The 55,450-nt window shown below is 65.5% G+C and carries 56 protein-coding genes, 1 tRNA gene, 1 other RNA gene, 1 pseudogene and 1 riboswitch (2 of these 60 cut by a window edge); of the genes and pseudogenes, 41 read left to right on the top strand and 18 right to left on the bottom strand.

Going from position 1 to position 55,450, the window contains the following annotated elements:
• Window positions 1-1,161, top strand: partial view of an ammonium transporter gene (locus JOE41_RS02430; protein ID WP_209750691.1) — the 3' portion only. The gene continues 192 nt to the left of window position 1, outside the view; 1,161 of the gene's 1,353 nt are visible here — the last part of the coding sequence; the start codon falls outside the window, past its left edge; its stop codon occupies window positions 1,159-1,161.
• Window positions 1,158-1,496 carry a P-II family nitrogen regulator gene (locus tag JOE41_RS02425; RefSeq protein WP_011692333.1) on the top strand — a complete coding sequence of 113 codons (339 nt, stop codon included), beginning with the start codon at window positions 1,158-1,160 and terminating at the stop codon, window positions 1,494-1,496. The genes JOE41_RS02430 and JOE41_RS02425 overlap by 4 nt, the downstream gene beginning before the upstream one ends.
• A 67-nt stretch (window positions 1,497-1,563) precedes the next feature.
• Here the strand turns inward: JOE41_RS02425 and JOE41_RS02420 are convergent, their stop codons facing one another.
• On the bottom strand, window positions 1,564-2,952 hold the full coding sequence (locus JOE41_RS02420; protein ID WP_209750689.1) for a glucose-6-phosphate dehydrogenase: 1,389 nt from the start codon (window positions 2,950-2,952) through the stop codon (window positions 1,564-1,566).
• Between the two features lie 151 nt (window positions 2,953-3,103).
• Between JOE41_RS02420 and ffh the strand changes: the two genes are divergently transcribed.
• Complete coding sequence (gene ffh, locus JOE41_RS02415; protein ID WP_011692331.1) at window positions 3,104-4,693, top strand: signal recognition particle protein; 1,590 nt, start codon at window positions 3,104-3,106, stop codon at window positions 4,691-4,693.
• A gap of 96 nt (window positions 4,694-4,789) precedes the next feature.
• On the top strand, window positions 4,790-5,524 hold the full coding sequence (locus JOE41_RS02410) for a hypothetical protein (RefSeq protein ID WP_011692330.1): 735 nt from the start codon (window positions 4,790-4,792) through the stop codon (window positions 5,522-5,524).
• On the opposite strand, the pseudogene thiC reads toward JOE41_RS02410, so the two are convergent.
• A pseudogene (gene thiC, locus JOE41_RS02405) lies at window positions 5,493-7,372 on the bottom strand (phosphomethylpyrimidine synthase ThiC). The gene JOE41_RS02410 and the pseudogene thiC sit on opposite strands and share 32 nt — an antisense overlap.
• Window positions 7,367-7,474, bottom strand: a riboswitch (TPP riboswitch). Its footprint overlaps the pseudogene before it by 6 nt.
• 85 nt (window positions 7,475-7,559) lie before the next feature.
• Between thiC and JOE41_RS02400 the strand changes: the two are divergent.
• The 17 genes from JOE41_RS02400 (at window position 7,560) to JOE41_RS02320 (ending at window position 21,390) form a co-directional block, all read left to right on the top strand.
• Entirely contained in the window at window positions 7,560-8,678 is a 1,119-nt protein-coding gene (locus tag JOE41_RS02400) for an amidohydrolase family protein (protein ID WP_209750687.1), read from the top strand.
• Between the two features lie 46 nt (window positions 8,679-8,724).
• Window positions 8,725-9,600: a VOC family protein gene (locus JOE41_RS02395; RefSeq protein WP_209750684.1), complete on the top strand. Its 876-nt coding sequence runs from the start codon at window positions 8,725-8,727 to the stop codon at window positions 9,598-9,600.
• Window positions 9,601-9,711: 111 nt separating this feature from the next.
• A complete protein-coding gene (locus tag JOE41_RS02390; RefSeq protein WP_011692326.1) occupies window positions 9,712-10,149 on the top strand; it encodes a hypothetical protein in 438 nt (145 codons plus the stop codon).
• A 184-nt stretch (window positions 10,150-10,333) separates the two neighbouring features.
• On the top strand, window positions 10,334-10,756 hold the full coding sequence (gene rpsP, locus JOE41_RS02385) for a 30S ribosomal protein S16 (RefSeq protein WP_028271661.1): 423 nt from the start codon (window positions 10,334-10,336) through the stop codon (window positions 10,754-10,756).
• 1 nt (window position 10,757) lies between these two features.
• Window positions 10,758-11,000 carry an RNA-binding protein gene (locus tag JOE41_RS02380; protein WP_011692324.1) on the top strand — a complete coding sequence of 81 codons (243 nt, stop codon included), beginning with the start codon at window positions 10,758-10,760 and terminating at the stop codon, window positions 10,998-11,000.
• Window positions 11,001-11,121: 121 nt separating this feature from the next.
• On the top strand, window positions 11,122-11,715 hold the full coding sequence (gene rimM / locus JOE41_RS02375; RefSeq protein ID WP_011692323.1) for a ribosome maturation factor RimM: 594 nt from the start codon (window positions 11,122-11,124) through the stop codon (window positions 11,713-11,715).
• Complete coding sequence (gene trmD / locus JOE41_RS02370; RefSeq protein ID WP_209750682.1) at window positions 11,716-12,540, top strand: tRNA (guanosine(37)-N1)-methyltransferase TrmD; 825 nt, start codon at window positions 11,716-11,718, stop codon at window positions 12,538-12,540. It abuts the gene before it with no gap.
• A 258-nt stretch (window positions 12,541-12,798) separates the two neighbouring features.
• Window positions 12,799-13,158 carry a 50S ribosomal protein L19 gene (rplS, locus tag JOE41_RS02365; protein ID WP_011692321.1) on the top strand — a complete coding sequence of 120 codons (360 nt, stop codon included), beginning with the start codon at window positions 12,799-12,801 and terminating at the stop codon, window positions 13,156-13,158.
• 83 nt (window positions 13,159-13,241) lie between these two features.
• Window positions 13,242-13,919: a signal peptidase I gene (gene lepB / locus JOE41_RS02360; protein WP_209750680.1), complete on the top strand. Its 678-nt coding sequence runs from the start codon at window positions 13,242-13,244 to the stop codon at window positions 13,917-13,919.
• Entirely contained in the window at window positions 13,920-14,834 is a 915-nt protein-coding gene (lepB, locus tag JOE41_RS02355; RefSeq protein ID WP_209750678.1) for a signal peptidase I, read from the top strand.
• Window positions 14,835-15,500: a ribonuclease HII gene (locus JOE41_RS02350; RefSeq protein ID WP_209750676.1), complete on the top strand. Its 666-nt coding sequence runs from the start codon at window positions 14,835-14,837 to the stop codon at window positions 15,498-15,500.
• Between the two features lie 54 nt (window positions 15,501-15,554).
• Window positions 15,555-15,881: a DUF2469 domain-containing protein gene (locus tag JOE41_RS02345; RefSeq protein ID WP_003806068.1), complete on the top strand. Its 327-nt coding sequence runs from the start codon at window positions 15,555-15,557 to the stop codon at window positions 15,879-15,881.
• Window positions 15,882-16,380: 499 nt separating this feature from the next.
• Entirely contained in the window at window positions 16,381-16,737 is a 357-nt protein-coding gene (locus JOE41_RS02340; RefSeq protein WP_011692316.1) for a YraN family protein, read from the top strand.
• Window positions 16,738-18,282, top strand: coding sequence for a YifB family Mg chelatase-like AAA ATPase (locus tag JOE41_RS02335; protein ID WP_011692315.1), 1,545 nt, complete (start codon window positions 16,738-16,740; stop codon window positions 18,280-18,282).
• Between the two features lie 11 nt (window positions 18,283-18,293).
• On the top strand, window positions 18,294-19,478 hold the full coding sequence (gene dprA / locus JOE41_RS02330) for a DNA-processing protein DprA (RefSeq protein ID WP_209750674.1): 1,185 nt from the start codon (window positions 18,294-18,296) through the stop codon (window positions 19,476-19,478).
• Window positions 19,479-19,603: 125 nt separating this feature from the next.
• Window positions 19,604-20,530 carry a tyrosine recombinase XerC gene (locus JOE41_RS02325; protein WP_209750671.1) on the top strand — a complete coding sequence of 309 codons (927 nt, stop codon included), beginning with the start codon at window positions 19,604-19,606 and terminating at the stop codon, window positions 20,528-20,530.
• Window positions 20,531-20,886: 356 nt separating this feature from the next.
• Window positions 20,887-21,390 carry a DUF3145 domain-containing protein gene (locus JOE41_RS02320; RefSeq protein ID WP_011692312.1) on the top strand — a complete coding sequence of 168 codons (504 nt, stop codon included), beginning with the start codon at window positions 20,887-20,889 and terminating at the stop codon, window positions 21,388-21,390.
• Window positions 21,391-21,511: 121 nt separating this feature from the next.
• On the opposite strand, the gene fabF is transcribed toward JOE41_RS02320, so the two are convergent.
• The 6 genes from fabF to aceE form a co-directional block, all read right to left on the bottom strand.
• Window positions 21,512-22,750 (bottom strand): beta-ketoacyl-ACP synthase II, encoded by a 1,239-nt coding sequence (gene fabF, locus JOE41_RS02315; protein WP_011692311.1) that lies wholly within the window; start codon window positions 22,748-22,750, stop codon window positions 21,512-21,514.
• Between the two features lie 159 nt (window positions 22,751-22,909).
• Entirely contained in the window at window positions 22,910-23,155 is a 246-nt protein-coding gene (locus tag JOE41_RS02310; RefSeq protein ID WP_011692310.1) for an acyl carrier protein, read from the bottom strand.
• A gap of 122 nt (window positions 23,156-23,277) precedes the next feature.
• Complete coding sequence (locus tag JOE41_RS02305; protein ID WP_011692309.1) at window positions 23,278-24,339, bottom strand: beta-ketoacyl-ACP synthase III; 1,062 nt, start codon at window positions 24,337-24,339, stop codon at window positions 23,278-23,280.
• Window positions 24,336-25,265, bottom strand: a complete 930-nt coding sequence (locus JOE41_RS02300; protein ID WP_043429850.1) for an ACP S-malonyltransferase — start codon at window positions 25,263-25,265, stop codon at window positions 24,336-24,338. The genes JOE41_RS02305 and JOE41_RS02300 overlap by 4 nt, the downstream gene beginning before the upstream one ends.
• Window positions 25,266-25,352: 87 nt before the next feature.
• The gene (locus tag JOE41_RS02295) at window positions 25,353-26,597 is read right to left on the bottom strand and encodes a CdaR family transcriptional regulator (RefSeq protein ID WP_043429848.1); all 1,245 of its coding nucleotides are present in this window, start codon (window positions 26,595-26,597) and stop codon (window positions 25,353-25,355) included.
• Window positions 26,598-26,771: 174 nt separating this feature from the next.
• Window positions 26,772-29,540 (bottom strand): pyruvate dehydrogenase (acetyl-transferring), homodimeric type, encoded by a 2,769-nt coding sequence (aceE, locus tag JOE41_RS02290; RefSeq protein WP_011692306.1) that lies wholly within the window; start codon window positions 29,538-29,540, stop codon window positions 26,772-26,774.
• A 396-nt stretch (window positions 29,541-29,936) separates the two neighbouring features.
• On the opposite strand from aceE, the gene JOE41_RS02285 reads away from it, so the two are divergent.
• The 7 genes from JOE41_RS02285 (at window position 29,937) to JOE41_RS02255 (ending at window position 35,008) form a co-directional block, all read left to right on the top strand.
• A complete protein-coding gene (locus tag JOE41_RS02285; protein WP_011692305.1) occupies window positions 29,937-30,356 on the top strand; it encodes a DUF3052 domain-containing protein in 420 nt (139 codons plus the stop codon).
• On the top strand, window positions 30,353-30,865 hold the full coding sequence (locus JOE41_RS02280) for a peroxiredoxin (RefSeq protein ID WP_307800655.1): 513 nt from the start codon (window positions 30,353-30,355) through the stop codon (window positions 30,863-30,865). Before JOE41_RS02285 ends, JOE41_RS02280 begins: the two co-directional genes overlap by 4 nt.
• Before the next feature lie 4 nt (window positions 30,866-30,869).
• Entirely contained in the window at window positions 30,870-31,790 is a 921-nt protein-coding gene (locus tag JOE41_RS02275) for an NAD-dependent protein deacetylase (RefSeq protein ID WP_209750669.1), read from the top strand.
• Between the two features lie 110 nt (window positions 31,791-31,900).
• Window positions 31,901-31,976 (top strand) — tRNA-Val (locus JOE41_RS02270).
• Window positions 31,977-32,076: 100 nt separating this feature from the next.
• Entirely contained in the window at window positions 32,077-32,367 is a 291-nt protein-coding gene (locus JOE41_RS02265) for a hypothetical protein (RefSeq protein WP_011692302.1), read from the top strand.
• 324 nt (window positions 32,368-32,691) lie between these two features.
• Window positions 32,692-33,489, top strand: a complete 798-nt coding sequence (locus JOE41_RS02260; protein WP_011692301.1) for an IclR family transcriptional regulator — start codon at window positions 32,692-32,694, stop codon at window positions 33,487-33,489.
• Between the two features lie 163 nt (window positions 33,490-33,652).
• Entirely contained in the window at window positions 33,653-35,008 is a 1,356-nt protein-coding gene (locus JOE41_RS02255; protein WP_374068632.1) for an MFS transporter, read from the top strand.
• Window positions 35,009-35,119: 111 nt separating this feature from the next.
• Here JOE41_RS02255 and JOE41_RS02250 read toward each other — a convergent pair whose 3' ends face one another.
• Window positions 35,120-36,532, bottom strand: a complete 1,413-nt coding sequence (locus JOE41_RS02250; RefSeq protein ID WP_209750665.1) for a PLP-dependent aminotransferase family protein — start codon at window positions 36,530-36,532, stop codon at window positions 35,120-35,122.
• Between JOE41_RS02250 and JOE41_RS02245 the strand changes: the two genes are divergently transcribed.
• On the top strand, window positions 36,531-37,508 hold the full coding sequence (locus JOE41_RS02245) for a DMT family transporter (RefSeq protein WP_052309691.1): 978 nt from the start codon (window positions 36,531-36,533) through the stop codon (window positions 37,506-37,508). The genes JOE41_RS02250 and JOE41_RS02245 overlap by 2 nt on opposite strands.
• A 4-nt stretch (window positions 37,509-37,512) precedes the next feature.
• Window positions 37,513-38,136, top strand: coding sequence for an FMN-binding negative transcriptional regulator (locus tag JOE41_RS02240; RefSeq protein WP_209750663.1), 624 nt, complete (start codon window positions 37,513-37,515; stop codon window positions 38,134-38,136).
• Window positions 38,137-38,235: 99 nt separating this feature from the next.
• Here JOE41_RS02240 and JOE41_RS02235 read toward each other — a convergent pair whose 3' ends face one another.
• On the bottom strand, window positions 38,236-39,300 hold the full coding sequence (locus JOE41_RS02235; protein ID WP_011692296.1) for a D-2-hydroxyacid dehydrogenase: 1,065 nt from the start codon (window positions 39,298-39,300) through the stop codon (window positions 38,236-38,238).
• Window positions 39,301-39,382: 82 nt separating this feature from the next.
• Here JOE41_RS02235 and JOE41_RS02230 point away from each other — a divergent pair, with 82 nt between their 5' ends.
• From JOE41_RS02230 to JOE41_RS02220, 3 genes are read left to right on the top strand one after another with little or no spacing between them, the layout of a single operon-like run.
• Window positions 39,383-40,384, top strand: coding sequence for an NAD(P)-dependent oxidoreductase (locus tag JOE41_RS02230; protein ID WP_209750660.1), 1,002 nt, complete (start codon window positions 39,383-39,385; stop codon window positions 40,382-40,384).
• Window positions 40,381-41,151 carry an SDR family oxidoreductase gene (locus JOE41_RS02225; protein ID WP_209750657.1) on the top strand — a complete coding sequence of 257 codons (771 nt, stop codon included), beginning with the start codon at window positions 40,381-40,383 and terminating at the stop codon, window positions 41,149-41,151. The genes JOE41_RS02230 and JOE41_RS02225 overlap by 4 nt, the downstream gene beginning before the upstream one ends.
• The gene (locus JOE41_RS02220; protein ID WP_209750655.1) at window positions 41,151-42,218 is read left to right on the top strand and encodes an L-idonate 5-dehydrogenase; all 1,068 of its coding nucleotides are present in this window, start codon (window positions 41,151-41,153) and stop codon (window positions 42,216-42,218) included. The genes JOE41_RS02225 and JOE41_RS02220 overlap by 1 nt, the downstream gene beginning before the upstream one ends.
• Here JOE41_RS02220 and JOE41_RS02215 read toward each other — a convergent pair.
• On the bottom strand, window positions 42,196-42,924 hold the full coding sequence (locus JOE41_RS02215) for a FadR/GntR family transcriptional regulator (RefSeq protein WP_043429844.1): 729 nt from the start codon (window positions 42,922-42,924) through the stop codon (window positions 42,196-42,198). The genes JOE41_RS02220 and JOE41_RS02215 overlap by 23 nt on opposite strands.
• Before the next feature lie 255 nt (window positions 42,925-43,179).
• Here JOE41_RS02215 and gndA point away from each other — a divergent pair, with 255 nt between their 5' ends.
• Both gndA and JOE41_RS02205 read left to right on the top strand, forming a co-directional pair.
• Window positions 43,180-44,616: an NADP-dependent phosphogluconate dehydrogenase gene (gene gndA / locus JOE41_RS02210; RefSeq protein ID WP_011692291.1), complete on the top strand. Its 1,437-nt coding sequence runs from the start codon at window positions 43,180-43,182 to the stop codon at window positions 44,614-44,616.
• Between the two features lie 152 nt (window positions 44,617-44,768).
• Window positions 44,769-45,602, top strand: a complete 834-nt coding sequence (locus JOE41_RS02205) for an oxidoreductase (protein ID WP_209750652.1) — start codon at window positions 44,769-44,771, stop codon at window positions 45,600-45,602.
• Here the strand turns inward: JOE41_RS02205 and epsC are convergent.
• From epsC to msrA, 3 genes are all read right to left on the bottom strand, one after another.
• Complete coding sequence (epsC, locus tag JOE41_RS02200; protein ID WP_011692289.1) at window positions 45,599-46,183, bottom strand: serine O-acetyltransferase EpsC; 585 nt, start codon at window positions 46,181-46,183, stop codon at window positions 45,599-45,601. The genes JOE41_RS02205 and epsC overlap by 4 nt on opposite strands.
• A 41-nt stretch (window positions 46,184-46,224) precedes the next feature.
• Entirely contained in the window at window positions 46,225-47,160 is a 936-nt protein-coding gene (gene cysK / locus JOE41_RS02195; protein WP_011692288.1) for a cysteine synthase A, read from the bottom strand.
• A 77-nt stretch (window positions 47,161-47,237) separates the two neighbouring features.
• Window positions 47,238-47,762 carry a peptide-methionine (S)-S-oxide reductase MsrA gene (gene msrA / locus JOE41_RS02190; protein WP_209750643.1) on the bottom strand — a complete coding sequence of 175 codons (525 nt, stop codon included), beginning with the start codon at window positions 47,760-47,762 and terminating at the stop codon, window positions 47,238-47,240.
• Between the two features lie 99 nt (window positions 47,763-47,861).
• Here msrA and JOE41_RS02185 point away from each other — a divergent pair, with 99 nt between their 5' ends.
• Together JOE41_RS02185 and JOE41_RS02180 are read left to right on the top strand one after the other, a co-directional pair.
• Window positions 47,862-48,794, top strand: coding sequence for a Nif3-like dinuclear metal center hexameric protein (locus tag JOE41_RS02185; protein ID WP_011692286.1), 933 nt, complete (start codon window positions 47,862-47,864; stop codon window positions 48,792-48,794).
• A 61-nt stretch (window positions 48,795-48,855) separates the two neighbouring features.
• Window positions 48,856-49,593 (top strand): zinc ribbon domain-containing protein, encoded by a 738-nt coding sequence (locus JOE41_RS02180; RefSeq protein WP_011692285.1) that lies wholly within the window; start codon window positions 48,856-48,858, stop codon window positions 49,591-49,593.
• On the opposite strand, the gene JOE41_RS02175 is transcribed toward JOE41_RS02180, so the two are convergent.
• From JOE41_RS02175 to JOE41_RS02165, 3 genes are read right to left on the bottom strand one after another with little or no spacing between them, the layout of a single operon-like run.
• Window positions 49,590-50,354 carry a YaaA family protein gene (locus JOE41_RS02175; protein ID WP_209750641.1) on the bottom strand — a complete coding sequence of 255 codons (765 nt, stop codon included), beginning with the start codon at window positions 50,352-50,354 and terminating at the stop codon, window positions 49,590-49,592. The genes JOE41_RS02180 and JOE41_RS02175 overlap by 4 nt on opposite strands.
• Window positions 50,355-50,401: 47 nt before the next feature.
• A complete protein-coding gene (locus tag JOE41_RS02170; RefSeq protein WP_209750639.1) occupies window positions 50,402-51,238 on the bottom strand; it encodes an alpha/beta hydrolase family protein in 837 nt (278 codons plus the stop codon).
• A gap of 42 nt (window positions 51,239-51,280) precedes the next feature.
• A complete protein-coding gene (locus tag JOE41_RS02165; protein WP_209750637.1) occupies window positions 51,281-52,093 on the bottom strand; it encodes a slipin family protein in 813 nt (270 codons plus the stop codon).
• A 120-nt stretch (window positions 52,094-52,213) separates the two neighbouring features.
• Here JOE41_RS02165 and rnpB point away from each other — a divergent pair.
• An RNA gene (rnpB, locus tag JOE41_RS02160) (RNase P RNA component class A) lies at window positions 52,214-52,605 on the top strand.
• Window positions 52,606-52,710: 105 nt separating this feature from the next.
• Here rnpB and JOE41_RS02155 read toward each other — a convergent pair.
• Window positions 52,711-52,863: a hypothetical protein gene (locus tag JOE41_RS02155; RefSeq protein WP_011692281.1), complete on the bottom strand. Its 153-nt coding sequence runs from the start codon at window positions 52,861-52,863 to the stop codon at window positions 52,711-52,713.
• A 271-nt stretch (window positions 52,864-53,134) separates the two neighbouring features.
• Between JOE41_RS02155 and JOE41_RS02150 the strand changes: the two genes are divergently transcribed.
• The 3 genes from JOE41_RS02150 to JOE41_RS02140 form a co-directional block, all read left to right on the top strand.
• Window positions 53,135-54,613: a glyceraldehyde-3-phosphate dehydrogenase gene (locus tag JOE41_RS02150; protein ID WP_011692280.1), complete on the top strand. Its 1,479-nt coding sequence runs from the start codon at window positions 53,135-53,137 to the stop codon at window positions 54,611-54,613.
• A gap of 77 nt (window positions 54,614-54,690) precedes the next feature.
• Window positions 54,691-54,900 (top strand): hypothetical protein, encoded by a 210-nt coding sequence (locus tag JOE41_RS02145; protein WP_043429841.1) that lies wholly within the window; start codon window positions 54,691-54,693, stop codon window positions 54,898-54,900.
• Between the two features lie 92 nt (window positions 54,901-54,992).
• Window positions 54,993-55,450: the 5' portion of an HNH endonuclease family protein gene (locus JOE41_RS02140; protein WP_209750635.1), read on the top strand. The gene runs 340 nt beyond the window's last position; 458 of the gene's 798 nt are visible here — the first part of the coding sequence; it begins with the start codon at window positions 54,993-54,995; its stop codon lies off the right edge, out of view.

The raw sequence follows: 55,450 nt of genomic DNA, 5'->3' as shown, positions 1-55,450 counted from the left end.
GGCGAGGGCTTCATGCAGATCGTCGGCAACCCGTTCGCGACGTTCGGACTTGAAGGCATCACCACTCCGGACGGACTTATCAAGGTCGGCTACGCAGCAACGTTCGCAATCATCACGGTGGCACTGATCAGCGGCGCCATCGCGGACCGCGCAAAGTTCGGCGCATGGACCGTGTTCGTCCCCGTCTGGGTCACGCTGGTTTACTGCCCGATCGCCTACATGGTCTGGGGCGGCGGCCTCTTCGGGCCCGAAGGCGCAGTGGGCCAGGCTCTCGGTCCGGCAATCGACTTCGCCGGCGGCACTGTGGTCCACATCAACGCCGGCGTCGCAGCCCTGATCCTTGTCCTGATCATCGGCAACCGCAAGGGCTTCGGCAAGGACCCGAACCACCGCCCCCACAACATCCCGTTCGTGATGCTCGGCGCGGCCATCCTGTGGTTCGGCTGGTTCGGCTTCAACGGCGGCGCGGCAACCACTGCGGAGCAGGGCGGCCTCATCTGGGTCAACACCCTTGCCGCACCTGCAGCTGCCATGCTCGGCTGGCTCGTCACCGAACGCATCCGCGACGGCCACCCCACCTCACTGGGTGCAGCTTCCGGTGTTGTTGCCGGCCTGGTCGCCATCACCCCGGCCTGCGCCAACGTCAGCCCGATCGGTGCACTTGGCCTCGGTGTCGTCGCCGGTGTGGCCTCCGCCCTGGCAGTCGGCCTCAAGTTCCGCTGGGGCTTCGACGACTCGCTGGACGTCGTTGGCGTCCACCTCGTGTCGGGCATCATCGGCACTGTCGCCCTGGGCTTCATCGCCCTCCCGGTTGAGGGCGTCGGCGGCGGCCTGTTCTACGGCGGCGGCCTGACCCAGCTGTGGGCACAGCTCGCAGCAGCAGGCATCGCCATCGCCTACTCGGCCATCCTGACGACCGTGATCGCACTGGCCATCCACAAGACCATGGGCTTCCGCGTCTCCCAGGAGCAGGAAGTGGTGGGTGTGGACCTCAGCCTGCACGCAGAAACTGCCTACGAGTTCGGCGTCGGCGGCCACGGCGGAAGCTTCCAGCCGCTGCATGAACTGATCACCGGCAAGCAGGCCGAGGAGTCCGCTCCGATAACCGAAAACGGCAAGAAGACTGACGCAGCAACAGGTAAGGAAAGTGTGGGGGCATGAAACTGATCACAGCAATCGTCCGGCCGGAAAAGCTCGACTCCATCCGGGAGGGGCTCGAATCCTACGGTGTGCAGGGCCTCACGGTCAGCGCAGCCAGCGGATACGGCAGGCAGCGCGGTTACACCGAGGTGTACCGCGGGGCTGAGTACAACGTGGACCTGCTTCCCAAGATCCGCGTTGAGGTCCTGGCCACGGACGAACAGGCGGACGACATCCTGGATGTCATCATCGCCAGCTCCAACACAGGGCGTGCCGGCGACGGCAAGGTCTGGACGGTGGACGTTTTCGAAGCTGTAAGAGTACGAACGGGAGAACGCGGCTCGGCCGCTATCTAGCCCACGCACAACGCGTGAAGCGGGCCGCTACTTTTGGTAGCGGCCCGCTTTGTGCGTTCGGAAGACCCTAGACGGGCCAGCCCCCGGGCCCCGATGTTCCTGCAGCGTACTCCTCCAGCGGAACGCTGCCGCGGCCCCATGCCTTGATGACCGGCTCAATGATACGCCAGCAGTCCTCTGCGGTATCCGCCCGGACGGACAGCAACGGATCACCGGTGAGGACGCCCTCGAGTACTTCGCCATAGGGGAGCAGCTCGGATGCGCTGAGTTCGGCGTTCAGGGTGGCCCGGTCAAGGCTTAGGACATTGCCGGGGCCGTTCACGTCGACGTCGAACTGAAGAGTGTCGGGCCCGAATCCGATGCGGAGCTGATTCGGCGAATCGACGCCGGTGAATCCCTTGGGAAGATGGGGCACCGGCTTGAAGGTGACCACGGCTTCCTTGCGTTTTGCCCCGAGTGCCTTGCCTGAACGGAGGATGAAAGGCACTCCCGCCCAGCGCCAGTTGCCGATGTCCACCTGTACCTCCGCGAGTGTCTCGGTGTTCCTGGACGCGTCCACACCTTTTTCCTTGGCGTAGTCCGGCACGTCCCGCCCGTCGATGGACCCTGCTGTGTACCGGGCACGCCGGGTGCTTGACCGGTAGGGCGCCTTGACGCTGCTGGCGCGAAGGAGCGTGGCTACAGCGTCCCGGAGGTCACGCTCGTCAACGGAAGCCGGCGGCTCAATGGCCATCAGCGCCATGATCTGCAGCAGGTGGCTTTGGATCATGTCCCGGAGCGCGCCGGCGGCGTCGTAGTAGCGGGCACGGCCTTCGAGTGCGAGGTCCTCGTCGAAGATGACCTCCACCTTCTCGATGTAATCGCGGTTCCAGATCGGCTCCAGGAAGGTGTTCGCGAAGCGGAGGCCGAGGATGTTCAGTACCGTTGCCTTGCCCAGGAAGTGGTCCACCCGGTGGATGTGGTCCTCGGGAACCAGGGCCGCGAGGGTCCGGTTGAGGTGGCGGGCGGAATCCTCACTGGATCCGAAGGGCTTTTCCATGACCAGCCGGGTGCCGGCGGGTACTTCCTCCGGAGCCAGCACCTCGCAGGCCTTCTGGCTGACGTGCGGCGGCAGGGCGAAGTAGACGGCCACCGGGGCTTCCAGGCCGGAAAGCAGGGAGGCCAGCTCCCCGCCTGCGGTCACGTCAAGCTGGTGGTACGCCGTTGATCCCGCAATGCGCTTGAGCTCGCGCCTGCCGACGGCGTCTGCCTGGGAGTTCGAATCGGCAAAGGACGTCTCGACGCGTTCCAGCCATTGTTCATGGGTCCAGGGATCCGAGCCGGCACCCACGAGCGTCAGCCCGTCGGCACGCCCCCGGGCAGCAAGGCGGGCGAGTCCAGGCAGCAGCAGCCGGCCGGTGAGGTCCCCGGACGCGCCGAGGATGAGCAGTGTTTTTACAGTGGTTTGGGCGGCCATCCTGCCAGCATGCCATCTTGAAGGGCTGTCTTGGTACCCTAGATAGTCGAGTCCCGTTGTCGAGGCAGTTGGTCCAGGCCAACAACAGTCACGACTCTGGCGAGCCGCACCGGCCGCCAGCTGTAGATCCACTGAAAGAAGTGCACGGCGCGTGTTCAATTCACTCTCTGACCGGTTGACAGCAACCTTCAAGAATCTCCGCGGCAAGGGCCGCCTCACCGAGGCGGACGTTGACGCCACGGTCCGCGAGATCCGGCGGGCCCTTCTGGACGCTGACGTTGCCGTGCCCGTGGTCCGCGAGTTCACGGGCCGGGTGCGCGAGCGGGCCCTGGGCGCCGAGGTGTCCGGTGCCTTGAACCCGAGCCAGCAGATCGTCAAGATCGTCAACGAGGAACTCGTCGAAATCCTGGGCGGCGAGACCCGGCGTATCCGCCTGGCCAAAACGGGCCCCACCATCATCATGCTCGCGGGTCTCCAGGGTGCCGGCAAGACAACCCTCGCCGGCAAGCTCTCCAAATGGCTGAAGTCCCAGGGCCACAGCCCCATGCTCGTGGCCTGCGACCTCCAGCGGCCCAACGCTGTCAACCAGCTCCAGGTTGTCGGGCAGCGCGCCGGGGTGCCCGTCTTCGCCCCGCACCCGGGTGCCACCTCCATGGAGTTGGACCACCCGGCCGGCGACCCGGTGGCAGTTGCCCGTGCCGGTGTTGAGGAAGCGCGCCAGAAGCTCCACGACGTCGTCATCGTGGACACCGCCGGACGACTCGGCGTGGATGCCGAAATGATGGAGCAGGCGCGCCAGATCCGCCGGGCGATCGTGCCCAACGAAGTGCTCTTCGTCATCGACTCGATGATCGGGCAGGACGCCGTCAACACGGCGCTTGCATTCGACGAAGGTGTTAACTTCACCGGCATCGTCCTTTCCAAGCTCGACGGCGATGCACGCGGCGGTGCCGCCCTGTCCGTTGCGTCGGTCACCGGCAAGCCCGTCATGTTCGCTTCAACGGGTGAAGGCGTCGACGACTTTGAGCTGTTCCACCCGGACCGCATGGCGTCCCGCATCCTCGACATGGGCGACGTTCTCACGCTGATCGAACAGGCTGAAAAGTCCTGGGACAAGGACGAAGCGGCCCGGATGGCGAAGAAGTTCGCCGACCAGGAAGACTTCACGCTGGACGACTTCCTGGCCCAGATGCAGCAGATCCGCAACATGGGCTCCATGAAGAAAATGCTCATGATGATGCCGGGCGCGCAGAACATCCGCCAGCAGCTCGAGCAGTTCGACGAACGCGAAATCGACCGCGTCGAAGCGATCGTCCGCTCCATGACCCCTCATGAGCGCGTTGCCCCCAAGATCATCAACGGCTCGCGCCGGGCACGCATCGCCAAGGGTTCGGGCATGCACGTGTCGGACGTCAACGGGCTGCTGGAGCGGTTTGCCCAGGCACAGAAGATGATGAAGAAGATGGCAGCCGGCGGCGGAATGCCGGGCATGCCTGGAATGCCGGGCATGGGCGGCGGCGGAGGAGCCCGCAAGGGCGCCAAGAACGCACCAAAGAAGAAGGCCAAGTCCGGAAACCCGGCCAAGGCAGCGCAGGAACTCCGCGACGCCGAGGCCCGGCGCGCCAGCGCCGGCAAGGCGCTTCCGACCGGAGCGGCTTTCGGTCAGCAGGGAGCGGACTTCGATCCGTCACAGCTCAACCTGCCCAAGGGCTTCGACAAGTTCCTCGGCGGGAGCAAGTAGTTACTGGCGGCGCGGTTTCACGAACGGTCAACGTGGCTGCCGGCAGGTTCGATGTCGACCGGCCGAATTGTCCGGCCATTGCCATAGGGTTGGGGCATGTTTAAGCAGCGCGTAGTGTTCGTCCACGGTTCGGGAGCCTTCGGGTCTGCCGCGTGGCCCAAGCAGCACGGCATGGCCCTGGCCTACGACGCACTGTTCCTGCGCCGGCACGGTTTCGACGCGTCTGCGGAGCCCGTCGAATCGGACTTCCAGGCGGACGCCGGGATTGTGCTGGGGGCCTTGGCGGACGATGGCCGGGGCGCGGCCGGCGGGCACGTCGTGGCCCATGCCCAGGGCGCCATTGCGGCCATGATGGCGGCCGTGGAACGCCCGGACCTGGTGCATTCCCTCACCCTCGTGGAGCCCGCCTGCCTGTCACTGACCGCCGAACTGCCGGCCACTGCTGCGCACCGCGCCTTGATGCAGCCGCTTTTTGACGTGCGGCATCAGCTCGGCGACGACGACTTCCAGCGGGAGTTCGTCCGTCGGGCATTTTCCGTGCACAGTGATGGGCCGGCCACGCCGGAAGCACTCAACGCCGCCCGCCGGCTGCGGCTGCAGGCGCCCCCGTGGGAGGCGCCACTGCAGATCGTGCCGGGAGTCCCCACGCTCGTGCTCACCGGCGGCTGGGAGCCGCTCTACGAAGAGATAGCCGGTTACCTGCGTGAAACCGGTGCCCAGCACCGCGTTGCCGCGGGCGGACACCGGCCTCAGGATTCGGTGGAGGGAGACCGGGTTATCCGGTCGTTCATCGCGGAAGTCAGCAGGCGTCAGCACTCACGGGCGTCGTAGCGTCGCCCGTCGCTGCACCGTGCCGGCCCGGTCGTTCCGGGTCTGGAAGCTGCAGCTCGGGTAGGTAGACCTTGCCGCCGGCCGCGAGGAATTCGTTGCTCTTCTCACGCATGCCTGCCGCCATCTCGGCGAGTGCCGACTGTGCCTCGGCGGAACCGTACTCGTCCCTGATGTCCTGGCTGATGCGCATTGAGCAGAACTTGGGCCCGCACATGGAGCAGAAGTGCGCGGTCTTGGCTGGCTCCGCGGGCAGCGTCTCGTCATGGAAGGATTCGGCGGTGACCGGGTCCAGCGAGAGGGCGAACTGGTCCCGCCAGCGGAATTCGAACCGGGCCTTGGACAGGGCGTCGTCGCGTTGGTGCGCGCCGGGGTGGCCCTTGGCGAGGTCGGCGGCGTGGGCGGCGATCTTGTAGGTGATGACGCCTGTCTTGACATCGTCCTTGTTTGGCAGCCCCAGGTGTTCCTTGGGCGTGACGTAGCAGAGCATGGCCGTGCCGTAGCGGGCGATTTCCGTAGCGCCGATGGCGGAGGTGATGTGGTCGTAGCCCGGGGCTATGTCCGTGACCAGCGGCCCCAGCGTGTAGAACGGTGCTCCCTTGCAGAGTTCCTGCTGGCGTTCCACGTTTTCACGGACCAGGTGGAACGGCACGTGGCCGGGTCCTTCCACCATCACCTGCACGTCGAACTCCCAGGCGCGCTGCGTCAGTTCGGCCAGGGTATCCAGTTCGGCGAACTGGGCGGCGTCGTTCGCGTCCGCCGTCGCACCGGGCCGCAGCCCGTCGCCCAGCGAAAACGCGACGTCGTACTTGGCGAAAATTTCGCACAGCTCGTCGAAGTGCGTGTACAGGAAGTTCTCCTGGTGGTGGGCAAGGCACCAGCCGGCCATGATGGAGCCGCCGCGGGAGACGATGCCGGTCACCCGGTTGGCGGTCAGGGGCACATACCGCAGCAGCACGCCGGCGTGGATGGTCATGTAGTCCACGCCCTGCTCGCACTGCTCGATCACGGTGTCGCGGAAAATTTCCCACGTCAGTTTGTTGGCCTCGCCGTTGACCTTTTCCAGTGCCTGGTAGATGGGAACGGTGCCGATCGGCACGGGGGAGTTGCGGATGATCCACTCACGGGTGGTGTGGATGTCATCGCCGGTGGACAGGTCCATCACGGTGTCGGCGCCCCACAGTGTGGCCCACTGCAGCTTGTCGACCTCCTCCGCGATGGAGCTCGTGACGGCCGAGTTGCCGATGTTGGCGTTGATCTTCACCAGGAAGGCCTTGCCGATGATCATCGGTTCGGATTCCGGGTGGTTGATGTTGTTGGGGATGATGGCGCGGCCGGCAGCCACTTCGCTGCGGACCAGCTCCACGTCGCAGTTTTCGCGGAGGGCAACGAACTGCATCTCCGGCGTCACGACACCCTGCCGGGCGTAGTGCATCTGCGTGACAGTCCTGCCTTCAACGGCGCGGCGGGGCACGGCTGCGCGCCCTTCCACTCCGCGGATGCGGCGCCGCGGCGCACGGCCGACCGGCCGTCGTCGAGCAGGTTCCGTTCCCGGCCGCCATAAGGCTCGGTGTCGGCCCGCGACTCGATCCACCGGGTCCTGAAAGGTTCCAGGCCCACCACGGGATCGCTGCCGGGCCCGGCAGTCCGGTACACGCGGAACGGCGGGTTGGCTGCCCCGCCCGGTGAGTCCTCAAGGGCGATTTCGGTCACCGGCACCCGGATCCCGGTGGCTTCATCGGTGATGAATGCCAGCGAGTGCGACTTCAGGGACTGCGCTTCGGCAGGTGCCGAATTGCCGGGGGCGGCCTCGTTTTGGGCAGGGATCAGCTGTGTTTCTTGTGTATTCACGGAATACTCACTTCCTTCGCCGGCATTACCCGGACAGGTTCAACGGTCGCAGGCCGCGTCAGCCCGATCTCAGCCCTTGCAAGGGCACCCGTGTGGTCGTAGACGAAGCTACCACAGGGCCGGGGCGGGTCCGTGTCACATGCAGGTCACAACTGGGGAGGGCAGTCGGCCGGTCTAGGCTGGAAGCATGCGTGGCGTCATCGAATTCAGCGGGACCGTGCTCACCGCCCCCGACCGGGAACGGCAGGGCCTCTGGGCCGTGGACGGCAGGCTGACATTCACACGGCCGGCCGCTCCGCCTGACCTGGTGTTGAGCGGCTGGGTGCTGCCGGGCCTGGTCGATGCGCATTGCCACATCGGGCTAGGACCAGCCGGTGACGTTCCGGATTCCGTCGCCGAAGAGCAGGCTGTCACGGACCGGAACGCGGGCACGCTGCTCGTCCGTGATGCCGGCGCCGTCCACGACACGCGCTGGCTCCAGCAGCGGCCGGAGCTGCCGCGCATCATCCGCGCCGGCCGCCACATCGCCAGGACGCGCCGCTACCTCCGGGGATTCGCCATCGAAGTGGAACCGGAAGGACTGGTCGAGGCCGTACGCAAGCAGGCGCTGGCGGGTGACGGCTGGGTCAAGCTCGTAGGGGACTGGATCGACCGGGACGCCGGCGACCTTGCGCCGTCGTTCCCGGCCGCAGTGGTGCGGGACGCTGTGCGCGCCGCCCACGACGAAGGCGCCAGGGTGACCGCCCACTGTTTCGCAGAGGACACCCTGGATGACATGCTCGACGCCGGCATCGACTGCATCGAACACGGAACCGGCCTGCTGCCGCGCCACATCCCCCGGTTCGTGGACCAGCGCGTTCCCATCGTTCCCACGCTCATCAACATTGCGACGTTTCCGGACATCGCGGCTCGTGCGAAAGCGAAGTTTCCGGTGTACGCGGCGCACATGCAGGCGCTCTGGGAACGGCGGAACGAGCGCATCCTCGAGGCCTTCGAAGCGGGCGTGGCGATCTACGCCGGGACTGATGCGGGCAGTGTCATCAGCCACGGCAGGATCGTGGACGAGATCCAGGCGCTCCACGCCGCCGGCCTGCCCGCGGCGTCAGCCCTGGACGCCGCGTCCTGGGCGGCGCGGGAGTGGCTGGGAGCGGACGGCATCGCGGAAGGTGCCAGCGCCGACGTCGTGCTGTGCGAACTGGACCCCAGGGTCAATCCGGCCACACTTCGGCACCTCAAGCACATCGTTCTTCGGGGCGGCATCTCCGCTAGGAATAAATTGAACCTTCAAGTAATTTACTCTATGTAAGCGTCGCCGGACATCGGCGGCCTAGCTTCCGGAGTTTGGAGTTGGCATGACCACAGAATCCAGCAGCAATGACCTGCTGCCCGCCGATCTCGCCATGGGCACGGTGATGCTCAAGGTGGGCGACATGAAGCTGATGACGGACTATTACCAGCGCGCGCTCGGGCTGGACGTCGTGGCTGAGCAGGACGGCGGCGTGTACCTTGGACGGCGCGGAGCGCCCCTGGTCCATCTGGCGCCGGCCCCCGGGCTTAACCTCCCGGCGAAGGGCGAGGCGGGGCTGTTCCACACGGCACTGCTGTTCGAGGACCGCCCGTCGCTCGCTGCCACGGTGGCCTCTGCCGCCCGGTATGAACCGAGGCTTTTCACGGGAAGCGCAGACCACCTCGTCAGCGAGGCCTTCTACTTCAACGACCCGGAGGGCAACGGCATCGAACTCTACTGGGACCGCCCCCGGACCGCCTGGTCGTGGGAAGGTGCCAACGTGGTGATGGACAGCCTTGCCCTGCCGCCGCAGCGGTTCCTGCAGGACTACTTGACTGAGGACGCGGTGAGCGGTCAGCGCGACGCTGCGGCCGGCGTCGGGCACGTCCACCTGCAGGTCGGCGACGTCCAGTCGGCGCACGACTTCTACGTGGGCGCTCTTGGCTTCGAAAAGACCGCCGGATGGCACGGGCAGGCCCTGTTCGTCTCGGCCGGCGGCTACCACCACCACATGGCCATGAACGTCTGGAACAGCAGGGGCGCGGGACCCCGCCGGGACACCCTTGGTTTGGGAGAAGTCCTGATCGAAGTGCCAAAAACGGACGACGTCGGCGCGCTCGCCGACCGTTTGCGGGTTGCCGGCGTCGCGTCGCACCACACGGGAGCCGAGCTGCGGTTTGAGGATCCGTGGCGCAACCGGATCCGCGTCGCCGTCCGCTGAGGCGGCGCTGAGCTGCGCGTTCTTCTGGGTTAGGCTGAAGCCGGAAGTCCGGGAAGGCTGCGAAGCTGCCCGCCGGACCATCGCACCGCCGACGGAATGAGGATGATTTTCATGGGTTTCACCGAAATCTTTGTTTCCACCCACGACGAGGCGCTCAAGCGCGCGGCGGCACTCGACGGCGGAGGCCCCGCTGCTCCGGACGCGCTTCGGATTCCGGACATCAGCGATTTTGAGATTGAACAGCTTGGCGACCTCGCTGGAGCGGCTGTCCACGCGTCGGGGGCGGACTACGAGCTCGCCATGGTGGACGTGGCCAGCGATTCGCTCCTGGGCGTGCCGGCCGCCATGGTGCGTGCGCTCGCCGAACTCCTTAGCTACGAGACCGAAGGCGAGGGCGATGTCCTGGAGGACGTGGCTGCCAGGTGGGCGGCGGAGGAGGACATGCCTTTTGGTTCCGAAGAGGCCCGCGGGTATGTCCAGCGGCTCGCACAGATGGCCGGCAGCGTGGATCCGAACGCCCGGACCGGGCTGTATGTCTGGTCTTCCTGAACGGCCCGCCGGGTGTCAAGTCGAAATCCCGCCGCCGATCTGGCACAATAAACAGGTACTCGATCTGCGTGGCCCCTCTCTCCGCGTCCGGATCCTGTCCTTTTAGAACCCCCTAGTACGGCCCGCCCCACGGGTGCAGAACGCCGGGCTCGACCCCGTTTCAGAAACAGGAGTGACCACAAAAGTGGCCGTAAAGATTCGCCTTAAGCGCTTTGGCAAGATGCGCGCACCGTACTACCGCATCGTCGTCATGGACGCACGCTCCAAGCGTGACGGCCGTGCCATCGAAGAGATCGGCAAGTACCACCCCACCGAAGAGCCCTCATACATCGAGGTCGACACGGACCGTGCCCAGTACTGGCTCGGCGTCGGCGCACAGCCGTCCGAGCAGGTTGCCGCGATCCTCAAGATCACCGGTGACTGGCAGAAGTTCAAGGGTCTCCCCGGCCAGGAGGGCACCTTGAAGACCAAGGCTCCCAAGGCTGCCTTCGTTACGCCGGAAAAGGGTTCCGTGATCATCCCGGAAGCCATCACCAAGAAGGCCAAGAAGGACGAGGCAGCCGAGGCTTCCACCGAAGCTGAAGCAGAGACCACCGAGGCTGAGTAAATTGCTGGCAGAAGCGCTCGAACACCTTGTCCGCGGGATCGTTGACAGTCCCGAGGACGTCAAGGTCAGCGCCAAGAACAACCGCCGCGGGGACACCCTCGAGGTACGGGTTCACCAGGACGACCTTGGACGGGTGATCGGTCGTCAGGGCCGCACGGCACGCGCGCTGCGCACTGTCGTGGCGGCGCTGGCCGGCGGCGAGCAGGTCAGGGTCGACGTCGTCGACACCGACCGCCGCCGGTAAACGCCCCGCAATACTTGTCTCAAGTCCGGCCCCTTCACCAGATTATGGTGGAGGGGCCGGACTGTTTTCGGCCCGGCCGCAGTAGAACCACAACAGAACGAATCCCGGAACAGAGGAACAGATGCAGCTTCAGGTGGCACGAATCGGCAAACCGCACGGCATCCGCGGCGAAGTGACCGTCCAGGTCCTGACCGACGCGCCGGAGGACCGATTCATTCCGGGCACCCGGTTCGTGGTTGAACCCGCGTCGGCGGGGCCGCTCACCGTTGACAGTGCCCGCTGGAACAAGGACATCCTGCTGCTGGGCTTCGAAGGCATCGAGACGCGCAACCAGGCCGAAGCCCTGCGCGGCGCCAAGCTGTTCATCGAGACCGAAGAACTCGAGGAGGAAGACGACGAAGGCTGGTACGAGCACGAGCTCGTCGGCCTCGACGTCCGCGTTGGCGATGCCGTCGTAGGCACGATTTCCGGTCTCCGCACCCTTCCGGTCCAGGACCTTATCGTGGTGGAGTCACCGGACGGCAAGGAAATCCTGATTCCCTTCGTCGAGGAAATCGTGCCTGAGGTCAATGTCGGAGAGAAGTACATCCTGGTCACTCCGCCGCCCGGCCTCTTCGAAATCAACGTTGAAGATTCCGGCGAAACGTCGGACGCCGGCGAATCCGGGCCGGGCGAGGCGGAGCCGGGCAAGGCTGAGGCCGGAGACAACGCCTAAATGAGGATCGACGTCGTCAGCATCTTCCCCGAGTACCTTGCGCCCCTGGAACTTTCGTTGATCGGGAAGGCCCGCCAGGACGGCATCCTGGACTTGAACGTCCATGATCTCCGTGAGTTCACCACTGATAAGCACCGCTCGGTGGATGACACTCCGTACGGCGGCGGAGCCGGCATGGTGATGAAGGCTGAACCGTGGGCACAGGCGCTTAGTACCGTAGCGGCAGCCAGGGCCGGCGACGCCGCCCGTAAGCCGGTGCTGATCGTACCGTCCCCTGCAGGGGAGCGGTTCACCCAGGCGCTGGCACACGAGCTCGCCGGGGAAGAGCAGCTGGTTTTTGCCTGCGGCCGCTACGAGGGCATTGACGAACGTGTCATCGAGTGGGCGGAAGAGCACTTCACGGTCCGGCCCATGAGCCTGGGGGACTACGTCCTCAATGGCGGCGAGGTGGCCGTTCTGGCCATGACGGAAGCCATCGTCCGGCTCCTTCCGGGGGTTGTGGGCAATCCGGAATCCCTCGTGGAGGAATCACACTCGGACGGGCTGCTGGAATACCCCGTGTACACCAAGCCTTCCTCCTGGCGTGACCGCGAGGTTCCCCCGGTTCTGCTGAGTGGCAACCACGGCAAGATTGCCCAGTGGCGCCGGCATCAGCAGTACCGCCGGACCGCCCAACGCCGGCCCGACTTGCTCGCAGAGTTCGACGCCGGCAATCTTCCCCGCGCGGACCGCGCCGCGCTCGGCGACCTGGGGTACGACGTCGTCGACGGTCATCTCCGGCGCCGCCCGGAGGAGCCCGGGAATGGCGCGCCGGCGGACGGCTGACGTCCCGCGGGACCGCCGACGCCGTCAGGCGTCTCCGGATTCGCCGGAATCCTCCGAATGTGGCAAAATTAGTCCTTGTGCCTGCTGGGTGCGCACCTGCCACAGGGGGAGCGCCACCAACAGCCCGGCACCCCGGTCCCGCCAATCAGTGACGGAGCCGGATCAGAAAATTTTCGGCAGTGATTTCCGGGCATAGTCCCGGGCTTGGCTGCCGTGACCCAAAGTGGATGACCTGTGGCGTTCACCAGGAGTGGATCAATGCATATCCTCGATACCGTAGACGCAGCGTCGCTGCGCACCGATGTTCCCCAGTTCCGCGCGGGTGACACCCTCAAGGTTCACGTGAACATCATCGAAGGCAAGAACTCCCGTGTCCAGGTATTCCAGGGCTTCGTCCTGGGCCGCCAGGGCGACGGCATCCGCGAAACCTTCACGGTCCGCAAGGTTTCCTTCGGTGTCGGCGTAGAGCGTACCTTCCCGGTACACTCCCCGATCATCGACAAGATCGAGGTCGTCACCAAGGGTGACGTCCGCCGCGCCAAGCTTTACTACATGCGTGCACTGCGCGGTAAGGCCGCGAAGATCAAGGAAAAGCGCGACTTCAGCACCGCCAAGTAAGTCCCCGGACTTCCACGGCGGGTCCAGAACCCGGATCCGGCCCGCGCCGGAGCCTTCCGCAACAGCGCCACAGGATACGGATCATGGACCAGTCAAAACGCCAGCCCAGGAAACTGGGCTGGCGTTTTGTGTTTCTGGCACTGGCGCTGGCCGTTCTGGTCAGCGGACTTGTCCGCGCACTCTGGCTGGACGTGTACTACATACCTTCCGCCTCCATGGAGCCGCTTTTCGGCGCGGGGGACAGGATTCTGGTGTCCCGCACCGACTTCCAGTCCGAGCCGGTCCGGCGCGGTGACGTCGTAGTCTTTGACGGCCGCGGGACGTTCGCCCCGCTCAACAGCGGCAACGGCCAGCTTCAGGACGCCGCCGCGGCGGCCGGTCACTGGCTTGGCGTTACGGGCAGTGATACAACCTACATAAAGCGGGTTATCGGGTTGCCCGGAGATCATGTTGTCTGCTGCGACGACCAGCAGCGCCTCACAGTGAACGGTCAGGCGCTTGAGGAACCATACCTCTATGACGGAGACGTTGCGAGCAAGCAGAAGTTCAGCGTGATCGTTCCGGCGGGACGGTTATGGTTGCTTGGAGACCACCGCTCCATGTCCGCCGATTCCCGGAGCCTCCTGGGCGCACCGGGCGGCGGCATGGTGCCCCTGGACCGGGTCATTGGCAGGCCGGTCCAGATCATCTGGCCACTTGACAGATTTGCGGCCGTTCCCCGGCCAGCAGAAATTAGCACGACGACGAAGGACGGACAGTAGATGCCCGAGACCGACCCCCGGACTCCTGATCCGTTCAAGCACGACGCCGGACGCGCCTCGGCCGGAGGCGACCAAACGGGAACTGCCACGGACAGGGACACCGTTGCTCCGTCCGCAGGCACGCCTGATGATCCTTCGGCCGAAACCGGCCTGCCCGCCGGAGCCGGGAGCCGGGCGGCCGGTTCGCACGGCGCACATTCGAAATCCGGCCCGTCGAAAGCGGCTAAAGAAGGCAAAGCCCACGGGGCGGTGTACCTCTGGATCAAGGAGGTGCTCACGGTGGTGGCCATCGCCGTGGTGCTGTCCTTCCTGATCAAGACTTTCCTGTTCCGGGCGTTCTACATTCCATCCGAATCCATGGTCAACACGCTGGATGTGAACGACCGGATCTTCGTCAACCTGCTCGTGCCTGAACCCTTCGCCCTTGAGCGCGGGGATGTGGTGGTCTTCAAGGACACCAAGGGATGGCTGGTGCCCTCGCCGGAGAAGACCGACGGCCCGTATACCTGGGTCCAGGACGGCCTGACGTTCGTCGGACTGCTGCCGGACAATTCGGAGCAGCACCTGGTCAAGCGCGTGATCGGCCTCCCGGGCGACCATGTGGTGTGCTGTGACGCCGGCGGCAAGCTCACCATCAACGGCACCGCCGTGGACGAGACCTACGTCAACCCCGCCGAGGTGCCGGACATCCGCAACTTCGACGTCGTTGTCCCGGACGGCAAGATCTGGGTGATGGGGGACAACAGGAACCACTCGGCCGATTCCCGCGCCCACCAGGACAGCAACGGCGGCTTCATTGACATGCCCGATATTGAGGGCAAGGCGGCCGTTATCGCGTGGCCCCTCAACCGGCTGACCGGCCTGGGCAATTATCCCGACGTGTTCCGGAACGTCCCTGCACCGGCTGGAAAATAGATGTCCGTTGCACCCACCCTCGACTACGAGCACCGGTTCCTGAGTTCCGGCGCCAGGCTGCTGGCGGGCATCGACGAAGTAGGCCGGGGCGCCATCGCGGGTCCCGTGACCGTCGGGATCACCGTCGTGGACCTGAGCCGTCCGGTGCTGCTGGACGACGTCCGGGACAGCAAGCTCCTGAAGGAAGCCGACCGAGAGCGGCTGGAACCCCTGGTGCGGAACTGGAGCGTCGCCTCGGCGGTGGGGCACGCCTCCGCCGGCGAGATCGACGCATTGGGTATCATCGCTGCCCTGCGTACTGCCGGTACGCGGGCCTGGCTGCAGATCCTGGCCGCCGGGGTCACCCCCGACGTGGTGTTGCTTGACGGCAGCCACAACTGGCTCTCACCGGAGACGCAGGCCTCCCTGTTCGACGACGCCCCCGCGGGTCCGGGCTGCGACGCGCCGGTCCACACCCTCGTCAAGGCGGACATGCAGTGCCTGAGCGTGGCCGCTGCCAGCATCCTGGCCAAAGTGGAACGGGACCGGATCATGCGTTCGCTGCATGGGGAATACCCTGCCTTCGGCTGGGATGAGAACAAAGGCTACGGAACGGCGTCACACAAGGAAGCGCTCAAAGCAGCGGGCCCGTCGCCCTACCACCGGGTCAGCTGGCAGATTCTCTAACCCCGGCTCCCCGCCCTGGCCGCGGGGCAGCGCGGAATAGTGCAAGATGGAACCATGAGTGCCGAGGATCTTGAGAACTATGAAACCGACATGGAGCTTCAGCTCTACCGCGAATACCGTGACGTCGTCGGGCTGTTCAGCTACGTAGTCGAGACCGAGCGGCGTTTCTACCTCGCCAACCACGTGGACCTTCAGGCGCGCAGCGCCGACGGCGAAGTCTATTTTGACCTCACCCTCCAGGACGCCTGGGTGTGGGACGTCTACCGCTCGGCCCGGTTCGTCAAAAGCGTCCGGGTGATCACTTTCAAGGACGTCAACGTGGAAGAGCTGCCACGCAACGAGGAACTGGCCCTTCCCAAGGACGTGGATCTCGGCAACTGACACGGCCGGACGGTGCGGGCACCTGCCCTTCGCCCCTGACCACCGGTTCAGCGGATTGCACTACTCGTTTTTTGCCCGGGGTCTGGCATCCCTGCCATCCTTGGCGCGAGACTACTGTATGGGATTGATTCGTAGTTCTGTTCCGACGGCTTACCGCGATGCGGAGAGGTCTCGCGTCCTGCAGATAAATACTGGCGGTGCTTGAGTCGAGCACCGCGGGCTCGTACTGGCACTGCCTACCCGGCTGAAATCAGAGAAGACCTCACCATGAAAATACTCTGCTGGTTCCTAGGGCACATCTGGAGCAGCCATGCCGGCTTCTACGATGAGCGGCCGCACCAGTCTGCCCACTGCATGAGATGCGGAACCCGCGCGTAGCCGTACTTCCCGGATCCAACATCTCCTCCACAGCACCCGATTAGCGCGCTTTCCCACATAGCGGCCTTCGCCGCTATGCCCGCTTCCACGCCCTCCCGCAGGCTGGTGGCGGAGGTAAGAAATGAGAGCCAAAGACTTGCTTGGCCGGCGCGGAGAAGAACTAGCCGCCGGATATCTGGAATCACAGGGCATGCGGATCGTGGACCGCAACTGGCGCTGTTCCGAAGGTGAAATCGACATCGTGGCCCTTGACGGCGACTCGCTCGTCATCGCCGAGGTGAAAACGCGGAAATCCCTCGCCTACGGGCATCCTTTTGAAGCCGTCGGCGTTGCCAAACTGGCGCGCCTGCACAGGCTTGCATCGGCATGGTGCCGGGACCACGAACTGCGCATGCCCTGCCGCCGCGTCGACGTGGTTGCCGTCCTGGACGACGGAGCCGGCCAGCCGCGCGTAGAGCATCTGAGGGGGGTGGGGTAGGTGGCCCTGGGCAGGACGTACTCCGTGGCGCTCGTGGGACTCAATGGATACATCGTGGAGGTTGAAGCTGACATCGGCCAGACGCTCCCGGCCTTCGTCATTCTCGGCCTGCCGGACGCTTCACTGAACGAAGCCAAGGAACGGATCCGGTCCGCGGCGCAAAACTCCGGCATCCCGCTGAGCAGGCGCAAGATCACCGCCAACCTCATACCCGCTTCCCTGCCAAAACGGGGCTCGGGTTTCGACCTGGCCATCACAATGGCGGTCCTTCGGGCCGCAAATGACATCCACTCCACTGAACGGACCGTCTTCATCGCTGAACTGGGCCTTGACGGCAGGCTCAGGCCGGTCCGCGGAATCCTCCCGGCCGTGATGGCCGCCGTGCAGGCAGGCTACCCGGACATAGTGGTGGCCCAGGCGAATGCGGCTGAGGCGGCACTTGTAGCGGGAGCCCGGGTCCGCGGATACAAGACCCTGGCCCGACTCGCCTGTGACTTCGGGGCTGATCCGGCGGAGCTTGCGCTCGACTTCGAACCCGAGGACGAGGAACCCTCCGGCGATGCTGCGGCCGGAGAGCTGGAGGCACCCGACATGTGCGACGTCTCAGGCCAGGGGGACGCCCGGAGGGCGCTCGAAGTCGCGGCCGCCGGTGCCCACCATCTGCTCCTGTCCGGTCCGCCCGGCGCCGGAAAGACAATGCTCGCCGAACGGCTCCCGGGCCTGCTGCCGGACCTGGCTGACACCGAGGCCATGGAGGTGACGGCCATCCACTCCTTGTGTGCCCTGCCGTCAGCCGCCGTGCAGCTCCTCCGTCGGCCGCCGTTTGAGAATCCCCACCACAGCGCCACCGCCGCAGCCATCATCGGAGGCGGATCAGGGCTGCCGCGGCCGGGCGCCGCCTCCAGGGCACACCGCGGGGTGCTGTTCCTGGACGAGGCCCCGGAATACGAACGGCGGGTCCTCGATGCGCTCAGGCAACCCCTGGAGAGTGGCGAACTGGTGATCCACCGGTCCGCCGGAACAGCTGCCTACCCTGCAAGATTCCAACTCGTGCTGGCCGCCAACCCCTGCCCCTGCGGCAAAGCCTCGGGGAAGGGGCTCGATTGCACCTGCACCCCGATGATGCGGCGCCGGTACCTCGCCCGGATGTCCGGGCCCCTCCTGGACCGGGTGGACATCCAGCTGCAGGTGGAGCGGGTTTCGCTTGCCGATTTCGGGCGGACCGGGGCTGAGGAAGGCACTCAGGAAATTGCCGCACGGGTCCGTGACGCCCGTTTGCGCCAGCTGGAGAGACTCCGCCCCCTTGGGTTGGAAACCAACTCCCAGGTGCCCGGCCGTGTCCTTCGCGGGGCACTGCGCCTCGCATCACCCACCACACGGATCCTGGACCACGCGCTCGAACGCGGTGTCCTTACTGCCCGCGGATACGACCGCGTTCTGCGCCTTGCCTGGACGCTGGCGGACCTCGCATGCCGTAGCACCCCGGATCCCGACGATATCGGACAGGCGCTGGGACTCCGGCAAGCTGTCCCGGCCGCGGCCTGAAAGGAAATCCGATGACTGATCATGAACGCATAGCCCGTGCCGCCCTGTCGCGCCTAATGGAGCCGCAGGACGCCGTCGGCCTGGCACTTGTCAGGACCGCCGGGGCAGTGGATGGGCTGCGAATCGCCACAGGCCAACTGGTGTCCGGTCCGCAGCTTGAACAGGAGGTCACGGCTTTGCTTGCGGAGAACGGGACAGCGAGCTGGCCCGGAATGAGCGCTTCGCTGAGGCGCTGGGCCCCGCGAATCCCGGACCTCGCTCCGGAGCGGGATCTCGCCACCATGCACCGGCTGGGCGGCCGGATGATCATGCCGTCCGATTCACTATGGCCCGGGCAGTTGGCCGACCTGGACCTTCATGAGCCCATCTGCCTATGGTGGCGCGGAACGGAACACCCACTGCCTGCGGCGGCCAAGTCCATTGCCTTGGTCGGTTCCCGCGACAGCACAAGCTATGGCGCGGCCGTCACGGGTGACTTGGCCTATTCGTTGGCGCAGCGGGGCTTTACCATCGTGTCGGGCGGGGCTTACGGGATCGATGCGCACGCCCACCGGGCCGCGCTGGCCGGTGCCGGCGACGCGATGCCCACAATAGCCGTCATGGCCGGGGGAGTGGACCGCTTCTACCCGTCCGGCAACGAAGAACTGCTCAGGACCGTCGCGAACCAGGGTGCAGTCCTGGCTGAAGTACCGCCGGGCTCCGCCCCCACCAGGTACCGGTTCCTGCAACGGAACCGCCTTATCGCCGCGCTGTCCTCAGTCACCGTTGTGGTGGAGGCCCGGTGGCGCTCCGGTGCACTGAACACGGCCCACCACGCGGAGAGCCTGGGCAGGGCCGTCGGTGCCGTTCCCGGGTCCGTGCATTCCGCAAATTCCGCCGGGTGCCACCGGCTGATTCGGGAAGGGGGAGCCGTCTGCGTCACGGACGCCGGCGAAATCGCGGAACTTGCCTCTCCCAGCGGCGAATCGTTGGCAGACGAGGCCCCGGCACAGGGTGCCGATCATGACGGCCTTACCCTGGAGGACCTCATCCTCCTCGACGCACTGCCGCTCCGATCCACCAGCTCCGTCGAAAAGCTGACGTCGGTCGCGGGACTGAGTACTGACGCGGTCAGGGCCGGCCTGGGCAGGCTGGGGTTGCTGGGGCTTGCCGAATCCGAACGCGGCGGCTGGAAACGGGCCCGGAAAGCCGGCTGACAATTGCCCTCCTGCCCGCCCGTTGGCCGCTGCACTCCCTGCCGTCAGGCCTGCGACTTCCTCCAACTGGCTGCCCTGGCTGCGTGGTTCCTTGATTGGCAGTCAAATAATGGGAAAGTTGGACCGTGGACACTCCTGACCTCCCGCCGGCCCTCGCTGACGCCGCCCGCGGCTTCGGCCGCTACCTTGAAGGTGAACGTGCCAGGTCGCCCCACACCGTGCGCGCTTACCTGTCCGACGTCCACAGCCTGCTAACGGTGGCGGCAGCAGACGGCGCCACTGACCTCGACGGGATCGAACTGGCCACGTTGCGACGCTGGCTCGGCGCGCAGAGCGAGGCGGGCATGTCCCGGTCCACACTGGCCCGGCGTGCTGCTACGGCCCGGTCCTTCACCTCCTGGGCGGTGCGGGAAGAGCTCCTGGGGTCCGACCCGGCGCTGCGACTTAAGGCGCCGAAACGGGAAAGGTCCCTGCCGGGTGTCCTGCACCAGCAACAGGTACTGCGCGTCGTCGACCATCTGAAGGCGGCAGCTGAAGACGGCGGACCGCTCGCCCTCCGGGACCGTGCAATGGTGGAGTTGCTCTACGCCACCGGCGTCCGTGTCGGAGAACTGGCAGGGATGGACGTGGACGATCTTGATCCCGACCGGCGGACGCTCAGGGTGGTCGGCAAGGGCAACAAAGAGCGGACAGTTCCGTACGGGCTGCCGGCGGCGGTCGCCGTGGATGACTGGCTGCGCCGCGGACGCCCGGTGTTGGCTGTGGACGGGAGCGGTCCGGCGCTCTTCCTCGGCGCAAGGGGCCGGCGGGTGGACCAGCGGCAGGTTCGCACGGTGGTTAAAGACGTACTGGACGCACTGGGGGACACCGCTGCCACCGGACCCCACGCTCTCCGGCACTCCGCCGCCACCCATCTGCTGGACGGCGGAGCCGACCTTAGGGCAGTGCAGGAAATCCTCGGTCACAGCAGCCTGGCAACCACGCAGATCTACACCCACGTCTCGGTCGACCGGCTGCGGCAAAGCTACCAGCAGGCGCACCCCCGAGCCTGAAACGCATCCAACGGCTGCCGTTCGGTCCCGCCCTTCGCCGACTAGGCCCCTCCGGCCGGGGACGAGGCCCCGCCGGCCCGCGGTCAAGGCCCTGTCAACCGGAGAGCAGGATTTCTTGATGACCTCCGGCGCGCCGAATTGCACTGGCGTAATTAGGCGGGGTACGGCACAATAAGAATCACGCCCGGCAACTTTCAAGTCAGGCTTGAAGCTCGCCCTCAAGCAGCTTCAAGTTTCGCCGGGCACTAATTTCATAGTCTTGCAGGGACCACCGGCAGCATGCGGACCCGGCGCGGCAGACACACATCCAGGCAGAGGTCGTTGGGGAAGACGTACCTACAGCTATGGAGGATGGAATGTCTGTTGCAATGACCCGCGGTGTCTTGTTCGTTCACTCGGCCCCGACCGCCCTGTGCCCCCACGTTGAGTGGGCCATCGGGTCGGTCGTGGACAAGCGTACGGACCTTGAGTGGACTGCTCAGCCTGCTGCGCCCGGAATGTTCCGTTCGGAGCTGTCCTGGACCGGCAGCCCGGGGACCGGTGCGCTGCTGGCGTCTGCCCTCCGTGGCTGGGCGCACCTGCGCTATGAGGTCACCGAGGAGCCGAGCCAGGGCGTGGACGGCGGCCGATGGTCACACACCCCGGAACTGGGAATCTTTCATGCCGTCACGGACGTGCACGGAAACATCATGGTTTCCGAGGACCGCATCCGCTACGCCTACGAGTCCGGCGCCGGCGACCCGTCCGCCGTATACCATGAGCTGTCCCTTGCCCTCGGTGAGGCCTGGGACGAAGAGCTGGAGCCTTTCCGGCACGCCGCCGAGGGCGCTCCCGTTCGCTGGCTGCACCAGGTGGGCTGACCGGGCCTCCGCGCGGCCGGCACAGCGCGGGCGGACACAACCTGGCCGCTCAGCAATACCCTCCATAACGCAAGAGGCCCCTGCCGGACGGCAGGGGCCTCTTGCTGTGCAACCGGGGACGCTAGACGCTGCGGACTGCAATGACGGCATTGTGGCCGCCGAAGCCGAACGAGTTGCTCAGCGCCACGATGCTGCCCGAGGGCAGCTCGCGGGCCGTCTTCGTGACGACGTCCAGCGGAATCTCCGGATCCTGGTTTTCCAGGTTGATGGTTACAGGAGCCTTGCGCTCGTACACAGCCAGAACGGTCAGCACGGCCTCTACGGCGCCCGAAGCGCCCAGCAAGTGGCCCATCTGGGATTTCGTCGCGGAGACCGCAACGTTGTCCACGTGAGATCCCAGGGCGGCGCGAAGGGCGGTGTACTCGGGCTTGTCACCTACGGGCGTGGACGTCGCGTGCGCGTTGACGTGCACGACTTCCTCCGGCTGGATACGGCCGTCGAACATGGCCGCCTTCAGGGCACGGGTGGCGCCCAGGCCCTGGGGGTCCGGCGCGGTGATGTGGTACGCGTCTGCTGTCACAGACGTTCCGGCGAGCTCACCGTAGATCCGGGCTCCACGGGCAAGCGCGTGTTCCTCAGCCTCGATGACCAAAGCTCCCGCGCCTTCGCCCATGACGAAGCCGTCGCGGCCCGTATCATAGGGGCGGGACGCGTGCTCAGGATCATCGTTGCGTCGGGAGAGCGCCTGCATCGAGGCGAACGCGGCAATGGGCATCGGGTGGATCGCCGCTTCGGCGCCGCCGCAGACCACGACGTCGGCCTTGCCTGAGCGGATGAGGTCCAGTCCGAGGTGCAGGGCCTCAGTGCCGGAAGCGCAGGCGGACACCGGGGTGTGGGCGCCTGCGCGGGCACCAAGGTCAAGGCTTACCGCTGCAGCCACTCCGTTGGGCATGAGCATGGGCACGGTCATGGGCAGAACGCGTCGCGGACCCTTTTCGCGCAGGGTATCCCAGGCGTCCAGCAGGGTCCATACGCCGCCGATGCCCGTAGCAAAGGCCACTGCCAGGCGGTCATGGTCGACTTCAGTGATGCCGGAGTCGGCCCACGCTTCGCGTGCGGCGACGACGCCGAACTGCGTGGAGGGGTCCATCCGCTTTGCTTCCACACGGCTCAGGACATCCAGTGCGGGGGTGGAGGCGCGGGCAGCGAAGTGAACGGGCAGTTCATACTTTGCCACCCAGTCATCCTCAAGCGTGCGTGCGCCGGAGACGCCCTTCAGCGCGTTATTCCACATTGTGGGGACATCGCCGCCAATGGGCGTGGTGGCACCCAGACCGGTAATGACTACTTTGCGTGCCATGGGATCACTCTCTATCGGTGCGCATGCCGTATCCGGGGAGATGCCTGGCCGGGGATGCGTGGGGAAAACTTGAGGTCGTTCAGCGGTGCCCGGTCCGGGGCGCTTCATCAGCGCTCCGGACCGGATACCAGTGCAGGCCGTTGCCGGCAGGAGCCAGGACTAGGCCTGTGCGTTTGCGATGAAGCTGACAGCGTCACCGACGGTCTTGAGGTTCTTGACCTCTTCGTCCGGGATGCGCACGCCGAACTTCTCTTCGGCGTTGACCACGATGGTCATCATGGAGATGGAGTCGATGTCCAGGTCCTCGGTGAAGGACTTGTCCAGCTCGACTGCTTCGGTGGCGAGGCCGGTCTCTTCGTTGACGATTTCAGCCAGGCCGGCCAGGATCTCTTCGTTGCTAGCCATTGATGGCTCCTTTTCTTGTTGTTGCCGGCATGTACTGCCGGAAATGATTCAAGCCGCGATTACGGCTTGGTTCGCGAATCCGTACTGTTCAGAACGTATTCAGTTGTGGGTAAAAGGTTCGGCTACGGGAGCACGATGACCTGGGCGCCGAACACCAGACCTGCGCCGAATCCGATCTGCAGTGCGAGTCCGCCGCTGAGTTCGGGATTTTCCTGCAGCAGGCGGTGGGTGGCCAGCGGAATGGAAGCTGCCGAGGTGTTTCCGGCTTCAGCGATGTCCCGGGCCACCTTGACGCTCTCGGGAAGCTTGAGCTTCTTGACCATTTCGTCGATGATGCGCATGTTGGCCTGGTGGGGAACGAAAGCCACTAGGTCTTCCGCTGTGATGCCGGCGGCGTCGAGAGCCTGCTGGGCCACCTTGGCCATTTCCCAAACCGCCCAGCGGAACACGGTCTGGCCGTCCTGGCGCAGGGTGGGCCAGATCGCAGCGTCCGTTACCTCGGCCTCCTCGGCGCTCAGCGCTCCGGACTTGTTCGCAGCCAAGGCGAGTTCACGCACATCAAGCAGCGAATGTGTCATGCCGATGGCATCCCACTTGCTGCCGTCCGAACCCCAGACCGACGGACCGATGCCGGGTGTGTCGGAGGGGCCGATCACCACGGCGCCGGCGCCGTCACCAAGCAGGAAGGAGATGGTGCGCTCGGTGTTGTCGATGACGTCGGAGAGCTTCTCGGCTCCCACCACCAGCACGTACTCAGCCGCTCCGGAGCGGACCAGGGCGTCGCCCTGGGCAATGCCGTAGCAATAGCCGGCACACGCAGCCGAGATGTCGAAGGCCGGAGCAGGCGTTGCGCCGAGGCGGTCTGCCAGGCTTGCGGCAGCAGAGGGCGTCGCATACGGGTGCGTAACAGTGGAGACGATGACGGCGCCCAGCTGGCTGGCTTCGATGCCGGCCTTCGCCAGGGCTTCGCGGGCTGCGCCTTCCGCCATGTCAATGACACTGACGTCTGCGGGTGCGCGGTGGCGGGTCACGATCCCGGTACGCTGCCGGATCCATTCATCCGAGGAATCGATCCACTGGCACACATCCTCGTTGGTGACGATGACGTTGGGCCGGTAGGCGCCCAGTCCGAGGATGCGGGTGTGTTCCCGCAGCGGTGCCTGCTTGAGTACGGGAGCGCTCATGCCTGTCCCTCCAGTTCTGCGAATAGTGCAAGGGCAGCGGTGAGATCGTCCGGGGTTTTGACGGCGACCGTCTTCACTCCGGGCATGCCCCGCTTGGCGAGTCCGGCCAGGGTTCCGGCCGGTGCAAGTTCAATGACTCCGGTGACGCCGCGCTGCACCAGCGTTTCCATGCAGAGGTCCCAGCGGACCGGTCGGGAGACCTGGGCGATGAGGCTGCCGACTGCTGCGTCGCCGTCGGTCACTTCCTTGCCGTCAAAGTTGGACAGCAACGGCACCTGCGGGTTCCGGGGCTTGAGCGACGGCTTCAGGGCTTCCAGGGCAGCGACCGCCGGTGACATGTGCGAGGTGTGGAAGGCGCCGGCCACCTTCAGCGGGATCACGCGGGCCTTGGCCGGGGGGTTCTCCGCCAGCGCCTTGAGCTGCTCGAACGTGCCCGCAGCGACGGTCTGGCCGGCACCGTTAACGTTGGCAGGCGTAGCGCCGGAGGCCTCAATGGCCGCCAGGACCTCGGCAGGGTCGCCGCCAACCACTGCGCTCATGCCCGTGGGGGTGACGGCTGCTGCGGCAGCCATGCTGTTGGCACGTTCCCGCACGAAGGTCATTGCCTCGGTCTCGGTGAGGACACCTGCAAGCGCCGACGCTGTGATCTCACCGACGGAATGTCCGGCGAGGATGACGGGCAGGGTGTTGAGTTCGACGTCAAACAGCGACTTGGCGGCCACCAGTCCGGCCGCAACGATCAGCGGCTGGGCCACTGCCGTGTCCTTGATGGTGTCCTCATCCGACGTGGTGCCGTGTGCGGTGAGGTCGATGCCTGCTATTTCACTGAGGGAGGCCAAATGGCCTGCGACGGGAGGCAGTTCCAGCCAAGGGGCCAGAAAACCAGGGGTCTGGGAGCCCTGTCCAGGGCAGACGATTGCAAGCACGTATCCAGCTTTCCAAATTACCGCGTGATTCTCGGTGTATTCATGCACCAAGCTCACTGGGTCAGTTTGTAGGAAGTCTACAACGGTTCAGTTGCCGTTCCGGGACGGCTGGCGTTCGGCGGGTGCCTTGGGCGGCACGGAAAGCCGCCCCACCACGAGGGCTGCCTGAAGCACAAACGCCTCCCGCGGAAGGAGCGGATCCCAGCCTGTGACGTCACAGACGCGCTTGAGCCGGTAGCGGACGGTATTGGCGTGCACAAAGAGTTCACGGGCCGTTGCTTCCAGCGAGTGCCCGAGTTCGAGGTAGGTACCAAGGGTCTCCACCAGGCCGTTGGACGCAGCGATCAATGGCCGGTAGATGTTCTTGATGAGCGACCTGCGTGCGGCGTCGTCCCCGGAAATGACACGCTCCGGCAGCAGGTCGTCGGCAGCAACGGGGCGCGGGGCCGAGGGCCAGGCGCGTGCAGCCGTGAGCCCCGCGAAAGCCGACTGGGCCGAACTGCTCGCTTCCAGCAGGGAACCCGCTTCGGGTCCGTAGACGACAGGACCCGGGGCAAAAAGTTCGCTGAGTTTAAGGTAGGCGCTCTCCCGGTCCTGGACGCCTCCCAGGATGAGGATGAGGCGGTCGCCCTGGATCCCCACCAGCGCGTCTTCGGCGAACCGGCCGGCAGTCCGGCGCAGCTCGCTGACGTAACTGGCGCTGGGTTCCGACGGCGAATTGCCCACCATCACGGTAAAACGCTCCTGGGCTTTCCAGCCGAGGGCGGCAATGCGGGACCGCAAGGCATCGGTGTTCTCGCCGCGCAGGATCGCGTCGACGATCAGGGCTTCCAGACGGGTGTCCCAGGAGCCCCTGGACTCTGCGGCCCGTGCGTAGACATCGGCGGCGGCAAAGGCGACCTCACGTGAATAGCGGAGTACGGCTTCACGCAGTGCCGGCTGATCCGCCTCCGGGGCGATCACGGGCACCTGGTCCTCCACCACCTCCACCACGATCCTGATGAGCTGGAGGGCCTTCTGCAGGCTGATGGAGCGGGTCAGTTCGGTGGGCGCGGTCCCGAAGACGTCGGTGAGGATCCATGACGGCGAGCTTGGCCGCTCGTACCATGTCACGAAGGCGGCAATACCGTTCTGGGCGACCATCCCGAGGGCGGACCGCTCGTCGGAACTGAGCCGGCTGTACCAGGGCAGCGATTTCTCCAGCTGGCGCATCGTGGTGGTGGACAGCTGTCCCACGCTCGCCCGGAGTTTCTTCAACGTCTGGGCTTTTTCCGGCGTCAGGGCGCGCGAGGCCGGCTTGCGCTTTGCGGGGGTGGGGGTTGGCTCTGCCATGCATCGAGCATACGGTGCGCGCAGGCCAAGCTCCATTTGTGCAAAGGCTACAACTCGATTTGCGCTGCGTCACAGGCCCGCCCGGTCAGGCCAACTCAGGGCGGGAACGACGACGGCGGCCCCCGCCTTTGGTGGGGACCGCCGCCGTCAATCTCCCTGGCTAGGGGTGGAACGTCAGGATTCGCCTCCGGCGTTTCCGGTGGAACCCGCATTCACGTTATGCAGGCGGTACTTCTCAATGGCCTGGGCAGGAGCCTGGGCGTCCACCTCGCTGCGGCGCGCGAGCATCTCCAGTGAACGGACCACGATGGAGTGGATGTCGTTCTTGAAGAAGCGGCGTGCTGCGGCGCGGGTGTCGGAGAAGCCGAAGCCGTCCGCGCCGAGCGAGGCGAACTCGTTTGGGAGGAACTGGCGGATCTGGTCCGGGACGGCCTTCATGTAGTCCGTGACAGCCACGATAGGGCCGGTGGCACCTTCGAGCTGCGCGGTGACGAACGGCACGCGCGCCGGCTGGCCCGGGTTGAGGAAGGCCTCTTCCTCGGCGGCCATGGCGTCGCGGCGGAGTTCGTTCCATGACGTGACGGACCAGACGTCCGCGGAGACGCCCCAGTCTTCGGCCAGGATCCGCTGGGCTTCCAGCGCCCAGGGCACCGAAACGCCCGAGGCCAGGATCTGCGTGCGGGGGCCGTCAATCTTGGCCGGTGCGAGCAGATAGATGCCCTTGATCACGCCTTCAACGTCCAGCTCGTCCGGCTCTGCCGGCTGGGTGATGGGTTCGTTGTAGACGGTGATGTAGTACATCAGGTTCCGGTCAGTGGAGTCCGGTCCGTACATCCGCTCGATGCCGTCGCGGATGATGTGGCCCATTTCGTAGCCGTAGGCGGGGTCGTAGGTGACGACGGCCGGGTTGGTGGCGGCGAGGATGGGGGAGTGGCCGTCGGCGTGCTGGAGTCCTTCTCCGGTGAGGGTGGTCCGGCCTGCGGTGGCGCCGATGATGAAGCCGCGGGTCATTTGGTCCGCGGCGGCCCAGAAGGCGTCGCCGGTGCGCTGGAAGCCGAACATGGAGTAGAACACGTAGACCGGGATCAGCGGGACGCCGTGGGTGGCGTAGGCGGTGCCGGCGGCGGTGAAGGCTGCGACGGCGCCGGCTTCGTTGATGCCGGGGTGGATCAGCTGGCCCTGGGCGGATTCCTTGTAGGCCAGGACCAGGTCCCGGTCCACGGAGAGGTAGTTCTGGCCCTTGGGGTTATAGATCTTCGCCGTCGGGAAGAACGCATCCATGCCGAACGTACGCGCCTCATCGGGGATGATCGGCGCGATGTGCTTGCCGAACTCCTTGTCCCGCATGAGGTCCTTGAGCAGGCGGACGAACGCCATGGTCGTGGCAGCCTGCTGCTTGCCCGAACCGCGCTTGGCCACCTCATAGGACTTCGCGTCGGGAAGCGTGATGGCGGCATGCTTGCTGCGGCGCTCCGGAACGGAACCGCCCAAGGCGGCCCGGCGCTCCATCATGTACGCGATTTCCGGCGCATCGTTGCCGGGGTGGAAATACGGCGGCTGGTAGGGATCGCCCTCGAGCTGCTCATCCGTGATCGGGATGCGCAGGTGGTCCCGGAACGACTTGAGGTCGTCGAGGGTGAGTTTCTTCATCTGGTGTGTGGCGTTGCGGCCTTCGAAGTGCGGGCCGAGGCCGTAGCCCTTGACCGTTTTGGCCAGGATGACGGTGGGTTTGCCCTTGAATTCGGTGGCTGCCTTGTACGCGGCGTAGACCTTGCGGTAGTCGTGGCCGCCGCGCTTGAGGTTCCAGATCTGGTCATCGCTCAGGTCCGCGACCATGTCCTTGGTCTGCGGGGTCTTCCCGAAGAAGTGCTCGCGGACGAACCCGCCGGATTCGGCCTTGTAGGTCTGGTAGTCCCCGTCCGGGGTCTCGTTCATGATCTTCACCAGGGACCCGTCGTTGTCCTTGGCCAGGAGGTCATCCCATTCCCGGCCCCAGACGACCTTGATGACGTTCCAGCCCGCGCCGCGGAAGAACGCTTCGAGTTCCTGCATGATCTTCCCGTTGCCGCGCACCGGCCCGTCCAGGCGCTGGAGGTTGCAGTTGATCACGAAGTTCAGGTTGTCCAGGTTCTCGTTCGCGGCGAGCTGGAGCAGGCCGCGGGACTCGGGCTCGTCCATTTCCCCGTCGCCCAGGAACGCCCAGACCTGCTGGTCGGAGGTGTCTTTCAGGCCGCGGTTGTGCAGGTACCGGTTGGACTGGGCCTGGTAGATCGCGTTCATCGGCCCGATGCCCATGGACACGGTGGGGAATTCCCAGAACCCGGGCATCAGCCGCGGGTGCGGGTAGGAGGACAGGGCGTGGCCGGCCTTGGACTTTTCCTGCCGGAACCCGTCCAGGTCCTCCTCGGTCAGGCGTCCTTCCATGAACGCCCTGGCGTACATGCCCGGGGAGGCGTGGCCCTGGAAGAAGACCTGGTCCCCGCCGCCGGGGTGGTCCTTGCCGCGGAAGAAGTGGTTGAACCCGACCTCGTACAGGGTCGCGGCTCCGGCGTAGGTGGAGATGTGCCCGCCGACCCCGATGTTCGGGCGCTGGGACCGGTGCACCATGACCGCGGCGTTCCAGCGCATGTACGCCCGGTAGCGGCGCTCGTATTCCTCGTTGCCCGGGAACGGTGCTTCCTGGTCCGCGGGAATGGTGTTCACATAGTCCGTGGTGGTGACCATCGGAACCCCGACGCTCTGGGCGCCGGCACGCTGCAGGAGACTGCGCATGATGTACTGGGCACGCTCGGTGCCCTGTTCCCTGATCAGCGTATCCAGGGACTCAATCCATTCGGCGGTCTCTTCCGGATCACGATCAGGCAGCTGGTTAGTCAACCCGCTGAGGATATGGGAGGTATCTTCTCCTGCAGCCACGTCCAACCTCTCTTTGCGCGCATGCATCGGCGCCCTCAGGTCCGGCAGGGTAACTGCCTGGCGTGAACGCGACGTGTGCGACGTATCGGTTACATCAGCCCGGTCATGTGCGCCGGGCAGGGTCCTATCACGTCTATGGCCTCTTAAAACCAGGGCGATCGCCCCGCCGGCATAGTCGTCATCAGCCACTCTAGCCGTGAGAGCTATCCGATGCGTAGCCGCTGCCTGACGTGCCTGTCGTATTTGACGTCATACTGGTTGTGTGACGGAAAGCCGCAAGGCCGGTCCGTCGCCAAGCCCTGATGTGACGCAGAATAAGTGGGATCGCAGGGGCAACAGCTTGAAGAGCAGGCACAAAGGGTGTTGGCTTGTAGTAATGGAAATCACTAGATTTATGCAGATGACTAAGCATTGGAGGAACACGTGAGCGAGGCCGACGCCGCCACTTCGGTAAATGTGGCGGAAAAATTGGGTTTCAAAAACGGGGATCTGATTCAGGAGTTCGGTTACGACGACGACGTCGACTTCGACTTACGTGACGATATTGAGGACCTGACCGGTTCTGAACTCCTTGATGAAGACGACCATGACGTTGTTGACGCCGTCATTTTTTGGTGGCGGGACGGCGACGGAGACCTGGTTGACACCCTCATGGATTCCCTCACCACTTTGAGTGAGAACGGTGTGGTCTGGGTACTCACTCCCAAGTCGGGCAGGCACGGCTACGTGTCGCCGGCGGAGATCCAGGAAGCCGCACCCACGGCAGGGCTCCACCTCACCACTTCACCTGGCGTTTCCAAGGACTGGAGCGCAACGCGCCTGGTCACCAGGAAGAACAAGTGACGCTCCAGCAACTGCAAACGGTTGACGGTGCCGTTGACGCCCCCGCTGTTCCCGAGGTCGGAGACTTAGCGCCCGACTTTGAACTGGTCAATCAGTACGGCGAACCCGTCCGGCTGTCGGAATTGCGGGGACGCAACGTCGTCGTCGTGTTCTATCCGTTCGCCTTTTCGGGAATCTGCACGGGCGAGCTCTGTGAAATCCGGGACAACCTTTCGCTGTTTGAGGACGCGAATGCCACCGTCCTGGCCCTTTCCGTGGACAGTAAGTTCACTGTGCGGGCCTACGCGGAAAAGGAAGGGTACGGATTCGACCTGCTGGCCGACTTCTGGCCCCATGGGGCAGTTGCCGCCCAATACGGCGTCTTCGACCCCAACAGCGGCATGGCCCAACGGGGTACTTTCATCATCGATGCGGACGGCATCATTCGGTACGTCGTGGTGAATCCTCGCGGCCAGGCCCGTGACCTGGCCGCCTACCGTGCAGCCCTGTCGGAGCTTGGCGGGAACTGACCCCATGAGGCAGCGGCACCCCGGGCTCGGCATGACTGGCTTCGCCAGTCTGCCGCCGGTGGGTGCCGCCGCCCCTGCCCCTGACGAGCTCGGCGTCCTCCGGGGCATCAGGGACGCGATAGCTGGAACACGCTTCGCACTCCTCACCGGAGCCGGCCTCAGCACCGACTCCGGCATACCGGACTACCGGGGTCCGGATGCTGCCCCGAGGGCGCCCATGACCTATCAGGAGTTCATCGGGCACGCCGGCAACCGCCAACGGTACTGGGCGCGGAACCATATCGGCTGGTCCCACCTGCGGCGCGCCGACCCGAATGACGGCCACGCGGCAGCAGCCCGGCTTGAGCAGCGCGGCCTGTTGACCGGCCTGATCACCCAGAATGTGGACCGGCTCCACGAGGACGCCGGGAGCGTGAACGTGGTGGACCTCCACGGCCGCTTCGACCGGGTGGCCTGCCTGACCTGCGCCCGCCGCTACAGCAGGACGCTGCTGGCCGGAGTGCTGGAGGAGCTGAACCCCGGATTCCTGGAGCAGGCCCTTGCGGACGGCGTGGTTGAGATGGCGCCGGACGCCGACGCCACGGTGGAGGATTCGGCCCTCATCCGCAGTTTCGTTGTGGCGCACTGTCCGGCCTGCGGGGGAACCCTCAAGCCCGACTTTGTGTATTTCGGCGAAAACGTACCAAAGGACCGGGTTGAACGCTCCTACGCCATGGTCGACGAGGCCGGCGCCCTGGTTGTTGCAGGATCCTCACTGACGGTCATGAGCGGGCTTCGCTTCGTCCGGCATGCCGCCAAGCAGGAGAAGCCGGTGGTCATCATCAATAGGGGAGCTACGCGCGGAGACGACCTTGCGACCATCAAACTGGAGGCCGGCGTTAGCGAATCCCTCACTTGGCTCGCCGCCGAGCTGCCGGATCTGTGACGTGCACCTCACCGGCCCGCTCGGGTGGTTGCCGATTGGCTTTCTGCACGTTGCATCCGGTACAGTTGCTGTTCGTTGGTTGAAGCGCTGAGGCGCGGAAATCATCGTTTGGGTCTTTAGCTCAGCTGGTAGAGCGCCACGTTTACACCGTGGATGTCATCGGTTCGATCCCGGTAGGACCCACCAGCAGAACCCCGTTTTTGCAGCCTGACCAGGCCGCGATGGCGGGGTTTTTTGTGTTTGCTGCCATAGAGTGATTGTCGGACCCCGTCCATAGTGTGGCGGCATGGAACACATCATGATGAGGATGGCCCCGGACGGCCGGCCGCTCTCGATACTCCGCGGCGGCCGGGAATGGACCATCGGCGCGGAACCTGTCCGGTGGTTTGAGCGTGTGAGCTGGTGGGAGGCCGAGCGCAGGATGCCCAAGGGCCTGGGCAGGGTGGACATCGAGGTGTGGCGCGTCCAGGCAAGGCTGGGCAGGAACGAGAATTCGGCTCTGACCACCATGGAACTGATCCGCGACGGACTCGGCGGAGGCTGGCGGCTGAGGGAGGCTATTGCCGACGCCGCATGATTCCCGGCCTTGCGATGCTGCCGGGAAATTGGAAAAGCCTTCCACCGCGGCTATTGGGGGATGCCGCGGTGGAAGGCTTGAATTGAATATACAGTGAATTTTTGGAAATGTGAAACAGTTTGAGGCGTGGCGTCAGTTCCCTCCAGAGTCAAAGGTCCCGCGCTGCCGGAGTCCCTTGTCCAGGGCTGCCGGCTTCCCCCGTCCCGGCAAGCGGGCGCAGGGGAACAAATCCATGCCCCAGACATTATGATGGTTACTGTTCAGCTGAATGAACAGGTTTGAATGAACGGCGCATCACGGACGCGCTTTAACTGAAGGAGAATCATGGCCGATTCCCGGGCTTCCCGCACCTCCGACGGACTGGGGAGCGCGTCCCCCGCACCGGCTGTGACGCGCGCCGCCGCCGTGCTGGAGGCCCTGGCTGCCTCCGCAACGGGCAGGCTCACGCTGAGTGACCTGTCGCGCGAACTCGGCATCCCCAAGTCGTCCACCTCGAACCTTTTGCTCGCCCTCGAAGAGGCGCGCCTCATCAACCGCCAGGGAGCCGATTTTACGCTCGGGCGCAAGCTTGTGGAACTTGGTGCCGCCTACCTCAGCCGGCTTGACGAGGTCCAGGAGTTCTACCGCTTCTGCGAGCAGGCTCCCACCCTGTCCGGGGAAACAGTCCGCATCGCGATGCTTGATGGAACCAACGTCATCTACCTGGCCCGTTATGAAGGTCACCCCGCGGTCCGGCTGACCTCGAATATCGGCGACAAGATGCCGGTGTCGCTCTGTGCCGTGGGCAAGGCGCTCATCGCACGGCTGCACGACCACGACATTGACGAGCTGTTCCCTGATGACGCCGAACTTCCCGTGCTCACGCCGAAGTCGCTGCGGACGGGAGCAGAATTCAAGAAGCAGTTGCCGGTCATCCGCGAGCAGGGATATGCCTTCGAGGATGAGGAATCCACCACCGGCGTCGTGTGCCTGGCCGTCTCAGTCCCGACCAGGGGAGCCCACGGGCCAAGCCTCGGCCTTTCGGTCACCGCCCTGAAGGCCACCTACTCCCAGGAGCAGGGCGCCATGATGGTGAAGGAACTCAAGGAGTTGGCCCGGTCCCTGGGCAACCCGATGGGCTAAGCCGGACCTGCGTAGGCGGCCATGCGCGGCCCGAAAAAATAAATCGGATTTCATCATTGGCTATCCGTTCAGGGTGCTGTACTCTGTTCAATATAGTGATCGACACCACCGGTGACGCCACTATCCCACCAGACCAACGGGGGTCTGGAGTGTTCTTAAGGGAGTGCTAGTGACAACTCGTACTGAATCACCGATTGCCGATGCGGACGGCGCCGTCGTCGAACCGGAACAACTGCGGAGGGCAACTCTTGCCAGCTCCGTGGGCTCCGCTCTGGAGTACTACGACTTCTACATTTATGGCCTGGCTTCAGCCTTGATTTTTGGACCGCTTTTCTTCAAGCCCCTCGGCGAGGACGGCGCCCTGATCGCGTCGTTCGCCACATACGGCGTCGGGTTTGCCGCCCGTCCCTTCGGTGGCGTCATCTTTGGCGTTATCGGTGACAGGTTCGGCCGCAAAATGGTGCTGATTCTTACGATCGGCCTGATGGGAACCGCAAGCTTCGCCATCGGTCTGCTGCCCACGTTCGAACAGGCGGGCATGCTGGGTGCGGTCCTCCTCGTAGCCCTGCGCATCCTCCAGGGTCTCGGGGCCGGTGCTGAACAGGCCGGTGCAACAACTTTGATTTCCGAAGTAGCGCCGCGCCGTCGTCGTGGATTCTTTGCTTCCCTGCCGTTCGTCGGCATCCAGCTGGGCACCCTCCTCGGTGCGGGCACGTTTGCACTGATCGCCATGGCAGACAAAGCCGTCCTTGAGGGCTGGTTGTGGCGTGTGCCGTTCCTGGCCAGCATCATCCTTATTGCGGTGGCGATCTTCATTCGGCTGCGGCTCAAGGAAACGCCGGTTTTCCAGGAGCTCGAAAAGCACAAGAACGTGGTCAAGAACCCCATCGGCCAGTTGTGGAAGCACTCCAAGAAGAACGTCCTGATCGGCATCGGACTGCGCATGGGCGAGAACGGCAACTCCTCGATCTACTCCGCACTACTGATCGCGTTCCTGGCGGCCAAAGACGGCGTGTTCCCGGGCGACAAGTTCATCGGGCCCGTAGGCCTGCTCATTGCGGCCGGCTTCGCTGCCGTCATGGTAGTCACGTTCGGCGCTCTCTCGGACCGTTACGGTCGTGTCCCGGTATACCGCTACGGCGCCCTGTTCCAAGCCGTCATCGCCCTTCCGGCGTTCTACCTCGTGACGCTCGGCAACGTGACCCTCGTCTGGGTGGTCATGGTGGTGGGCATCGCCATTGGCGTCCAGTCCATGCTTGGCCCCCAGTGCCCGCTCCTGCCTGAACTGTTCGGGTCCCAGTACCGCTTCACCGGAGTGGCCATGAGCCGCGAACTCTCCGCCGTCATGGCCGGCGGTCTTGTGCCCCTCGTGGGCGCATCGCTCCTTGCCGCAACGGATCACTCGTGGCTGGTGCTCGCCATCTATTCGCTGGTGCTGGCACTAATCTCGTTCGCCACCACGTTCTTCACTCCGGAAACCGTGGGCCGCGACCTCGTCCTCACGGAGGACGCGAGCTAAGCGACGGCCCCGGCAGCGCCGGAACTGCATTCCAAAGCGCAGGACGTGGCTCCCTCCACACGGAAGGGGCCACGTCCTTTGCTGCGCCCGCCACCAGCCGTCCCGCCTGATCTAGGAACTGTTCCGTTCGATTGACTCGCCGATAATCCGCGCCCCTTCCGGGAAGGCACCCGGGTTGGACCCGGAGTAGTTGAGGCGGATAAACGCGCCGGCCGGTTCAGCAGGGAACCACTCCCGGCCGGCGGCGATGATGACGCCCCGGCTTTCGCAGTCACGGGTCAGCCGATCGAGGTCCGTCGCGTCGGGCAGCCGCGCCCAGAGATTCAGGCCTCCCTTGGGAACCTGCTCGATATGCGCCTGCGGGGCGTGCTCGCGGATGCTGGTCACCAGGAGGTCGCGGCGCGCCTGGAGCTGGTGGCGGAGGCTGCGCAGGTGCGTCTGCCACCCGGGTTGCGTCACGACGTCAAGCGCTGCGGCCTGGAGCAGCCCGCTGACATACATCGACTCGGCTGCCCGGTCCGCGAGGATGCGTTCACGTGCCGGGCCTCGCGCAATGACCGCGGCAATTCGGATGGCCGGCGACACACTCTTGGTCAGGGACCGGAGGTACACCACATGGCCCGAGTCGTCGCGCGAGGCGACGGGCACGGGACTGGTGGTGATGCCGAAGTCGTGGGCCCAGTCATCCTCCACCAGGAATGCACCCTTGCCCCGCACTACCTCCAGGACCTCTTCCCCGCGCCCTGGCGCCCACTGAGCACCCGTCGGGTTCGCGTAGTTGGGTTGCGCGTAGAAGAGGCGCGCGCCGGTTTCGTCAAATGCACGGGCCAGTTCCGCCGGGTCCGGGCCGTCCGGACCGCTCGGTACCGGGACAACGCGGACTCCGGCCTGGGTCGCTGCGAGGATGGCTCCCCAGTAGGTGGGTGATTCCATCAGCAGCGGCTGTCCGCGGCCCGCGAGCGCGCTGAAGATGGAGCTGAGCCCGCTCTGGCTTCCCGGCAGCACGACGACGTCGCTCGGGTTCGGCGGTGTGGTCCCGGCGGGTGTCGAGGCGCCGAGTTCGCGGGCGAACCACGATTGGAGTTCCGGTAGGCCCGCTGCAGGGGGACGGGACAACGCTGCGTCGCCCCGGGCAGCGCGGGTGAGTGCTGCACGCACCAGGCGCTCCGGCAGGAGTTCCCGGTCCGGGTAGCCGGAGTGGAAGGCGATGGCGTTGTTCGCGACGTCGCGCATGGTGGTGGAGGCCGACGGAAGCGGTGCCACTGGTGAGCGTAAGGCCGCCGTCTGCCAGCCGTAGTCCGAGGGGCGTGCAGTCCGGACGGCCCGGACGAAGGTCCCGACGCCGGGGCGGCTCTCGATCAGCCCCTGCGCCGTGAGGGATTGCAGTGCCTTTTGAACGGTCACGGGACTTGCCTGGTAGCCAGCCACCAGTGAGCGCGTGGACGGCAGGCGGGCACCGGGTGCTGCTGTGGCGATCCATTCCCGCAGTCGTGCGGCAATCCGGGAACTGCTATCGTTGTTCATGAAAGACCATAGTAGCGCTACTGCGCGGGAATCTCGAGTGATACTGACCGGACAGCCTTCCGGCCTCTGGTGGGGAATCCTTGGAGTAGCGGCCTTTTCGTTTACCGTTCCGTTCACGAAGGTCGCCGTCGCGGGAATGTCACCGCTGTTCATCGGATCCGGACGTGCGGTCGTGGCCGCGGTCCTGGCCGCTGCCGCCCTCGCCCTCGGGCGTCAGCGACTTCCCTGCGGGGTGCAATGGGCCCGGCTCGCGGTGGTGGCCGCCGGCGTCGTGATTGGCTTTCCCTTGCTGACATCCTTTGCACTCGCCACCACTCCGGCCAGTCACGGCGCGGTGGTCATCGCACTGCTCCCGGCCGTGACGGCGACGGCAGCTGTGCTGAGGGGCCGCGAGCGTCCGCCCATGGCGTTCTGGCTTATCACCGGTGCGGGCGCCTTGGCGGCCATCGCCTTCGCGTCCATGCAGTCCGGCGGATTCGGGCAGTTGCACTCGGCGGACCTGCTGCTCCTTGGCGCAGTGGTCGCAGCGGCCATCGGCTACGCGGAGGGCGGCCTGCTGGCCCGTGAGCTCGGCCCCTGGCAGACCGTGTCCTGGGCATTGGTGCTTGCGTCGCCGCTCATGGTATTCCTGACGCTGTTTACCGTGGTCCAGCAACCGCCGTCGGCCACGCCGGTCCAGTGGTTGGCATTCGCCTATCTCGGCGTGGTGAGCATGTTCCTCGGGTTCTTCGCCTGGTACCGGGGCCTGGCCATTGGCCCCATGGCGCGGGTCAGCCAAATACAGCTCATCCAGCCCGTGCTGAGCATTTGCTGGGCCGGACTCCTGCTGGGCGAAGCCCTGACCTGGACCACCATCATCGGTGGCCTGGCCGTCATCCTCTGCGCCGGCGCAGCCGTCCGGGTCCGACTCGGCCCGGTGCCCGCTCCGCAGCCCAACCTTCACACCACAAGATCCCTCCAGCCCGCAAAGGATTAGCGCCATGTACACCCCAGCCCACTTCGCAGCCGGCCCCGGCGCTATCAGCGACCTCCTGGCCCGGCCGGCCGCAGCCAACCTTGTCACCATGACCTCGCAGGGCATGCTCGCAACGCTGCTGCCGTTCGTTTTCGATCCGTCTGTCGGAGAGAGCGGTGCCCTGCACACCCACGTGGCCCGGAACAACGCACAGTGGTCCGAACCGGTGATAGGCGAGGCACTCATCATCATCCCGGGTGCGGACGCATACGTATCGCCGTCCTGGTATGCCTCAAAGGCTGAGCACGGCCGTGTAGTACCCACCTGGAACTACACCGCGGCGCACGTATACGGCGAGTTGGTGATCCACGACGACCCGGTCTGGCTGGCCCGTCAGGTCAGGCGGCTGACGGGCGTGAACGAAGCCGGCTTCGACCAGCCGTGGAGTGTGGACGACGCCCCGGAGCGCTATATTTCCGGGCAGCTGCGCGCCGTCGTCGGCCTTGAGCTGGTGATCACCAGGATCGAGGCGAAGGCCAAGCTGAGCCAGAACCGGCCTGATGCGGACATCGACGGCGTGGTGGCAGGACTTACTGCCCGGGGCCAGGCAGAGAGCGCTGCCGACGTCGAGCGGGCAAGGCGGCCGTAGGTCCGGAGCCGGCACGGCAGGCGGCCCCTCTGTTCGCCGGAGGGGCCGCCCTGTGCTGTGGTGTGCCGTGCGGTCCGGTGGACCGCGGGTCAGTGCGGCTTAGTAGAAGTGGACGGTGTCCACGAGATGGGGGAGTTCCCCGCCGTCAAGGAACGTGCGCAGGTTGCTGCTGAAGCGTTCGGCGATCAGCCGGTTCTCGGCTGCGCTCAGCGCCGAAGTGTGCGGGGACACCATCACCTTGGGGTGGTTCCAGAGCGGGCTGTCCTGCGGCAGGGGCTCTACGGCGAACACGTCCAGGCAGGCGTACCCCACCTGGCCGTTGTCCAGCGCTTCCAGGAGCGCGTCCTCGTCCACCACCGTGCCACGGCCTACGTTAACGAAAACCGTTCCCGGCTTCATGGCGGCGAACACGTCACGGTTGAACAGCTTCTCCGTGTACGGCGTGCCGGGCAGGGTGTTGACCACTGCGTCAGCCGAAGCAAGCAGGCCGGGCAGGCCGTCGTTGTCGGCCACTTCGACGATTCCCTCGATCGGCTCCACGTTCCGTTTGGTGCCGCTGACCTTCATTCCCAGTGCCCGGGCGATGCGGGCTGTCTCCAGCCCGATCTCGCCGAGGCCCGTCACCACGAGCGTGGAGCCGTTGACCAGGCGGGTCGGGGTCCGCAGTTCGGGCCAGACCTTGGCTGCCTGGTCCGCGGCGAGCTCGGCGCTGCGCTTGAAGCCGTTGAGGATGCCCAGCGCGGCGAACTCCGCCAGCGGCAGGGCATGCACGCCGGCTGAGGTGGTGACCTTGAATTTCTGCAAGGTTTCCTGGTCCAGGCCGGATGCCTTCACTGCACCGCCGGCGCCTGCGGCCATGGCATGGATCCACTGGAGCCGGGGGTTGCTGCCGGCAATGCGGGCCAGTCCGGACGGGCTCTCGTTGGGGAAGCCGTACAGGACATCAGCCTTGTTCAGCATGTCCCAGTACCGTTCCTCCTGTTCCGGGGTGCGTCTGAAGTCCGGGTCGCCGGCGTGGTCGGCGGGAAAGCGTTCGGCCGGGAGGAGGTCGGGCTCATAGAGGACGGTCACGGAAGGGTCTACGGCGCGGATGCGCTCCACCAGCTCAGCTTCGAGCGGGACGGCGATTGCGACGGTGGTTTTTGTCGTCATAGTGTTCATCATACTGAATGGAGGCTAGGATATTGAACAGATTTCCTCCCATTAACCCGACGATCAACCACAATGAAGTGAGGTGCCGCTGCCGATGAACGTGCAGACAGACCCTGATGCGAGCGAAGAGTTAAGCCGGAACAGGGCCGGCTTCGTCGGACTGGGCCTGATGGGCGGCCCCATGGCGGCCAACCTGCTGAAGGCCGGCTGGAACGTCACCGGCTGGAACAGGTCCGCAGCCGCCCTGGACGACTTCGCCGCACGCGGCGGCATGCGCGCCGCGGATGTTGCCTCGTTGCGCGACGAACCGGTCATCATCTTTATGCTCCCGGACCTGTCCTACATCGAGGACGCGGCGGCAGGGCTCCTCGCAGGCTGGGCCGACGAGCCGCCCGGCCCCGGTACCGTCGTCGTGGTCATGAGCAGCGTGTCGCCGGCGGCCGTGCGCGATTTCGGGGTGAAAGTATCCGCCGCGAGCCGGGGCAACGCCGTCGTGGTCGACGCACCCGTCAGCGGCGGCACCAAAGGTGCCGAGGACGGAACCCTTGCGATTATGGCGGGTGCGGGGGAGCAGGACTTCCAGCGGCTCCTTCCCCTTTTCAACGCCATGGGCGGCACGGTCCGGCGGCTGGGACCCTTGGGTTCCGGTTCGCTGGCGAAAGCCTGCAACCAGCTCATCGTGGGCACCACGACGGCGGCGCTCGCCGAAGCCGCCGAACTCGCCGAACGCTCCGGCATGGACGTTGCGGCGTTGTACGAGGTACTTGCCGGCGGGCTGGCGGGCAGCCGGGTCCTGGACATCGTCGGGCCCCGCCTCGCTGCAAGGGACTACGAGCCCACCGGGCCCGCAAAATTCATGCACAAGGACCTTTCCTTCGTCCTGGAGAGTGCCGCCGCCGTGGACGCCGCCGTACCCATGGCCACGGTGGGCGCCGAACTGTACGCCGAACTCAAGCGCCAGGGACTCGGGGACCTTGACCTCGCCGCCGTCCGGCAAACCATCGCCAATCTCAGCAGGGACGCAAGTCACAGGCAACAGCCAGAACCAGCAGTCACACCCGGTAGTCGAAACCAATTGAGGAACAGCCAACGATGAGTGCACTTTTTGACCTGACGGGGCGTGTTGCCCTGGTGACCGGTTCGAGCCGGGGGATCGGCAACGCCCTGGCCCGGGCACTGGCCCATGCCGGCGCCACGGTGGTGCTGAACGGCATCAACCAGGAACGCCTGAAAGCCGCCGAAGCCGCGATGGCCGCCGACTATGCTCCGGGCCGGGTACACAGCTGCGCCTTCGACGTCACCAGCGACGCCGGGGCCGCGCGGGGAATTACGTGGGTGGAGGATAACGTGGGACCGCTGGAGATCCTGGTGAACAATGCCGGAATCCAGCACCGGGTGCCCATGCTGGAGCTGGATGTGAAGGACTGGGAACGCGTCATCTCCACCGACCTGACCAGCGCCTTCCTGGTAGGCAGAGAGGCTGCCCGGCACATGATCCCGCGGGGACGGGGCAAGATCATCAACATCTGCTCGGTGCAGACCGACCTGGCCCGGCCCACCATCGCCCCGTACATCGCGGCCAAGGGCGGGCTGCGGAACCTCACCCGGGCCATGACCGCGGAATGGGCGGCCTCCGGCCTGCAGATCAACGGGATCGCGCCGGGCTACATCCACACCGAAATGACGCAGAACCTGGTGGACGATGAGCAGTTCAACACCTGGATCCTGGGCCGCACCCCGGCCCACCGCTGGGGGACCGTGCAGGACCTGGCCGGCCCGGCCGTCTGGCTGGCCTCCGACGGTTCCAACTTCGTGAACGGCCAGACCATCTTCGTCGACGGCGGAATGACGGTGGTGGTCTGATGCCCGGTTTCGACCAGCTCCCGGCCACCTCGGCCGCCGTAGTAGCCCACGCGGCGGGCGACCTCCGGATCGAAGACGTTCCTGTGCCGCCTCCGGGTCCCGACGAAGCTGTCGTGGAAGTGGCCTTCGGCGGCATCTGCGGCTCCGACCTGCACTACTGGCTCCACGGTGCCGCGGGTGAGTCCATCCTCCGCGTACCCATGGTCCTGGGGCATGAAATTGTGGGAACGGTCCTGCACGCGGCTGCGGACGGCACCGGACCCGAAGCCGGCACCCCGGTCGCCGTCCACCCCGCCACGCCCGGCCCGGGCGCCGCACGGTATCCCGAGGACCGGCCCAACCTATCGCCGGGCTGCACCTACCTGGGCAGCGCCGCCCGCTACCCGCACACCGATGGGGCCTTCAGCCGCTACGCCACGCTGCCCGCCCGGATGCTCCGGCCGCTCCCGGACGGGCTCAGCCTGCGGACTGCCGCGCTGGCGGAACCGGCCAGCGTTGCCTGGCATGCCGTTGCCCGCGCCGGGGACGTCACTGGAAAGACGGCCCTGGTGATCGGTAGCGGCCCCATCGGTGCACTGGCCGTCGCCGTGCTCAAACGCGCCGGTGCCAGGCGGGTCGTGGCCGTGGACATGCACCCCAAGCCACTGGAAATAGCCCGGGCCGTCGGCGCCGACGAAGTCCTCAAGGCAGACGAAAGCGACGCCATCGCAGCGGTGGAGGCGGACGTGGTCATCGAATCGTCCGGCAGCCACCACGGCCTTGCCTCCGCCATCAAGGGCGCTGTCCGCGGAGGCAAGGTGGTGATGGTGGGCCTGCTGCCGTCGGGGCCTCAGCCCGTCCTGATCTCGCTTGCCATCACCCGAGAGCTGGAACTCCTGGGCTCGTTCCGCTTCAACGGCGAAATCGACGAGGTTATTGCGGCTCTCGCTGACGGCACCTTATTCGTTGACCCCGTGGTCACCCACGACTTCCCGCTGGAACGCGGACTCGAGGCCTTCGAAGTCGCCAGGAACTCGGCCGAGTCGGGGAAGGTGCTGCTGGACTTTAGCCCTGCTGCAGGGGAATGAAAACCCTGGGCTGGTCGCGCCAGCCGGCTTCCATCTCGGCGATCGTCTCGCGCATGATCCGGCTGGACGCCTCCCTGGCTCCGGCAGCATCCCCCGCGGCGATGGCCTCAGCAACGTCCACATGCCACTGCAGGGCGGTCTCACGCGGATGGTCCGGCATCAGGCCGTGGACGGTCCGGCCGGTCAGCGTTTCGGCCACCTGCCCGACCAGGTTCGCGAACATTTCGTTTCCGGAGCCCGTGAGGAGGAGCGAATGGAACTTGATATCCAGCTGCAGGAACTCTGCCACGCTGCCGGCCTGGCCGGCGTCGCGCATGGCCAGCGAGACATCCAGCAGCTCCCTGCGGATCTCCTGGGGGGCGTTGGCGGCGGCCAGCTCGGCGGCGACAGGTTCGACGGCGGAGCGCAGCTCCGCGAGGGACCTGAGCTGGGCGCCGCGGCCGTCGCCGGCCAGGCGCCAGCGGATCACCAAAGGATCGAACGGGTTCCAGCGGCTCGCCGGAAGCACACGGATTCCGACGCGCTTGATGGTCTCAACCAGTCCGAGGGACTGGAGGACCCGGACCGCTTCGCGCACCACGGAGCGCGAGACCTTCAGCTCGTCTTCGAGCTGCTCGGCCAGCATCACATGACCCGCGGGCAGCGCACCGCTCACGATGCGGGTGCCGAGGTGTTCGATGGCGCGGTGGTGGAGGCTGGTTGACATAGTCGTAAGCATAATCGGGTCGGCGCTGGCGTCCCGTGCGTGCACGGTCCCGGCCGGGCGGCCACCCTGCCCGGTGGAACGCCGGCGGCATCATAGACTGTTTTGTGACGCGCCACCTTCCAAAACGTGGGCGCAACTTTCCCGTTGTCCGCGGAAATACATATGGTTTATTGACAGCCACTGGTTCTTAAAGCGTGTTCCGCAGGAAGTGCGGAACAGAATGCACACGTTGCACAGAAATGAATTGGAGTTTTGATGTCAGCACACATCGGTGTCACCGGCCTTGCGGTGATGGGGGCCAACCTTGCCCGCAACCTGGCCCGGAACGGCTTCACCGTTGCCCTGCACAACAGGTCTGTTGAGAAGACTGACGCGCTGCTGGAAAAGCACGGACACGACGGGGACTTCGTGCGTACCGAAACCCTCCAGGAGCTTGTGGATTCCCTGGAAAAGCCGCGCCGCGTGCTCATCATGGTCAAGGCCGGCAAGCCGGTCGACTCCGTGATCGAGCAGCTTGAGCCCCTGCTGGAGGCAGGCGACATCATCATCGACGCCGGCAACTCGCACTACGAGGACACCCGCCGGCGCGAAGCCGCCCTGGCGAAGAAGGACCTGCACTTCGTGGGCATCGGCGTGTCCGGCGGTGAGGAAGGCGCCCTGAACGGCCCGTCCATCATGCCTGGCGGCTCCAAGGAGTCCTACGACGCCCTCGGACCGCTGCTGGAAAAGATCGCGGCCCACGTGGACGGCAAGCCCTGCTGCGCCTGGATCGGCACCGACGGCGCCGGCCACTTCGTGAAAATGGTCCACAACGGCATCGAATACGCCGACATGCAGGTCATCGGCGAAGCTTTCGACCTCCTCCGCTCCGGGGCAGGCATCGAGCCGGCCGAGCAGGCCAAGATCTTCGCCGAGTGGAACAAGGGCGAGCTCGCCTCCTTCCTCATCGAAATCTCCGCCGAGGTCCTCGGCCACGTGGATACCCGCACCGGCAAACCGTTCGTCGACGTCGTAGTGGACGCCGCAGGCCAGAAGGGAACCGGCCGCTGGACGGTCATCTCCGCGCTCGAGCTGGGCTCCCCGACTTCGGGCATCGCCGAATCAGTCTTCGCACGCGCCCTCTCGTCGCAGGCCGAACAGCGCAAGCTGGCCCAGGAACTCCTCGCCGGCGAGGAAATTGCCGTCGATGTCCCTGAAACGTTCGTTGAGGACGTCCGCCAGGCCCTGTACGCCTCCAAGCTCGTTTCTTACGCCCAGGGCCTGGACATGCTGACCTCGGCCGCGAAGGAATACGGCTGGGACCTGAAGCTGGACGAGATCGCTTCCCTCTGGCGCGGAGGCTGCATCATCCGTGCGGAACTGCTGAAGGAAATCACCAACGCCTACGCCGCGGACGAAAAGCCGGCCAACCTTCTGTTCGCACCGGCCTTCACCAAGGCCATCGCCGACGTCCTCCCGGCCTGGCGCCGGGTTGTCGCAACCGCAGTGCAGCTGGGCATCCCGGTACCGGTGTTCTCCTCCTCGCTGGCCTACTACGACGGCCTGCGCCGCAAGCGCCTGCCCGCCGCCGTGATCCAGGGCCAGCGCGACCTCTTCGGTGCGCACACCTACGGCCGCGTCGACGCCGAAGGAACCTTCCACACCCTTTGGGGCGAGGACAAGTCCGAAATCGAGGCAGTGGACACCCACTAGCCTCAACGCCACACCGGCTCTTACACTAACGGTGACATCAACGGCCGGCGCTTCCCGGATACTCTGGGAGGCGCCGGCCGCTGGCGTTATCGGACTGTACGTCCAATGACGGCCGTCCGTCCACCGATTGCCGTTTCCGAGGAGTGCAGCCCATGTCGCAGCCAGTCGCGTTTGTCACCGGTGCGTCCACCGGCATCGGGTTCGAGGCCGCCAGGAAGCTCAGCGGGCAGGGATTCACTGTATATGCCGGGGCCCGGCGGGTTGAGAAGATGGAGCCGCTGAAAGCATTCGGCGTGAACGTACTGGCGCTGGACGTCACGGATGAAGCGTCCATGGCGGCAGCAGTGGGCGGAATCCTCGAGGCGCACGGCCGGATCGACGTCCTGGTGAACAACGCCGGCTACGGATCCTACGGGTCGCTGGAAGAAGTGGAGCTGGCCGAGGGCCGGCGGCAGTTCGACGTCAACGTCTTCGGCCTGGCCCGCATGACCCAGCTGGTCCTGCCGGCCATGCGGGCGGCGGCGCAGGGGAGGATCATCAACGTGTCCTCCATCGGGGGCAAGATGTACGAGCCCCTGGGGGCCTGGTACCACGCCACGAAGTTTGCGGTCGAGGGCCTGAGCGACTCGCTGCGCCTGGAACTCAAGCCCCACGGCATCAAGGTGTCAATCATCGAACCGGCGGGCACGCAGACAGAGTGGGGCGCCATCTCCGGTGAAAGCCTGCTGGAAACGTCCGGGCAGGGCCCCTACCGGGACCAGGCCAAAATCGTCGCAGCGGCGCTGGCCTCCACTGAAGGCTCCGCCATGTCCACGCATCCGGACGTCATTGCCGATGCCATTGTCCATGCCGCCACCGCCGCCCGGCCGAAGACCCGGTACCCGGTGGGCAAGGGGGCCCGAGCCATCCTGACGCTGCGAAGGATCCTCCCGGACACCGTCTTCGACATGGTGCTCTGGACGGTCTACAAGCGGTTTGCCGCCTAGATCCGGTATTCGATGTAGTACTCGGCCGGATCCACGGCGGGCTTGGTCTCACGCTGGGCATCACGGTGGCGCCAGGTTGCAGGGACGCCGGTGATGATGGATTCCGGCGGGGCGTCCTTGACCACGACGGCGTTGGCGCCCACGGCGCTGTCCCGTCCGATGGTGATGGGGCCCAGGATCTTGGCGCCCGCACCGATGGTCACGCGGTCCCCGATGGTGGGATGCCGCTTTACCTTTGCCAGTGAGCGCCCGCCAAGGGTCACACCGTGATAGATCATGACGTCCTCACCGATTTCGGCCGTTTCGCCAATGACCACGCCCATGCCGTGGTCAATGAAGAACCGCTTGCCGATCGTGGCGCCCGGGTGGATCTCGATCCCGGTCAGGAAGCGCGCCAGCTGCGAAATCAAGCGGGCAGGGAAGCGGAGCGAGGGATTCTGCCAGAGCTTGTGCGTGAGGCGGTGCGCCCAGATGGCGTGGAGGCCGGAGTAGGCGAAAAAGTTCTCAAAAGAACCTCGAGCCGCCGGGTCGTGCGACCGGGCGGCGTCGAGGTCTTCCTTAAGTCTTGCGAAAAAGCTCACAAAGACCTTTCTACAGGAAACGGTGAATGTCGGGCCAAGGCTTAGCCTCGGATGTCGTCATAGAGCACGGTGGAGATGTAACGCTCGCCGAAGTCGCAGACAACAGCGACGATGAGCTTACCGGCATTCTCCGGGCGCTTGGCGAGTTCGAGGGCTCCCCAGACGATTGCACCGGAGGAAATGCCGCCCAGGATGCCTTCCTTGACTCCGAGATCGCGGGCGACCCGGACGGAGTCCTCCAGGGTGGCGTCCAGGACTTCGTCGTAGACGTTGGTGTCCAGGATTTCGGGGATGAAGTTGGCGCCGATGCCCTGGATCTTGTGCGGGCCGGGAGCGCCGCCGTTGAGGATGGCGGAGTCCTTCGGCTCGATGGCGACGATCTGCACATCCGGCTTGCGTTCCTTCAGGACCTGGCCGACGCCGGTGACGGTGCCGCCGGTGCCGATGCCGGCGACGAAGATGTCCACCTTGCCGTCGGTGTCGGACCAGATCTCCTCGGCAGTGGTGGTGCGGTGGATCTCCGGGTTGGCTTCGTTGGCGAACTGCTGTGCCCAGATGGAGTTCTCCGTGTTGGCCACGATTTCCTGGGCCTTTTCCACGGCGCCCCGCATGCCTTCAGAGCCGGGGGTCAGGACGATTTCCGCGCCGAACGCGCGGAGCATGACACGGCGTTCCGTCGACATGGTCTCCGGCATGGTCAGGATGACCTTGTAGCCGCGGGCCGCGCCCACCATCGCCAGGGCGATGCCCGTGTTGCCGGAGGTGCCTTCAACGATGGTTCCGCCGGGCTTGAGGGCACCGGACTTCTCGGCGGCGTCCACGATGGCCACACCGATACGGTCCTTAACGCTGTTGGCCGGGTTGTAGAACTCGAGCTTGACCGCCACCTGGGCGTCGAGGCCCTCAGTCAGCCGGTTGAGCCTTACCAGCGGGGTGCCGCCGACAAGCTGGGTGACGTCGTCGTAGATCCGTGCCATGTATTTGTGCCTATCTCTGAAGAGTTCTCTGAACAGCGAATACTGAGGTCAGCCTAACGAGGGCGGCAGGACCGCTGCTAAGCATTAAGCCATGCAGAGTAATATTTCCGCGCCTTCGCGAGTTTCGGGTTGATGATCACCTGGCAGTAGCCCTGCTCCGGATGCTTGGCGTAGTAGTCCTGGTGGAAATCCTCCGCCACATGGAACACGGGCAGCCTGCTGACCTTGGTAACGATCGGGTGCGCCCACAGTGCCTGGTTCCGTTCGATTGCCTCTTCGAAGAGGATCTTTTCCTCCGTGGTCTCGTAGAACATGGAGGAGCGGTACTGGGTGCCGACGTCGTAGCCCTGGCGGTTGAGCGTAGTGGGGTCGTGAAGGGCAAAGAACATGTCCAGGATGACTTCCGCCGGGATCACGTCCTCCTCGAAACTCACCGCAACCACTTCGGCATGGCCAGTGGTGCCGGAGCAGACCGAGTAATAGTCCGGATGGCGGTCGTGGCCGCCGGTGTAGCCCGAAATGACCGACGTGACACCTTTGGTTTTTTGGTAGACGGCGTCAAGGCACCAGAAGCAGCCTCCGCCAAGCACAAAAGTTTTCATGTCCTCTTCAATGGTTGAAGCGTGCTGATGATTCCCCCACCACCTTACGAGACTGTTACGGGTGCAGGCGAAGCCGGCGGATAGGGTAAAAATGAGGGTATGGAACCTGTGAACACCGACGTTGCAGAAGACGCGCGAAATACTGCTGATCCCGCCGGTGCCGAGTCCGCCGGGGCCGCCGAAACATCCGCTGTACCCACGCTCGGCGAGGTCCTGCTGGCAGTGGAAGAGCTCTGGCCGGAGTCCCTGGCCGAGGAATGGGACGAGGTGGGCCTGGTTGCCGGCCATCCGTCGGCAGAGGTCAGCAGGATCATGTTTGCGGTGGATCCCACCCTTGAAGTCATCGAGGAAGCCATTGAGTGGGGCGCGGAACTCCTGATCACGCACCATCCGCTACTGCTCAAGGGAGTCACCTCCGTTGCGGCAACGACTGCGAAGGGCAAGGCGGTCCATCGCCTCATCGAGTCCGGGACCGGTCTCCTGACCGTCCACACCAACGGTGATTCCGCCGTCGGGGGCGTCTCCGATGTCTTGGCGGACGCCCTTGGGCTCCACGATGTAGTGCCGCTCACGCCCGCGCCGAACGGCCTGCCGGAAGAAGGCATCGGCCGCGTGGGCGACCTTGAAGACGTCATGACGCTGGGGGACTTCGCCGCCCGCGTCTTCGGCATCCTGCCCTCGGTGGCCGGCGGCGTCAGGGTATCCGGAGACAAGGACGGACTGGTGCGGCGCGTCGCCGTGTGCGGCGGAGCGGGGGACTCCCTGTTCAGCGAGGTCAGGGCGAGCAACGCCGACCTTTTCGTAACGGCGGACCTCCGACACCACCCGGCGTCGGAAGCCCGTGAGAATGCCCTGAATGACCGGCCCTACCTCATCGACGTTTCCCACTTCGCCAGCGAGTGGCTGTGGCTGCCGGCGGCGGCCGAAGCATTGGGCAACGTCCTCAGCGACCAGGGCCACGACGTCGACATCCGGGTCAGCACCACCAACAGCGATCCGTGGGACTTCATTCTGACTCCGGGCGGGGACTAGAGTCTAAACTGCGCCGGGTCCGGTGCCCGGCTGCGGCCGGTAGGAACAAGCGGAGGTAATAGTGGCCAAGGCAGCACCGGCGGAACAGTTGAAATTGCTCGAACTGCAAGGACTCGACGCCAGGCTCAAATCGCTGTCCAACCGCCGCCGGACCATCGAAAGCGACCCCCGGATCAGCGACCTGCAAGCGGCGCTGTCCGTTGCCAACGGCGAGCTCGGAGCCGCGAAAGTGGCCGTCCACGACGCCGAGGCCGAGCTCAAGCGCGCCGAAACGGACGTGGAGCAGGTGGCCTCCCGGATCGAGCGGGACGAAGCGCGTCTGAACAGCGGAACCGGCCTGTCCAAGGACCTTGTTGCCCTGCAAAGCGACATTGCTTCGCTCAACAAACGGCGGTCGGCCCTCGAAGATGTGGAACTGGAGGTCATGGAACGCCTGGAGGGGCTCCGTGAACGTCAGTCGGCCCAGCAGCGGATCGTGGACGACGTTCAGGGCTCCTTTGGCGGGATCCGCGCGGAGCTGGATGCAGCCCTGGCAGAGATTGCCGCCGAGGCCGCGGAGGTGGGTGCCAAGCGTGCAGAGTTCGCCGCCGGCCTTGATGCCGGCCTGCTGGGAATCTACGAAAAGACGCTGGCCAAGCGCGGAGTGGGTGCGGCCCGGCTCTTCCATGGAAAGTCCGAGGGCTCGGGCATGCAGCTCAGCCCCGGTGACCTGGCCGAAATCAAGGCAGCCGCCGAGGACGACATCGTATTTTGCCCCGACTCCGGCTGCATCCTGGTGCGCTCGGCTGAATGGGCCTAAGCCGGCAGGACGATGTTCAGTGCGTGTGCCCTGCGCGGAGTGCCGTCCACCAGTTCGGCTTCCCACTCTTCGCGGGCCGCTTTGAGCAGCTGGGCCGGGGTCCCGGGAGCGGCACCCCGGCGTGTCAGCAGGTGCCGGGCCAGCTCGCCGCGGGTGTGCTTGGCGAAGTGGCTGACCACTTTGCGCACGCCGTTGGTTTCGGTGAAGACGTTGACGGCGACCGTTTGCGCCGGCGGGGGAGCCCAGGCGGCGGAATAGGTGCTGGAGCGGCAGTCCACCAGGAGCTCTCCTTCGGCCTCGGCCGCAAGGGCCTCCGAAATCTGGGGCTTCCAAAACGAGGCGAGGCGGCCGACGTCGGGCAGTGACGTTGCCATCGACAGCCGGTAGGCGGGGACCCGGTCAGCGAATCGGATGGCGCCCCAGAGCGCGGAGATGACCACTACCGATTCATCGGCCTTGCGGCGCTGCGCCGCCGTCATCGACCGGTAGCCCAGGGCGTCGTACAGGACGCCGGAATAGACCTGGTGCGCGGGGGCCGCCGGTTCGGTATGGAGCCGGGTGTTGCGTTCGACGTCGGCACTCAGCGAAGCGCCGACACCCAGCAACGCGAGGGCGTCCTGGTGGGCACTGACGTTTCCCAATGCCTCGAGAACCTTCGCGCGGTAGGTGTTCAGTCCGGGGAAGCTCAGGGCCGTCCAGTCGACGGAGTCACCATGGACAGCGGGGGTCTTGCCTTCGGACGGGGGGAGCAGAATCAGCACCGTACGATCTTACCGGCGGCACGGATCGGCGGTGTGCTGCGCCAGCCTCAGGCCAGGTTCCGGCCCAGGAACGAAAAGACATCCGGGAGTATGGAGCGCCAGTAGCCGCTGTCGTGGCCGCCGTCCTGGTATCCCCCCTCGTGTTCCCCCGGCAGCCCGCTCACATAGTCCTTAACGCTGTACAGCAGGTTGTCCGAGGTGCCGCAGTCGATTCGTTTGGGCACTGTTTCCAGTTCCGGCCTCAGCGCAAAGATATCGTTGGCCGCGAAGTCGCCGGCGCTGTCAAAGTTGTCCATGCGTCCGGCGTCGTGCTGGCTCCAGACTGCCGGGCTCATCGCTGCGACGGCGCGGAGTCCGGGGATGCGGTGCTGTGAGGCGAGGAGCAGCGCGCCGAAGCCGCCCATGGACAGCCCAAACACGGCGAGTCTGCCGGTGTCGAGGCCTTGGCCGGCAAGCAGGGGGATGAATTCCTCCACCACCATGGCCTGGGTGTCGGTGCCTGTGGCACGGCGGTGCCACCAGCTTTCGCCGCCGTCCACGGCCGCGATGGCGAATGGGGTCCCGCCGCGGGCCACATGCTGTGCCAGGACCCGGGCCGCCCGGAGATCGTCGAAAAGCATACGATGGTCAGCGCCCGTCCCGTGCAGGAACAGGGCAACGGGCAACGGCCGCTGATCGCTGCCCGCGCCGCGGTCCGGAACGGCCACGGACCAGTTTGTGCCGGTGCCCGGGCGGAACTTCGACGAGAAGGATCCGCTGTGCACTTCCGCGGTTGCAACTTCGGGGCCCTCGGTGACCGGCGCGCAGGCGGCCAGCACGGCGGCGGTCACGCCCCCGGCTCCGAGTTCCAGCAACCGCCGGCGTCCGAGCGTCGGTAGATCCATACGCCGATAATAGACGCGAATGCTCCCGATACCAGGGCAGGCTCAGGCCGCCTTGACCGGCGGTTTGGCCGCAGCCGTGGCCGCCTGGTTCTCGCGGGCGAGAAATGCGGATAGTTCACCGATGGTGCTCATCAGCGGCGCAGGGAACACGACCGTGGAGTTCTTGTCCACGGCGATTTCCACCAGGGACTGCAAATTCCGCAGCTGCAGGGCTAGCGGGTGGGCCATCATGGTGTCCGAAGCGTCACCGAGGGCGGCAGCCGCGATGGCTTCACCTTCAGCTGCGATGATCTTCGCCCGCTTCTCCCGCTCGGCCTCAGCCTGGCGGGCCATGGCGCGCTTCATGCTGTCGGGAAGCTGGATGTCCTTCAGCTCCACCAGCACCACCTCGACGCCCCAGGCGAGGGTCAGCTGATCCAGAATTTCCCGGATATCGCTATTAATGCGTTCGGTTTCGGACAGCGTCTGATCCAGGCTGTGGCGGCCCACCACCTTCCGCAGGGTGGTCTGGGCGATCTGGTCGATTGCCGCTGCGACATTTTCAATAGCCACGACGGATTTCACGGCGTCCACCACCCGGTAGTAGGCAACAGCCGAGATGTCTACGCTCACGTTGTCCTGGGTGATGATGCCCTGCGACTGGATGGGCATGGTTACTATCCGCAGGCTGACCAGCGGAAGGCGGTCAATAACGGGAATGATGAACCGCAGTCCCGGCATCCTGACGCCGATGACCCTCCCCAGCCGGAAGAGCACGCCCTGCTCGTACTGCCGGACGATCCGGATGGACATTTTCAGCAGGATGAGCAGTAGCAGTGCGACGGCGATGGCGATGAACGCATTGGTGGGGTCCATCCGGATCCCCTCCTTCTTGCCCGGGTGGTCTTGTTCAATTGTCCCACCAAAGGATAAAAAAGCGCCCGGCACCCGATGCGCAACCGGGCGCCCGGGGTTGCCCGTAGAATGGACGGCGGATGGGTTGACCAGGCGGCCGCGCGTCACGCAAGTGGCTCGAGGAACGTCCGGGCTCCGCAGAGCAGGGTGGTGGGTAACGCCCACTCGGGGTAACCCGCAGGCCAGTGCCACAGAGAACAGACCGCCTGCCGCGGTCCGTGTCCGCACGGGCTGTGAACAGGTAAGGGTGAAACGGTGGTGTAAGAGACCACCAGCTTCCCGGGTGACCGGGAAGGCTAGGTAAACCCCACCCGGAGCAAGGCCAGACAGGGCACGTTCGAGGGCTGCTCGCCCGAGTGTCCGGGTAGGCCGCTGGAGGGCGTCGGCAACGGCGTTCGTAGATGGATGGCCGCTATTCCCGCACCGGCAACGGCGCGGGAACACAGAACCCGGCGTATCGGTCAACCCATCCACCACCACCGTGGGGCCCGTGGCAGGGCGCCGGCAACCGTACGTGCAAACGAAAGGGGCCGGCACCGTGTGGTGCCAGCCCCCGCCGGTAGAGACCGGGTTTCAGTTCAGGCCTTGGCCTTCCGCTTCACCCAGCCCCAGGCCGCCGTAGCGACGAACAGGATGAGGCCGATGACGGCCAGCCACAGCAGGCCTTTCACGACGAAGCCCAGGATGGAGAGAATGAGCCAAATGACAAGAAGTGCAATGATGAGTCCCATTCGGACATCCTATGTCAAGGGAGTGCGCTCCGGCGTGTGAGTGACTTCACGCTTTTCCGGGCGCGGGAGAAGCCGCCGCCGCCCTAGAATGGATAGCGAACGTAGAAGTTCTGCCGTCGGGTCTGCGTTCGCAGCCGGCGGTTTTTCTTTGCGCTTCTCCAAGGTGTCCGGGGTGGACCGAATCCCCGCCGATGCCTGTGCCCCGGAATACCCCCGGTGGCCGACATCCGCATACGAGGACGTATGTGGTTGACCCAAGGAAGGTAGTTCTGTGAGCCAGACGTCAGATTCTTGTCTTGATACGTGGATGGGCCGTGAGGCGCTAGCCGAGGCCATGATCCCGGTCATCGGCCGGCTGTACCGCGAGAACAACGTGGTGACCTCCATCCACGGCCGCAGCCTGATCAACAAATCCACCATGAACATCCTGAAGGCGCACCGCTTTGCGCGACGGATGAGCAAGGACGAGCTGCTCCTGGAAGAGACGGCCCCGCTGCTGGATGCCCTCGCCGGGCTGGACCTGGGTGCTGCGGCAATCGATATTGCCCGCCTGAACCAGAAGTTCAAGACCGAGGCCAACGGTGCAAGCCTGGATGAATTCCTGCGCGCCGAACTCGCCGACATCGTCGGGAAGCGCGGCGGCGACGACCGCACCAGCACCGACGTCGTGCTCTATGGCTTCGGCCGCATCGGCCGCCTGCTCGCGCGCCTCCTCATTGAAAAGGCCGGCGGCGGCCACGGCCTCCGTCTCCGGGCCATCGTGGTCCGGCGCGGCTCGGACAACGACCTCGCTAAGCGCGCCAGCCTGCTGCGCCGCGACTCCGTACACGGATCGTTCGAGGGCACCATCAAGGTGGACACCGACAGCAACACCATCACTGCCAACGGCGTCCAGGTCCAGGTCATCTACTCGGACAACCCCTCAACCGTGGACTACACGGCCTACGGCATCAAGGACGCCCTCGTCGTGGATAACACGGGACGCTGGCGCGACGCCGAAGGCCTGTCCCAGCACCTCCTGAGCAAGGGCGTTTCCCGCGTCCTGCTCACGGCGCCGGGCAAGGGCGAGCTGAAGAACATCGTCCACGGCATCAATCACGGCACCATCCTTGACTCGGACAAGATCGTGACGGCCGCGTCCTGCACCACCAACGCCATCACCCCGGTCCTGAAGGCCATCAACGACAAGTTCGGCGTAGTCCACGGACACGTCGAGACGGTGCACTCCTTCACCAACGACCAGAACCTGATCGACAACTTCCACAAGGGCGACCGCCGCGGACGCTCCGCCGCGCTGAACATGGTGATCACCGAGACCGGTGCCGCCAAAGCCGTTGCCAAGGCACTGCCCGAGTTGCTGGGCAAGCTCACCGGCAGCTCCATCCGCGTTCCCACCCCGGATGTGTCGCTGGCCATCCTGAACCTAAGCCTGGAACGCGGCACCACCAAGGACGAGGTCAACGACTACCTGCGGCAGATGTCCCTGCATTCCGAGCTGCGCAAGCAGATCGACTACATAGACTCACCCGAGGTTGTTTCCACCGACTTCGTCGGCTCGCGCCGCGCGGGCATTGTCGACGGCCTGGCCACCATCTCCAACGACAAGAACCTTGTCCTCTACGTCTGGTACGACAACGAGTTCGGCTACAGCTGCCAGGTAGTCCGCGTGATGGAGGAAATGGCCGGCGTCAACCCGCCGTCGTTCCCCGTCAAGGAGCCGGCCGCCGCATTGGCAGCGATCGCGGTCTAGTTTCCGGGCGGGTCCGGGTCTGATGTTTCCCGGCCGATGCTCTGGCATCGGCCGGGAAACGGACCCAAAATGGAGTCATGGAACACGAATCGACTCTCGAACATGAAACGACCCTCGAACACGCCCTCGACGTAGCGCGGAAGAACCATAAGGAAGCCACCCGCCTCCTGGACCAGGCGCGAGTGGCGCATGCCGCGGGAGAGATTCCCGACAGCAGGATCAAACAGCTTGAGGAGCTGCTCGACCTTGCCGCCAACGACCTCAAACGAGTGTTGAAGGAGCAGTAACCCCTCCTCCACACTGTGGATAGCGGCCACGTTGTCGGTGGCCTGCCCTAGGCTCGTCCGGTGGGTAGGAATTCTCTCCGGGCAGGGCAACCGTGACCATCAGCTGGGCGGCATACCGCCGTGCCCGGCGCCGCTCCCGCCAGGCGTGGGCTGTACTGATCGTGCTGTCCGTAGGACTGGTTTCCGGCGCGTGCTGGTTTTTCACCGCGGGCCAGTTCGCCGTGGCAGAGCCGTCTGTCACCGGCCCGAGCGAAGCACCCGTGCTGGATACTGCGTGGATGAAAGCCGTTCCTTCGGTGCGGCCGGTGCCCGCGGGCAGTGCCGCGGAGGCGCTGGAGGCACTCGCGGTGAAGGGCCGGGCGGCCGACGACAATTACGAACGCACGGCATTCGGCCAGGCCTGGCTGGACGTGGACCGCAACGGCTGCGACACCCGCAATGACATCCTGCGGCGGGACCTGGCCGGCGTACAGTTCACGGAGGGCTCCCGATGCCGGGTGGCGGGCGGTGAATTCCACGAGCCGTACACAGGCGCGGTGGTCACATTCAC

Origin of the sequence: Arthrobacter sp. PvP103 (genome assembly GCF_017833075.1) — a bacterium.
Lineage (GTDB): Bacteria > Actinomycetota > Actinomycetes > Actinomycetales > Micrococcaceae > Arthrobacter.
Note: the sequence above shows the minus strand (reverse complement) of the source record. Positions and strands in the feature narration are given on the sequence as shown.

Excerpts from the sequence above, each read along its gene's own strand:
- JOE41_RS02425 (WP_011692333.1), top strand. The coding sequence starts at position 1,158 with ATGAAACTGATCACAGCAATCGTCCGGCCGGAAAAGCTCGACTCCATC.
- JOE41_RS02420 (WP_209750689.1), bottom strand. The coding sequence starts at position 2,952 with ATGGCCGCCCAAACCACTGTAAAAACACTGCTCATCCTCGGCGCGTCC.
- JOE41_RS02410 (WP_011692330.1), top strand. The coding sequence starts at position 4,790 with ATGTTTAAGCAGCGCGTAGTGTTCGTCCACGGTTCGGGAGCCTTCGGG.
- JOE41_RS02400 (WP_209750687.1), top strand. The coding sequence starts at position 7,560 with ATGCGTGGCGTCATCGAATTCAGCGGGACCGTGCTCACCGCCCCCGAC.
- JOE41_RS02395 (WP_209750684.1), top strand. The coding sequence starts at position 8,725 with ATGACCACAGAATCCAGCAGCAATGACCTGCTGCCCGCCGATCTCGCC.
- JOE41_RS02390 (WP_011692326.1), top strand. The coding sequence starts at position 9,712 with ATGGGTTTCACCGAAATCTTTGTTTCCACCCACGACGAGGCGCTCAAG.
- rimM (WP_011692323.1), top strand. The coding sequence starts at position 11,122 with ATGCAGCTTCAGGTGGCACGAATCGGCAAACCGCACGGCATCCGCGGC.
- trmD (WP_209750682.1), top strand. The coding sequence starts at position 11,716 with ATGAGGATCGACGTCGTCAGCATCTTCCCCGAGTACCTTGCGCCCCTG.
- rplS (WP_011692321.1), top strand. The coding sequence starts at position 12,799 with ATGCATATCCTCGATACCGTAGACGCAGCGTCGCTGCGCACCGATGTT.
- lepB (WP_209750680.1), top strand. The coding sequence starts at position 13,242 with ATGGACCAGTCAAAACGCCAGCCCAGGAAACTGGGCTGGCGTTTTGTG.
- lepB (WP_209750678.1), top strand. The coding sequence starts at position 13,920 with ATGCCCGAGACCGACCCCCGGACTCCTGATCCGTTCAAGCACGACGCC.
- JOE41_RS02350 (WP_209750676.1), top strand. The coding sequence starts at position 14,835 with ATGTCCGTTGCACCCACCCTCGACTACGAGCACCGGTTCCTGAGTTCC.
- JOE41_RS02345 (WP_003806068.1), top strand. The coding sequence starts at position 15,555 with ATGAGTGCCGAGGATCTTGAGAACTATGAAACCGACATGGAGCTTCAG.
- JOE41_RS02340 (WP_011692316.1), top strand. The coding sequence starts at position 16,381 with ATGAGAGCCAAAGACTTGCTTGGCCGGCGCGGAGAAGAACTAGCCGCC.
- dprA (WP_209750674.1), top strand. The coding sequence starts at position 18,294 with ATGACTGATCATGAACGCATAGCCCGTGCCGCCCTGTCGCGCCTAATG.
- JOE41_RS02320 (WP_011692312.1), top strand. The coding sequence starts at position 20,887 with ATGTCTGTTGCAATGACCCGCGGTGTCTTGTTCGTTCACTCGGCCCCG.
- fabF (WP_011692311.1), bottom strand. The coding sequence starts at position 22,750 with ATGGCACGCAAAGTAGTCATTACCGGTCTGGGTGCCACCACGCCCATT.
- JOE41_RS02310 (WP_011692310.1), bottom strand. The coding sequence starts at position 23,155 with ATGGCTAGCAACGAAGAGATCCTGGCCGGCCTGGCTGAAATCGTCAAC.
- JOE41_RS02305 (WP_011692309.1), bottom strand. The coding sequence starts at position 24,339 with ATGAGCGCTCCCGTACTCAAGCAGGCACCGCTGCGGGAACACACCCGC.
- JOE41_RS02295 (WP_043429848.1), bottom strand. The coding sequence starts at position 26,597 with ATGGCAGAGCCAACCCCCACCCCCGCAAAGCGCAAGCCGGCCTCGCGC.
- aceE (WP_011692306.1), bottom strand. The coding sequence starts at position 29,540 with ATGCATGCGCGCAAAGAGAGGTTGGACGTGGCTGCAGGAGAAGATACC.
- JOE41_RS02275 (WP_209750669.1), top strand. The coding sequence starts at position 30,870 with ATGAGGCAGCGGCACCCCGGGCTCGGCATGACTGGCTTCGCCAGTCTG.
- JOE41_RS02265 (WP_011692302.1), top strand. The coding sequence starts at position 32,077 with ATGGAACACATCATGATGAGGATGGCCCCGGACGGCCGGCCGCTCTCG.
- JOE41_RS02260 (WP_011692301.1), top strand. The coding sequence starts at position 32,692 with ATGGCCGATTCCCGGGCTTCCCGCACCTCCGACGGACTGGGGAGCGCG.
- JOE41_RS02245 (WP_052309691.1), top strand. The coding sequence starts at position 36,531 with ATGAAAGACCATAGTAGCGCTACTGCGCGGGAATCTCGAGTGATACTG.
- JOE41_RS02250 (WP_209750665.1), bottom strand. The coding sequence starts at position 36,532 with ATGAACAACGATAGCAGTTCCCGGATTGCCGCACGACTGCGGGAATGG.
- JOE41_RS02240 (WP_209750663.1), top strand. The coding sequence starts at position 37,513 with ATGTACACCCCAGCCCACTTCGCAGCCGGCCCCGGCGCTATCAGCGAC.
- JOE41_RS02235 (WP_011692296.1), bottom strand. The coding sequence starts at position 39,300 with ATGATGAACACTATGACGACAAAAACCACCGTCGCAATCGCCGTCCCG.
- JOE41_RS02230 (WP_209750660.1), top strand. The coding sequence starts at position 39,383 with ATGAACGTGCAGACAGACCCTGATGCGAGCGAAGAGTTAAGCCGGAAC.
- JOE41_RS02225 (WP_209750657.1), top strand. The coding sequence starts at position 40,381 with ATGAGTGCACTTTTTGACCTGACGGGGCGTGTTGCCCTGGTGACCGGT.
- JOE41_RS02220 (WP_209750655.1), top strand. The coding sequence starts at position 41,151 with ATGCCCGGTTTCGACCAGCTCCCGGCCACCTCGGCCGCCGTAGTAGCC.
- JOE41_RS02215 (WP_043429844.1), bottom strand. The coding sequence starts at position 42,924 with ATGTCAACCAGCCTCCACCACCGCGCCATCGAACACCTCGGCACCCGC.
- gndA (WP_011692291.1), top strand. The coding sequence starts at position 43,180 with ATGTCAGCACACATCGGTGTCACCGGCCTTGCGGTGATGGGGGCCAAC.
- JOE41_RS02205 (WP_209750652.1), top strand. The coding sequence starts at position 44,769 with ATGTCGCAGCCAGTCGCGTTTGTCACCGGTGCGTCCACCGGCATCGGG.
- cysK (WP_011692288.1), bottom strand. The coding sequence starts at position 47,160 with ATGGCACGGATCTACGACGACGTCACCCAGCTTGTCGGCGGCACCCCG.
- msrA (WP_209750643.1), bottom strand. The coding sequence starts at position 47,762 with ATGAAAACTTTTGTGCTTGGCGGAGGCTGCTTCTGGTGCCTTGACGCC.
- JOE41_RS02185 (WP_011692286.1), top strand. The coding sequence starts at position 47,862 with ATGGAACCTGTGAACACCGACGTTGCAGAAGACGCGCGAAATACTGCT.
- JOE41_RS02170 (WP_209750639.1), bottom strand. The coding sequence starts at position 51,238 with ATGGATCTACCGACGCTCGGACGCCGGCGGTTGCTGGAACTCGGAGCC.
- JOE41_RS02165 (WP_209750637.1), bottom strand. The coding sequence starts at position 52,093 with ATGGACCCCACCAATGCGTTCATCGCCATCGCCGTCGCACTGCTACTG.
- JOE41_RS02155 (WP_011692281.1), bottom strand. The coding sequence starts at position 52,863 with ATGGGACTCATCATTGCACTTCTTGTCATTTGGCTCATTCTCTCCATC.
- JOE41_RS02145 (WP_043429841.1), top strand. The coding sequence starts at position 54,691 with ATGGAACACGAATCGACTCTCGAACATGAAACGACCCTCGAACACGCC.